Source organism: Cellulomonas fimi, assembly GCF_012952065.1.
GTDB classification, from domain to species: Bacteria; Actinomycetota; Actinomycetes; order Actinomycetales; family Cellulomonadaceae; genus Pengzhenrongella; species Pengzhenrongella fimi_A.
Genome location: NZ_JABCJJ010000009.1, coordinates 55231 through 112901, shown reverse-complemented (window position 1 = coordinate 112901; position 57671 = coordinate 55231). Strand labels below are relative to the sequence as shown.

General features: G+C 72.6%; 51 protein-coding genes (2 of these 51 only partly in view). 9 read left to right on the top strand and 42 right to left on the bottom strand.

Annotated features, from left to right (window positions below; genetic code table 11):
- The 9 genes from gmk to pyrR form a co-directional block, all read right to left on the bottom strand.
- A protein-coding gene (gene gmk / locus HIR71_RS08130) for a guanylate kinase (RefSeq protein ID WP_169324551.1) crosses the window boundary here: on the bottom strand, positions 1–296 show its 5' portion. 274 nt of this gene lie to the left of the window's left edge; 296 of the gene's 570 nt are visible here — the first part of the coding sequence; it begins with the start codon at positions 294–296; its stop codon lies off the left edge, out of view.
- Between the two features lie 83 nt (positions 297–379).
- Positions 380–691, bottom strand: coding sequence for an integration host factor, actinobacterial type (gene mihF / locus HIR71_RS08125; protein WP_169324550.1), 312 nt, complete (start codon positions 689–691; stop codon positions 380–382).
- 96 nt (positions 692–787) lie between these two features.
- Positions 788–1735 carry an orotidine-5'-phosphate decarboxylase gene (gene pyrF / locus HIR71_RS08120; protein WP_311836178.1) on the bottom strand — a complete coding sequence of 316 codons (948 nt, stop codon included), beginning with the start codon at positions 1733–1735 and terminating at the stop codon, positions 788–790.
- Complete coding sequence (carB, locus tag HIR71_RS08115) at positions 1732–5109, bottom strand: carbamoyl-phosphate synthase large subunit (protein WP_169324549.1); 3378 nt, start codon at positions 5107–5109, stop codon at positions 1732–1734. Before carB ends, pyrF begins: the two co-directional genes overlap by 4 nt.
- Positions 5109–6329: a glutamine-hydrolyzing carbamoyl-phosphate synthase small subunit gene (carA, locus tag HIR71_RS08110; protein ID WP_169324548.1), complete on the bottom strand. Its 1221-nt coding sequence runs from the start codon at positions 6327–6329 to the stop codon at positions 5109–5111. The genes carB and carA overlap by 1 nt, the downstream gene beginning before the upstream one ends.
- A complete protein-coding gene (locus tag HIR71_RS16810; RefSeq protein WP_249051677.1) occupies positions 6326–6910 on the bottom strand; it encodes a PH-like domain-containing protein in 585 nt (194 codons plus the stop codon). Before HIR71_RS16810 ends, carA begins: the two co-directional genes overlap by 4 nt.
- A complete protein-coding gene (locus HIR71_RS08100) occupies positions 6910–8349 on the bottom strand; it encodes a dihydroorotase (protein ID WP_169324547.1) in 1440 nt (479 codons plus the stop codon). Before HIR71_RS08100 ends, HIR71_RS16810 begins: the two co-directional genes overlap by 1 nt.
- Complete coding sequence (locus tag HIR71_RS08095) at positions 8346–9359, bottom strand: aspartate carbamoyltransferase catalytic subunit (RefSeq protein WP_169324546.1); 1014 nt, start codon at positions 9357–9359, stop codon at positions 8346–8348. The genes HIR71_RS08100 and HIR71_RS08095 overlap by 4 nt, the downstream gene beginning before the upstream one ends.
- Positions 9356–9982 carry a bifunctional pyr operon transcriptional regulator/uracil phosphoribosyltransferase PyrR gene (gene pyrR, locus HIR71_RS08090; RefSeq protein WP_169324545.1) on the bottom strand — a complete coding sequence of 209 codons (627 nt, stop codon included), beginning with the start codon at positions 9980–9982 and terminating at the stop codon, positions 9356–9358. The genes HIR71_RS08095 and pyrR overlap by 4 nt, the downstream gene beginning before the upstream one ends.
- 137 nt (positions 9983–10119) lie before the next feature.
- Between pyrR and HIR71_RS08085 the strand changes: the two genes are divergently transcribed.
- Positions 10120–12384 (top strand): putative bifunctional diguanylate cyclase/phosphodiesterase, encoded by a 2265-nt coding sequence (locus HIR71_RS08085; protein WP_169324544.1) that lies wholly within the window; start codon positions 10120–10122, stop codon positions 12382–12384.
- Between the two features lie 6 nt (positions 12385–12390).
- Here HIR71_RS08085 and nusB read toward each other — a convergent pair whose 3' ends face one another.
- The 25 genes from nusB to rpsD all read right to left on the bottom strand — a co-directional run bounded on the left by nusB (position 12391) and on the right by rpsD (position 37463).
- Positions 12391–12807 carry a transcription antitermination factor NusB gene (nusB, locus tag HIR71_RS08080; RefSeq protein WP_169324543.1) on the bottom strand — a complete coding sequence of 139 codons (417 nt, stop codon included), beginning with the start codon at positions 12805–12807 and terminating at the stop codon, positions 12391–12393.
- Between the two features lies 1 nt (position 12808).
- A complete protein-coding gene (gene efp / locus HIR71_RS08075) occupies positions 12809–13372 on the bottom strand; it encodes an elongation factor P (RefSeq protein WP_169324542.1) in 564 nt (187 codons plus the stop codon).
- Between the two features lie 92 nt (positions 13373–13464).
- Entirely contained in the window at positions 13465–13875 is a 411-nt protein-coding gene (locus HIR71_RS08070; protein ID WP_169324541.1) for a hypothetical protein, read from the bottom strand.
- On the bottom strand, positions 13872–14525 hold the full coding sequence (locus tag HIR71_RS08065) for a hypothetical protein (RefSeq protein WP_169324540.1): 654 nt from the start codon (positions 14523–14525) through the stop codon (positions 13872–13874). Before HIR71_RS08065 ends, HIR71_RS08070 begins: the two co-directional genes overlap by 4 nt.
- A 99-nt stretch (positions 14526–14624) precedes the next feature.
- Positions 14625–15773, bottom strand: a complete 1149-nt coding sequence (gene aroB, locus HIR71_RS08060) for a 3-dehydroquinate synthase (RefSeq protein WP_169324539.1) — start codon at positions 15771–15773, stop codon at positions 14625–14627.
- On the bottom strand, positions 15770–16363 hold the full coding sequence (locus tag HIR71_RS08055; protein WP_169324538.1) for a shikimate kinase: 594 nt from the start codon (positions 16361–16363) through the stop codon (positions 15770–15772). Before HIR71_RS08055 ends, aroB begins: the two co-directional genes overlap by 4 nt.
- Complete coding sequence (gene aroC / locus HIR71_RS08050; RefSeq protein ID WP_169324537.1) at positions 16360–17580, bottom strand: chorismate synthase; 1221 nt, start codon at positions 17578–17580, stop codon at positions 16360–16362. Before aroC ends, HIR71_RS08055 begins: the two co-directional genes overlap by 4 nt.
- An 82-nt stretch (positions 17581–17662) precedes the next feature.
- Positions 17663–18469 carry a hypothetical protein gene (locus HIR71_RS08045; protein ID WP_169324536.1) on the bottom strand — a complete coding sequence of 269 codons (807 nt, stop codon included), beginning with the start codon at positions 18467–18469 and terminating at the stop codon, positions 17663–17665.
- Between the two features lies 1 nt (position 18470).
- Positions 18471–19172, bottom strand: a complete 702-nt coding sequence (locus HIR71_RS08040) for a fimbrial assembly protein (protein ID WP_169324535.1) — start codon at positions 19170–19172, stop codon at positions 18471–18473.
- Positions 19169–20236 (bottom strand): type IV pilus assembly protein PilM, encoded by a 1068-nt coding sequence (gene pilM, locus HIR71_RS08035; protein ID WP_169324534.1) that lies wholly within the window; start codon positions 20234–20236, stop codon positions 19169–19171. Before pilM ends, HIR71_RS08040 begins: the two co-directional genes overlap by 4 nt.
- Positions 20237–20320: 84 nt before the next feature.
- Positions 20321–21112, bottom strand: coding sequence for a prepilin peptidase (locus HIR71_RS08030; RefSeq protein WP_169324533.1), 792 nt, complete (start codon positions 21110–21112; stop codon positions 20321–20323).
- Positions 21113–21128: 16 nt separating this feature from the next.
- Entirely contained in the window at positions 21129–22895 is a 1767-nt protein-coding gene (locus HIR71_RS08025) for a hypothetical protein (RefSeq protein ID WP_169324532.1), read from the bottom strand.
- Positions 22896–22900: 5 nt separating this feature from the next.
- Positions 22901–23632: a PilW family protein gene (locus HIR71_RS08020; RefSeq protein WP_169324531.1), complete on the bottom strand. Its 732-nt coding sequence runs from the start codon at positions 23630–23632 to the stop codon at positions 22901–22903.
- A complete protein-coding gene (locus tag HIR71_RS08015; RefSeq protein WP_169324530.1) occupies positions 23629–24996 on the bottom strand; it encodes a type IV pilus modification PilV family protein in 1368 nt (455 codons plus the stop codon). The genes HIR71_RS08020 and HIR71_RS08015 overlap by 4 nt, the downstream gene beginning before the upstream one ends.
- 101 nt (positions 24997–25097) lie before the next feature.
- Positions 25098–25514 carry a prepilin-type N-terminal cleavage/methylation domain-containing protein gene (locus tag HIR71_RS17440; RefSeq protein WP_169324529.1) on the bottom strand — a complete coding sequence of 139 codons (417 nt, stop codon included), beginning with the start codon at positions 25512–25514 and terminating at the stop codon, positions 25098–25100.
- Between the two features lie 156 nt (positions 25515–25670).
- Positions 25671–26897 carry a type II secretion system F family protein gene (locus tag HIR71_RS08005; protein ID WP_169324528.1) on the bottom strand — a complete coding sequence of 409 codons (1227 nt, stop codon included), beginning with the start codon at positions 26895–26897 and terminating at the stop codon, positions 25671–25673.
- Positions 26897–28387 carry a type IV pilus twitching motility protein PilT gene (locus HIR71_RS08000; RefSeq protein ID WP_169324527.1) on the bottom strand — a complete coding sequence of 497 codons (1491 nt, stop codon included), beginning with the start codon at positions 28385–28387 and terminating at the stop codon, positions 26897–26899. The genes HIR71_RS08005 and HIR71_RS08000 overlap by 1 nt, the downstream gene beginning before the upstream one ends.
- 139 nt (positions 28388–28526) lie before the next feature.
- Complete coding sequence (locus HIR71_RS07995; protein WP_169324526.1) at positions 28527–30200, bottom strand: GspE/PulE family protein; 1674 nt, start codon at positions 30198–30200, stop codon at positions 28527–28529.
- A gap of 110 nt (positions 30201–30310) precedes the next feature.
- Complete coding sequence (locus HIR71_RS07990) at positions 30311–31231, bottom strand: shikimate dehydrogenase (RefSeq protein ID WP_311836177.1); 921 nt, start codon at positions 31229–31231, stop codon at positions 30311–30313.
- Positions 31228–32457 (bottom strand): endolytic transglycosylase MltG, encoded by a 1230-nt coding sequence (mltG, locus tag HIR71_RS07985; RefSeq protein ID WP_311836176.1) that lies wholly within the window; start codon positions 32455–32457, stop codon positions 31228–31230. The genes HIR71_RS07990 and mltG overlap by 4 nt, the downstream gene beginning before the upstream one ends.
- Entirely contained in the window at positions 32454–32993 is a 540-nt protein-coding gene (gene ruvX / locus HIR71_RS07980; RefSeq protein ID WP_169324525.1) for a Holliday junction resolvase RuvX, read from the bottom strand. The genes mltG and ruvX overlap by 4 nt, the downstream gene beginning before the upstream one ends.
- A gap of 14 nt (positions 32994–33007) precedes the next feature.
- Entirely contained in the window at positions 33008–35692 is a 2685-nt protein-coding gene (gene alaS, locus HIR71_RS07975; protein WP_169324524.1) for an alanine--tRNA ligase, read from the bottom strand.
- A gap of 156 nt (positions 35693–35848) precedes the next feature.
- Positions 35849–36313: a hypothetical protein gene (locus HIR71_RS07970; RefSeq protein ID WP_169324523.1), complete on the bottom strand. Its 465-nt coding sequence runs from the start codon at positions 36311–36313 to the stop codon at positions 35849–35851.
- On the bottom strand, positions 36310–36678 hold the full coding sequence (locus HIR71_RS07965) for a DUF948 domain-containing protein (RefSeq protein WP_169324522.1): 369 nt from the start codon (positions 36676–36678) through the stop codon (positions 36310–36312). Before HIR71_RS07965 ends, HIR71_RS07970 begins: the two co-directional genes overlap by 4 nt.
- A 158-nt stretch (positions 36679–36836) precedes the next feature.
- Complete coding sequence (gene rpsD / locus HIR71_RS07960; protein WP_169324521.1) at positions 36837–37463, bottom strand: 30S ribosomal protein S4; 627 nt, start codon at positions 37461–37463, stop codon at positions 36837–36839.
- A 514-nt stretch (positions 37464–37977) separates the two neighbouring features.
- On the opposite strand from rpsD, the gene HIR71_RS07955 reads away from it, so the two are divergent.
- On the top strand, positions 37978–38898 hold the full coding sequence (locus tag HIR71_RS07955) for a type IV toxin-antitoxin system AbiEi family antitoxin domain-containing protein (protein ID WP_169324520.1): 921 nt from the start codon (positions 37978–37980) through the stop codon (positions 38896–38898).
- A gap of 62 nt (positions 38899–38960) precedes the next feature.
- Here HIR71_RS07955 and HIR71_RS07950 read toward each other — a convergent pair whose 3' ends face one another.
- Complete coding sequence (locus tag HIR71_RS07950; RefSeq protein ID WP_169324519.1) at positions 38961–40442, bottom strand: replication-associated recombination protein A; 1482 nt, start codon at positions 40440–40442, stop codon at positions 38961–38963.
- A gap of 184 nt (positions 40443–40626) precedes the next feature.
- Here HIR71_RS07950 and HIR71_RS07945 point away from each other — a divergent pair, with 184 nt between their 5' ends.
- The 4 genes from HIR71_RS07945 (at position 40627) to HIR71_RS07930 (ending at position 45178) form a co-directional block, all read left to right on the top strand.
- Positions 40627–42873, top strand: coding sequence for an MMPL family transporter (locus HIR71_RS07945; protein ID WP_169324518.1), 2247 nt, complete (start codon positions 40627–40629; stop codon positions 42871–42873).
- Position 42874: 1 nt separating this feature from the next.
- Positions 42875–43213, top strand: coding sequence for a hypothetical protein (locus HIR71_RS07940; protein ID WP_169324517.1), 339 nt, complete (start codon positions 42875–42877; stop codon positions 43211–43213).
- 78 nt (positions 43214–43291) lie between these two features.
- The gene (locus HIR71_RS07935) at positions 43292–44488 is read left to right on the top strand and encodes an LLM class flavin-dependent oxidoreductase (RefSeq protein WP_169324516.1); all 1197 of its coding nucleotides are present in this window, start codon (positions 43292–43294) and stop codon (positions 44486–44488) included.
- A 75-nt stretch (positions 44489–44563) separates the two neighbouring features.
- Entirely contained in the window at positions 44564–45178 is a 615-nt protein-coding gene (locus HIR71_RS07930) for an FMN reductase (protein ID WP_169324515.1), read from the top strand.
- Here HIR71_RS07930 and HIR71_RS07925 read toward each other — a convergent pair.
- From HIR71_RS07925 to HIR71_RS07900, 6 genes are all read right to left on the bottom strand, one after another.
- Positions 45133–46062, bottom strand: a complete 930-nt coding sequence (locus tag HIR71_RS07925) for a GNAT family N-acetyltransferase (RefSeq protein ID WP_169324514.1) — start codon at positions 46060–46062, stop codon at positions 45133–45135. The two genes, HIR71_RS07930 and HIR71_RS07925, sit on opposite strands and share 46 nt — an antisense overlap.
- Positions 46062–47876, bottom strand: coding sequence for an aspartate--tRNA ligase (gene aspS, locus HIR71_RS07920; RefSeq protein WP_169324513.1), 1815 nt, complete (start codon positions 47874–47876; stop codon positions 46062–46064). The genes HIR71_RS07925 and aspS overlap by 1 nt, the downstream gene beginning before the upstream one ends.
- A 74-nt stretch (positions 47877–47950) precedes the next feature.
- Entirely contained in the window at positions 47951–49705 is a 1755-nt protein-coding gene (locus HIR71_RS07915; RefSeq protein WP_311836174.1) for a GMC family oxidoreductase, read from the bottom strand.
- 19 nt (positions 49706–49724) lie between these two features.
- Positions 49725–50813, bottom strand: coding sequence for an Rv2578c family radical SAM protein (locus HIR71_RS07910; protein ID WP_169324512.1), 1089 nt, complete (start codon positions 50811–50813; stop codon positions 49725–49727).
- A gap of 81 nt (positions 50814–50894) precedes the next feature.
- Complete coding sequence (hisS, locus tag HIR71_RS07905) at positions 50895–52295, bottom strand: histidine--tRNA ligase (RefSeq protein WP_169324511.1); 1401 nt, start codon at positions 52293–52295, stop codon at positions 50895–50897.
- Positions 52296–52301: 6 nt separating this feature from the next.
- A complete protein-coding gene (locus tag HIR71_RS07900) occupies positions 52302–53078 on the bottom strand; it encodes an MBL fold metallo-hydrolase (RefSeq protein WP_169324510.1) in 777 nt (258 codons plus the stop codon).
- Between the two features lie 157 nt (positions 53079–53235).
- On the opposite strand from HIR71_RS07900, the gene HIR71_RS07895 reads away from it, so the two are divergent.
- The 3 genes from HIR71_RS07895 (at position 53236) to HIR71_RS07885 (ending at position 56325) form a co-directional block, all read left to right on the top strand.
- The gene (locus tag HIR71_RS07895) at positions 53236–53994 is read left to right on the top strand and encodes a peptidylprolyl isomerase (protein ID WP_169324509.1); all 759 of its coding nucleotides are present in this window, start codon (positions 53236–53238) and stop codon (positions 53992–53994) included.
- Positions 53991–55622, top strand: a complete 1632-nt coding sequence (locus tag HIR71_RS07890; RefSeq protein ID WP_169324508.1) for a DUF349 domain-containing protein — start codon at positions 53991–53993, stop codon at positions 55620–55622. The genes HIR71_RS07895 and HIR71_RS07890 overlap by 4 nt, the downstream gene beginning before the upstream one ends.
- Positions 55623–55716: 94 nt before the next feature.
- A complete protein-coding gene (locus HIR71_RS07885) occupies positions 55717–56325 on the top strand; it encodes a hypothetical protein (protein ID WP_169324507.1) in 609 nt (202 codons plus the stop codon).
- Here the strand turns inward: HIR71_RS07885 and HIR71_RS07880 are convergent.
- A protein-coding gene (locus HIR71_RS07880) for a RelA/SpoT family protein (protein WP_169324506.1) crosses the window boundary here: on the bottom strand, positions 56322–57671 show its 3' portion. The gene runs 996 nt beyond the window's last position; 1350 of the gene's 2346 nt are visible here — the last part of the coding sequence; the start codon falls outside the window, past its right edge; it ends in the stop codon at positions 56322–56324. The genes HIR71_RS07885 and HIR71_RS07880 overlap by 4 nt on opposite strands.

Below are 57671 nucleotides of genomic sequence, written 5' to 3'. Positions count from 1 at the left end.
GGCTCACCCTCGGCGAGCCGCTCCTGCACCGGGGCCCGCGGAGTCCCGTACCGGTTGCGGCTGTGCACGTACGCCCACTCCAGCAGCTCGCCGTCACGGACCATGCGGTCGAACTCGGCCGGGGTGACGAAGTGGTAGTGGACGCCCTCGACCTCGCCGGGGCGCGGCGGCCGCGTCGTCGCGGACACCGACAGCCACACCTCGGGGTACCGCTCCCGGATGTCCGCAGAGACCGTTCCCTTGCCGACGGCGGTCGGTCCGGCGAGAACGGTGAGCCGGGCTGGCGTCGTGGTCATGGGTGGCGCTGTGCTCCTGTGGCGTGGCGCGACCGACGCGACCGGCGACCTGCCGAGCACACCGACCGCGGGCGAGCGGCGGGTCACCCGAAGCGGTCGACCAGTGCCTTCGCCTGATGAGGTCCGAGGCCGCGCACCCGTCGGGTCTCGGAGATCCCGATCTCCGACATGATCGCGCGAGCCTTGACCTTACCCACCCCGGGGAGCGACTCGAGCAGGGCGAGCACCTTGAGCTTGCCGATGACGTCGTCCTGCTGACCCTGCTGGATCACCTCGGAGAGCGAGCCCTGGGAGTACTTGAGGCGATTCTTGACCTCGGCCCGGGCCTGCCGGGCCGCCGCAGCCTTCTCGAGCGCTGCTGCGCGTTGTTCGGGGGTGAGCGGGGGGAGAGCCACGCGACGTCACCTCATCGTTGTGGGCGGGATCGTGCCCTCGAACCTAGCGACCGGATGAACAGGTGGCAACGCGAACGAGCGTCCTCCGCCCGCAGGTCAGCGCAGCGCAGCCGTCGCCTCACCGGCCGCGCGGGCCGCAGCCGCGCGCAGGTCCGCGACGTCCGGCCCCGCAGCCAGGACGCCGCGCGACGACGCTGCCAGGACCGCGCGCCGCGCGCGACCGAAGACCGCGGTCAGCTCGGTCGCACCGGCGCCCTGGGCGCCGACGCCGGGCGCGAGGAGCGGACCGCGGACCGCCTCGAGGTCGATCCCGAGGCGGGCGACGGCGTCACCGGTCGTGGCGCCGACGACGAGGCCGACCGATCCGAGGCCGACCGATTCGAGCCCGACCGGTCCGAGCCCGATCGATCCGAGCCCGACCGGTCCGAGCCCGCCGAGCTCGGCGGCGTTGAGCCGACCCGCCGCCGCGGCGATCGATCCGGCGACGCTCGCACCGTCCGCGCGCCGTGCGTGCTGCACATCGGGGCCCTCCGGGTTCGACGTGAGCGCGAGGACGAACAGCCCGCGGCCGGTCGCCTGCGCCGCCTCCACCGCGGGAGCCAGCGAGCCGAACCCGAGGAACGGCGAGACCGTCAGGGCGTCGGCCGCCAGCGGCGCGCCGTCCCGCAGGTACGCGTCGGCATAGGCGGCCATGGTCGAGCCGATGTCACCACGCTTGGCGTCCATCACGACGAGCGTCCCCGCCTCCCGCCCCAGGGTCACCAGCTCCTCGAGCACTGCGACCCCGGCGGAGCCGTGCCGCTCGAAGAAGGCGACCTGCGGCTTGACCGCGGCGACGCGACCGCCGACCGCCGCCATCACCCGGCGCGCCAGCTCGCGGGCCCCGGTGGCGTCGTCGGGCAGGCCCCAGGCCGCGAGGAGCTCCGGGTGGGGGTCGATGCCCACGCACAGCGGGCCGTGCGCGTCCATCGCGGCCGCGAGCCGCTCGCCGAAGGGGCGCCGTCCCGTTCCGGCGGTGGGGCCACCAGCCGCCGGCGTCGTCACGCGAGGGTCGCCGTCGTCGTCGAGGTCGTCGAGGTCGTCGACCCCGCCGCGGCCGTGGCGAGCACCGCGCGCCGGGCGGCCGCGGCGGCGTCGTGCTCCTGGAGGCTGCGGACCGAGAACGGCCCGGACCGCTCCGCCTCGATGCCCTGGACCGCCGCACCCAGCGCCTGGACGGTCGTGACGATCGCCTTGTCCGCGGCCGTCGTCGCCGTGCGGATCTCGTAGCCGTCGGCGCGCGCGCCCTGGCCGGACGGGGTGTTCACCACCATCTCGACCTCGCCCGCCCGGATGAGGTCGACGATCGTCGGCTCGCCGTTCGGCCCGCGACCCGCGGAGTGCTTGCGCACCACGCGCGACGGGATGCCGCTGCGCCGCAGCACACCCGCGGTCCCCTCGGTCGCGAGGATCTCGAACCCGAGCTCGACGAGGCGCTTGATCGGGAAGACGATCGAACGCTTGTCGCGGTCCGCGACCGAGATGAACACCCGGCCCGAGCTCGGCAGCCCGCCGTAGGCCGCGGCCTGCGACTTGGCGAACGCGGTCGGGAAGTCGACGTCGAAGCCCATGACCTCTCCGGTCGAGCGCATCTCGGGCCCCAGCACCGTGTCCACGACCGTGCCGTCGGCGGTCCGGAACCGCTTGAACGGGAGCACGGCCTCCTTGACGGCGATCGGCGCGTCCAGGTCCAGCACGCTGCCGTCGACCTCGGGCAGCACGCCGCGCGCCCGCAGGTCGGCGATCGTGTGGCCGGCCATGACGAGCGCCGCCGCCTTCGCGAGCGACACCCCGGTCGCCTTGGACACGAACGGCACCGTCCGGGACGCCCGCGGGTTGGCCTCGAGCACGTACAGCACGTCGCTGACCAGGGCGTACTGCACGTTGAGCAGCCCGCGCACGCCGATCCCCCGGCCGAGCGCCTCGGTCGACCGGCGGATGCGCTCGAGCTCGGTGGCCGACAACGTGACCGGCGGCAGGACGCAGGCCGAGTCGCCCGAGTGGATCCCGGCCTCCTCGATGTGCTCCATGACCCCGCCGAGGAACATCTCGGTCCCGTCGAACAGCGCGTCGACGTCGATCTCGATCGCGTCGTCGAGGAAGCGGTCGATCAGCAGGGGCGCGTCCGAGCCGGCCGGCGCGCCGTGCGCCTCGTCGAACGCCCGCTGGGCGTACTCGCCCAGCTGGGCGTCGCCGTACACGATCTCCATGCCTCGCCCGCCCAGCACGTATGACGGGCGCACGAGCACCGGGTAGCCGATGGACGTGGCGACCTCGAGCGCCTGGGCGGCCGACGACGCCGTCCCGAACGCGGGCGCTGGGAGCCCCGCGTCCGCGAGCACCGCGCCGAAGGCGCCGCGGTCCTCGGCCGAGTCGATCGCCTCGGGTGTCGTGCCCAGGATCGGCAGCCCGGCGTCGGCCAGCCGCTGCGCGAGCGACAGCGGCGTCTGGCCCCCGAGCTGCACGATGATCCCCGCGACCGGACCGGCCGCGAGCTCGGCCTCGTAGACCTCGAGCACGTCCTCGAACGTGAGCGGCTCGAAGTACAGGCGGTCGGAGGTGTCGTAGTCGGTCGAGACCGTCTCGGGGTTGCAGTTGACCATCACCGTCTCGAACTCGTCGCGGAGCGCGAGTGCGGCGTGCACGCACGAGTAGTCGAACTCGATGCCCTGCCCGATGCGGTTGGGGCCCGAGCCCAGGATGAGGACGGCGGGGCGCGTGCGCAGCTCGACCTCGGTCTCCTCGTCGTAGGACGAGTAGTGGTACGGCGTGCGCGCGGCGAACTCGGCCGCGCACGTGTCGACCGTCTTGTAGACCGGCCGGACCTTGAGCACGTGGCGGGTCAGGCGCACGTCGTCCTCGTTCATGCCGCGCACCTGTGCGATCTGCGCGTCCGAGAGCCCGTGGCGCTTGGCGTTCGCGAGCACGTCCGCCGAGAGCTCGGGCGCACCCGCGGTCTTCGCGGCGACCTCGTTGACGAGCACGATCTGGTCGAGGAACCACGGGTCGATGCCCGTGGCCGCGTAGACGTCGTCGAGCGGAACCCCCGCGCGCAGCACCTGCTGCACGTCGACCAGCCGGTGCGGCGTGGGCCGCGAGATCGTGGCGGCGAGGGCGGAGAGCGCGTCGCCGTCCAGCGGCTCGCCCTCCCAGTGGAAGCCCGAGCCCTTCATGTCGAGCGAGCGCATGGCCTTGCCGAGCGCCTCGGTGAAGTTGCGACCGAGCGCCATCGCCTCGCCGACGGACTTCATGGTGGTCGTGAGCGTGTCGTCGGCCGCCGGGAACTTCTCGAACGCGAACCTCGGGACCTTGACCACGACGTAGTCCAGCGTCGGCTCGAACGACGCCGGGGTCGAGCCGGTGATGTCGTTGGGGATCTCGTCGAGCGTGTAGCCGACCGCGAGGCGGGCCGCGATCTTGGCGATCGGGAAGCCCGTCGCCTTGGAGGCCAGCGCGGAGGACCGCGACACCCGCGGGTTCATCTCGATCACGACGACGCGCCCGGTCTCGGGGTGGATCGCGAACTGGATGTTGCACCCGCCGGTGTCCACGCCGACCTCGCGGATGACCGCGATCCCGATGTCGCGCAGCCGCTGGTACTCGCGGTCCGTGAGCGTCAACGCAGGCGCGACCGTGACCGAGTCGCCGGTGTGCACGCCGACGGGGTCGACGTTCTCGATCGAGCAGACCACGACGACGTTGTCGGCCCGGTCGCGCATCAGCTCGAGCTCGTACTCCTTCCAGCCGAGGATCGACTCCTCGAGGAGCACCTCGGTCGTCGGTGAGTAGTGGAGGCCCTGGCCGGCGATCTGGCGGAGCTGGTCCTCGTCGTAGGCGATGCCCGACCCGAGGCCGCCCATCGTGAAGGAGGGCCGGACGACGAGCGGGTAGCCGAGGTCGTCGGCCGCGGCGAGGCACTCGTCGAGCGTGTGCGCGATGAACGAGCGTGCGCTGTCGGCCCCGCACCGGTCCACCACGCCCTTGAAGAGCTGGCGGTCCTCGGCCAGGTGGATCGCGGCGATGTTGGCGCCGATCAGCTCGACGCCGTACTCCTCGAGCACGCCCGCCTCGTGCAGCGCGATGGCCGCGTTGAGCGCGGTCTGGCCGCCGAGCGTCGGCAGCAGCGCGTCCGGGCGCTCCTTGGCGATGATCGAGGTGAGGACCTCGGGCGTGATCGGCTCGACGTACGTGGCGTCGGCGAACTCGGGGTCGGTCATGATCGTGGCCGGGTTGGAGTTCACGAGGATGACGCGCAGGCCCTCCTCGCGCAGCACCCGGCAGGCCTGCGTCCCGGAGTAGTCGAACTCGGCGGCCTGGCCGATGACGATCGGCCCGGACCCGATGACGAGGACGCTCGAGATGTCGGTACGGCGGGGCATCAGGCATGGTCCTTCGTCGGGGAAGCCTTCGTGGCGGAGCTCGTCGTGGCGGAGCTCGTGGCGCGCTCGGCCGACATGAGGTCGAGGAAGCGGTCGAACAGGTAGGCGGCGTCGTGCGGGCCCGCGGCGGCCTCGGGGTGGTACTGCACCGAGAAGGCCGGCAGGTCGAGGGCCTCGAGGCCCTCGACGACGTCGTCGTTGAGGCAGACGTGCGAGACCGCGACCCGGCCGTAGCGGCCGCCGTCGTGCGGCGCGACGCTCTCGCCGGCGATCGGGGCGTCGACGGCGAAGCCGTGGTTGTGCGCGGTGATCTCGACCTTGCCGGTGGCGCGGTCGAGCACCGGCTGGTTCACGCCCCGGTGCCCGTAGGCGAGCTTGTACGTGCCGTAGCCGAGCGCCCGGCCGAACAGCTGGTTGCCGTAGCAGATCCCGAAGAAGGGGATCCTCCGGTCGAGCACCTCGCGCAGCAGCGCGACCTCGTGGGTCGCTGCGCTCGGGTCGCCGGGTCCGTTGGAGAAGAAGACGCCGTCGGGCCCGACCGCCTCGATGTCCGAGATCGACGCCGTCGCGGGCAGCACGTGCACCCGCACACCGCGCTCGGCGAGGCGCTGCGGCGTCATCGACTTGATGCCGAGGTCGAGCGCGGCCACGGTCGCGACCGCCTCGGTCAGCGGCGAGCCGTCGAGCCCCAGGGGGTCGACGACGTAGGCCGCGTCCGTGGTCACCTCGCCCGCCAGGTCCGCACCCACCATCGACGGCGTCTGCGCCACCACCGCGCGCAGCTCCTCGAGCGGGTGCGCCGCCTCGGCGCCCGAGAAGATGCCGGCGCGCATGACCCCGCGCTCGCGCAGGTGCCGGGTCAGCGCGCGCGTGTCGAGGTCGCAGATCCCGACGACGCCCTGCGCGACGAGCTCCGCGTCGAGGGTCCGCTCGGCGCGCCAGCTCGACGAGCGGCGGGCAGGATCGCGGACGACGAAGCCCGCCACCCAGATCCGGTGCGACTCCGCGTCCTCGTCGTTGACCCCGGTGTTGCCGACGTGCGGCACCGTCATGACGACGATCTGCCGGTGGTAGCTCGGATCGGTGAGGGTCTCCTGGTACCCGGTCATGCCGGTGTTGAAGACGATCTCGCCCACCGTCCGCCCCCGCGCACCGTAGGCGCGCCCCGCGAAGGTCCGCCCGTCCTCGAGCACGAGGAGGGCGTCGTCCGTGTCGGTCACTGCTGCTGCTCCTTGGTCGCTCCGGGTTCGCCGGTGCGGGTCTGGTGGACGTCGGCGGGGTCGGTCTCGGCAGAATCGGCCGTGAGCGCGCCCACCGCGTCGATGAGCGGTGCGCGATCGGCAGCCCGCCGGGTGCGGAAGCCGGTGTCGAGCAGCGCGGCGGCCGGGTCGGGCGCCTGCCAGGTGACCACCACCAGGCCGTCGCCGCCGACGAACTTGCCGGCCATCCCGCCCTCGGTGCGCACGCCGCGGACGCGGTCGGCAGGGATGAACAGGTCGCGCGCGCCCTCGCGCAGCACCCGCACACCGGCGTCGAACACCTGGACCACGGCGTTCGAGCGCGCGCCCAGGTCATGCGCGACGACGCGGTCGAGCCAGTCCCCCGCCGTCGTGCTCGAGACGTAGACCGCCTCGACCGGCGCGGTGCGCGGGCCGCCGAGCGCGGCGTCGTCGGGCAGGGGGAAGAGCTCGGGTACGACGGCGCCGCTGCGGCTCGCCCGACGCTGCCACCCGCGGCGCATGGCCAGCAGGGCGACGAGGCCGAGCGCGACGATGACCGCGACGGTCAGGGCGGTGCGCATCAGGCGCCGACCCCCGCCGTGGCGCGGGCGTCGGCGCCGGCCGAGCCCGGGGTGACGGCCGAGCCCGGGGTGACGGCCGAGCCCGGGGTGACGGCCGCGCCCGGGGTGACGGCCGCGCCGTCGAGCACGGTGGCCCGGCCCCGCAGGAACGTGGCGACGACCCTGCCGGGCAGCTCCCGGCCCCGGAAGGGCGAGTTCACGCTCGCCGTCCCCTGCTCCTCCGGGACGACCGTCCACCGCGCGGCCGGGTCGACCAGCGTCACGTTGGCGGGCTCTCCGATCTCGAGCGGACGTCCGTGCCCGCTCACGCGCCCGATCTCCGCGGGCGCCGTCGAGAGCACGCGCGCCACGTCGGCCCAGGTCAGTCGGCCGGTGTCGATCATCGTCTGCTGCACGACGCTCAGGGCCGTCTCGAGGCCGGTCATGCCGTGCGCCGCCGCGGCCCACTCGCAGTCCTTGTCCTCGCGCGTGTGCGGCGCGTGATCGGTGGCGACGATGTCGATCGTCCCGTCGGCCAGCCCGGCGCGGACGGCCTCGACGTCGGCCGCGGTGCGCAGCGGCGGGTTGACCTTGTAGACCGGGTCGTACCCGCGGGCGAGGTCGTCCGTGAGGACGAGGTGGTGCGGCGTGACCTCCGCCGTGACGGCGATCCCGCGCGACTTCGCCCACCGCACGATCTCGACCGAGCCGGCGGTCGAGAGGTGGCACACGTGCAGCCGCGAGCCCACGTGCTCGGCGAGCAGCACGTCGCGCGCGATGATCGCCTCCTCGGCGACGGCGGGCCAGCCCGCGAGGCCGAGCTCGGCCGACACGACGCCCTCGTGCATCTGGGCACCGGCGGTCAGCCGCGGCTCCTGCGCGTGCTGCGCGATCACGCCGTCGAACGCCTTGACGTACTCGAGGGCCCGGCGCATGAGCACCGGGTCGGCGACGCAGCTGCCGTCGTCCGAGAAGACGCGCACGCGTGCCGCCGAGGCGGCCATGGCGCCGAGCTCGGCGAGCTGCTCACCGGCCAGCCCGACGCTCACGGCGCCCACGGGATGCACGTCGACCCAGCCCGCGTCGCGGCCGAGGCGCCAGACCTGCTCGACGACGCCCGCGGTGTCGGCGACCGGCGTCGTGTTCGCCATGGCGTGCACCGCGGTGAACCCGCCGAGCGCCGCGGCGCGCGTCCCGGACGCGATGGTCTCGGCGTCCTCGCGGCCCGGCTCGCGCAGGTGCGTGTGGAGGTCGACGAGCCCGGGCAGCGCGACGAGACCGCGCGCGTCGATCTCCACGACCGAGTTGTCAGACCCGGAGCGGGCTCCCCCGCGCGCGACGTCTGACACGTCGAGGTGGGGACCGACCGCCGCGATCACGCCGTCGGCGAGGAGCAGGTCGGTCGGGTCCCCGCCCAGCGGCGCGACGCCTCGCAGCAGATACCTCGTCGGTCGCGTCACGCGACCACCACCCTCTCCTCGACGTTCTTCTGCTCCGCGAGGTCGCCCGCGAGCAGCAGGTACAGCACGGCCATCCGGACGGCGACCCCGTTCGTCACCTGCTCGACGATCACCGCGCGCGGCGAGTCGGCGGCGTCGGCCGAGATCTCGAGCCCGCGGTTCATCGGGCCCGGGTGCATCACGATCGCGTGGTCCGGCAGCAGGGCGAGCCGGCGCCTGTCGAGCCCGTAGCCCCGCGTGTACTCCACGGGGTTCGGGAAGAACGCGCCACCGCCCGACCCTCCGCCGGTCATCCTCTCGCGTTGCACGCGGAGCATCATCACGGCGTCCGGCTGCTGGTCCCGCAGCACCGGGTCGAGGTCGTACGACACGCGGCACGGCCAGGCCTCGACGCCGACCGGCACGAGCGTCGGCGGGGCCACCAGGGTCACGTCGGCGCCGAGCGTGCGCAGCAGGAGCACGTTCGAGCGCGCGACGCGCGAGTGCAGCACGTCGCCGACGATCACGACCCGGAGCCCGCTCAGGTCCCGTCCCACGTCGCCGACGCCGACCGCGTCGCCCGCGAGGTGGCGACGCATGGTGTACGCGTCGAGCAGTGCCTGCGTGGGGTGCTGATGGGTCCCGTCGCCCGCGTTGATCACGGAGCTGTCGACCCACCCCGAGGCCGCGAGGGTGTGCGGTGCCCCGGACGCCTGGTGCCGGATGACGACCGCGTCCGCGCCCATCGCCTGGAGCGTGAGCGCGGTGTCCTTGAGCGACTCGCCCTTGGAGACGCTCGATCCCTTCGCGGAGAAGTTGATGACGTCGGCCGAGAGGCGCTTGGCCGCGGTCTCGAACGAGATCCGCGTGCGCGTCGAGTCCTCGAAGAACAGGTTCACGACCGTGCGGCCGCGCAGCGTCGGCAGCTTCTTGATCTCGCGCGACTGCGTGGCCGCCATCTGGGCGGCCGTGTCGAGGATGCGGACCGCCGTCGTGACGTCGAGGTCCGCGGTCGAGAGCAGGTGCCTCATCGCGCACCCCGCTCGGTGCCGACCGCCGGGCCCGGGCCGGGCCGGGGTGCCTCGGCGGACGACTCGATCAGCACGGCGTCCTCGCCGTCGGACTCCCGGAGCAGCACGCGGACCCGCTCGGCCTGCGACGTCGGCAGGTTCTTGCCGACGTAGTCGGCGCGGATCGGCAGCTCGCGGTGGCCCCGATCGACCAGCGCGGCGAGCTGGACCGCTCGCGGGCGGCCGAGATCGCTGATCGCGTCGAGCGCGGCGCGGATGGTGCGCCCCGAGTACAGGACGTCGTCGACCAGCACGACCACGAGGTCGTCGATGCCCGACGCCGGCAGCTGGGTCTGCCCGATCGGCCTCGCGGGGTGGCGGCGCAGGTCGTCGCGGTACATGGTCACGTCGAGCGCGCCGGCGAGGCTCTCACGGTCGAGGCCCGGCTCGACCGACACGAGCCGATCGGCCAGCCGGTGCGCGAGCGGCACGCCGCGGGTGGGGATCCCGAGGAGGACGAGGTCGGCACCGCCCTTGTTCCGCTCGAGGACCTCGTGGGCGATGCGGGTCAGCGCCCGAGCGATATCCGCCTCGCCGAGGACGACCGTCGACTGCGGGACGGGCACAGCAGGTCCAGGGCTCACCTGGCGACCTCCTTCCCCGCCTCACCGGACGGGCCTTAAAGGAATGTCTGTCGGGCGCCCACCCTACCGCGCCGCCCGGGGGCCCCGACTCGGGCAGAAGACCTCAGATCGTCCCGGCGGAGGCCGATGAGACCGGAGTGGGAGGAGCCGTCGACGTCGTCGCGGTCGTGGCGCAGTGCGTCACGGCCGGGTTCATCGCGGGCCTGTCCTTCCAGAACTGGACCGGGTGGCGGGCCGACGCGGCCGATCGCGAGCGCTTCTGGTTGATGGTCTGGTCGGCGGTGCTCGCGCTGCTCTTCCTGGTGAACGCGGTCCTGCCCCTGCTGCCGGCGGGGTCCGCCACGGAGGTCGGGCTGTTCGCGCGCTCGATGGTCCTCGCGGGTTCCATCCTGCTCTCGGTCCCCGCGCTCAAGGTCGTCACCCGGGGCCCCACGAGCCGGTGGCTCGTGCTGGTCGTCGGGGGCATGTTCCTGACGCGCGAGGTGCTCTGGCTCACGACCGACCTGCTCTACACGCACCGCAGCGTGGACGGGGTCCCGCAGTACGGGCCGCTGCTGACGACCACCTTCATGGTGCCGCTGGCCGTGGTCGCGGGATACGCCGTCATCTCGATCCGTCGCATCCCGTCGAGGCTCACCCGGCGGGGCCTCCAGCTCGCGGGGGCGCTGAGCACCATCGCCCTCGTCGCGGGGTACTTCGTCCCGGGCGGGCGGTTCGCCGAGCTGCTCACGAGCGTGTGGGCCCTGCCGCTGGTCGCCGCGATCCAGGCGGTCGGCGTCCTGCGTCAGCGCGCGGCGGAGCGTCGCGTGCGCCGGCAGCACCGCATGCGCGACGAGCTCGCGGCTCTCGGGAACGCGGCCTGGTTCACCAAGGACCCCTACGCGCTCCTCGCGCTCGCCGAGAAGTCCGCGCGCGAGCAGCTGCGCGACCCCCAGATCGTGGGCTACCTGCGCCCCCTGTCGCGCGGCCGGTTCTCCACGACGCTCGACTCCCCGACCGACCACCTGGGCGACGACCTCGCCCGGGACTTCCTCGACGACCTGTGCCGGCTGGTCTCGGTGGCCGCCGAGCGGTCGCGCCTTGCCGAAGAGCTCCGTGGTGCGGCGTTCACGGACTCGCTCACGGGGCTGCCCAACCGGCACGCGCTCGAGCGGCACCTGGGGCAGACCCTCGAGCGAGCCCGCGACCAGGGCACCCGCCTCGCCGTCCTGTACTGCGACATCGACGGCTTCAAGCTGGAGAACGACCAGCGCGGGCACACGTGGGGTGACGAGCTGCTCCGCCGGACCGGCGCGTACCTGACCGAGACCATCGACGAGCGGCACTTCGTCGCGCGCTTCGGCGGCGACGAGTTCGTCGTCGTGCTCGAGGACGCGCCCCAGGGCCGGGACCTCGTCGCGCTCGGTCGGCGGATCCGCGGTGGGCTCGACCTCACGGGTACCGACCAGATCGCCCCCCTGCTGTCGGTCGGCGTCGCCGTGTGGTCGCCCGACGAGATCGTGGACCCGGAGCGTCTGCTCCGCGAGGCCGACACCGCGATGTTCGAGGCCAAGCGGAGCAAGCTCGGCGTCGTGGAGTTCGACGACGCGCTCCGGGCGAAGATGCTCGCGGAGCAGAACCTCCGCCGCGAGCTGGACGCCGCGATCGCGAACCACGAGTTCCGGCTGCACTTCCAGCCGATCGTCGACGCCGAGACCCTGACCATCGTGGGCCTCGAGGCGCTGGTGCGGTGGCAGCACCCCGCGGGGACGCGCATGCCGGGCGACTGGCTGCCGTACGCGGAGGAGTCGGGCCTCATCGTGCCGATCGGGCGGCAGCTCGTGCTGCAGGCCCACGCCGCGGTCGAGCGGTTCCGTCTCCCGGTCGCGGTCAACGTCGCGGCGCGCCAGCTGGCCGAGCCGGGCTTCGTCGAGCAGCTGCGCCAGGACTGGGGCGACGGCGACTGGAACAAGCTGACGCTCGAGATCACGGAGAGCGCCCTGCTCCAGGACCTCGCGCACGTGATCGACTCGCTCAGCCAGCTGCGCGCGCTCGGGGCCCGGATCGCGATCGACGACTTCGGCACCGGGTACAGCTCGTTCGCGCGGCTGGCCACGCTGCCCGTCGACGTCCTGAAGATCGACCGCGCGTTCGTGCGCGACCTGAGCGCGCTCGGCGGGGTCGCCGTGGTGCGCGCGATCGTCTCGCTCGCCGAGGCGTTCGAGCTCGACATCGTCGCCGAGGGCGTCGAGCGGCTCGACCAGCTCCAGGCCCTGACGGAGCTCGGCGTGCCGAAGCTCCAGGGCTACCTGCTCGGCCGCCCGGGAGCCGACGCGCCGCGCGAGATCGACCTCGCGACCGTCTCGGCGGGGAACGTGCCGCCCCTGGCGGCCTCGAGGCTCACCCGTGCGGCGCCGGTGTGAGGACGGTCAGGCGAGCAGCGTCGGCTTGAGGTCGACGATGCGGCCCAGGAGGCCGTTGACGAACGTCGGCGAGTCGTCGGTCGACAGCGACCTCGCGAGGTCGACGGCCTCGTCCACCGCGACGGCGTCGGGCACGTCGTCGTTGAAGAGGACCTCCCACGTGCCGATCCGCAGCAGCGCCCGGTCGACGGCGGGCATGCGGTCGAGCGTCCAGCCGTGGGCGTGCGTCGAGAGCAGCTCGTCGATCCGTTCGCGGTGCGTCAGGACGCCCTCGACGATGTCGACCGAGTACTGCGGGAGCGCCGCCTCGGTGCCCGGCTCCGTGATGCGCTGCGCGAGGAGCGCCACGGCGTCGACGTGACGCTGGTCCGCCTCGAACAGGACGTCGAGCGCGCGCTTGCGTGCCTTGGTCCGCGCTCCCACGTCAGTCGTTCACGCGGCCCAGGTAGCCGCTGTCGCGGGTGTCCACCTTGACCTTGGTCCCCGCCTCGATGAAGAGCGGGACCTGGATCTCGTGGCCGGTCTCGAGCGTCGCGGGCTTGGTGCCCCCGGTCGAGCGGTCGCCCTGGAGGCCCGGCTCCGTGTACGTGATCTCGAGCACGACCGACGGCGGCATCTCGACGTAGAGCGGCGAGCCGTCGTGCGTCGCGACGAGCACGCTCTGGTTCTCGAGCAGGAAGTTCGACGCGTCACCGACCGTGGTCTGGGGCACGTGGAGCTGGTCGTACGTCGACGTGTCCATGAAGACGTAGTCGGTGCCGTCCTTGTACAGGTACTGCATGTCGCGCTTGTCGACGTTCGCCGTCTCGACCTTGAGGCCGGCGTTGAACGTCTTGTCCACGGTCTTGCCCGAGACCACGTTCTTGAGCTTGGTGCGGACGAACGCCCCACCCTTCCCGGGCTTGACGTGCTGGAACTCGACGACGGTCCAGAGCTGGCCGTCGATCTTGAGCACGGTGCCGTTCTTGAGGTCGTTCGTGGTGGCCACGATGGCTGCTTCCTGTCGAGTTGAGAACGTACGGGGCGCAGCCCGCCTCCCGGGCGCCGCGCCAGACCGCCGACGATTCTAGCGCGTGCGGGTCACTCGCCCACGACGGCACCGCCCATCAGGGCGAGCCCGCCGATCCCGATGATCGCGGCCCAGCCCATCGACGCGAGGGTCCCGATCACGAACCGCTCGGACGCGGTCGGGTGCTCGCGCAGCTCGGGGTACCGGCCCAGTCCCTTGACGGCGATGACGAACGCGATGGCCGCGGGGTAGCCGGCGAGCATCGCTGCCGTGATGGTGAGGCGCTCGAGCAGCCCGATCCAGGTGCCGCCCCGCAGGGCCGCGCGCGGCACGGCCCCCGTCGGGCCGCCGTCGTCTCCCGCGGTTCCCGCGTCCCGCGACCGGGATGCGAGCCGGAGCACCAGGCCGGTCACCACCCAGCCGCCACCGACCGAGAGCACCAGGGCCCACGCGACGACGAGCGTGTCGATCCATGCGCTCACTCCGGTCTCTCCCTCTCCTCGTCCGTGTCGCGGCCCGCCGCCTCGTCGAGCAGGCGGGCGATGAGCGGCCTCGCGGCGAGCTCCTCGGCCCAGAGCGCGGTCCGCAGGCGTTGGCTCACCGCCTGCTGAGTGATCCCGAGCCGCTCCGCCACATCCTCCTGGCGGGCACCCACACCCGCGTCCTGCAGCGCATCGATGACCTGCCAGCCGGCGCTCGTCCGCCGCTCGGCGAGGGCGCCGACGAGCGTGAGGACCGCTGCGGCTTCAGCCGCCCGGTCGGGGCGCACCCCGCCGACGGCGACGGGAACCGCGCGACCACGGCTCTTCGCGTGCTCGACCGCCTCCCGGGCGAGGACGAACGCCGGTCCCGAACCGGCGCGCGTCGACGCCGGCAGCGGCTCGTCCACCGGTCCCGCGCCGACCCCGACGCTCCATCCCCCGCGTCGCAGGACGGCCAGGACGACGTCGACGCCGAGCGCGGCGTCGTCGAGCACGCACTGGACCTCGTCACCGACCGTCCGCTCGAACGGTCGCACCACGCCCGGCGCGTCGGCCGCGAGCGACGGCGTCGTGTCGAACGACGCGAGGAGCTCCTGCACGCGGTCGCCCAGGCGCCGGCTTCCCTGCTGGTCGATCGTCAGTACGAGCACGGCACAAGGCTAGAACCATGTTCGCCGGAGAACAAGCCTGGGAACTTGTCCTTCCGCCCACAAGCCAGCCTCGGGTCCGTCCCCGCTCGTGCGGCGAGGTCAGAGGGAGATCGCGCGACTCGTGACCGCACCTTCGCTGACCTCCGCGTACGCCGCGGCGAGCAGCGTGGGGTCGGGCCCCTCGAGCCGCGCGGGCTTGGCCACGTCCTCGAGCACGACGAAGCGGAGCAGGTCACCCCGCGTCTTCTTGTCGCGACGCATGGCGCCGAGCAGCTGCTCCCAGCGGTCGCCCCGGTAAGTGACGGGAAGCCCGACCGAGGTGAGGACGGCGCGGTGGCGATCCACGACGTCGTCGGCCAGGCGACCCGCGAGCCGCGCCAGCTCGGCCGCGTAGACCATGCCCACCGAGACGGCCGCACCGTGGCGCCACGCGAACCGCTCGACGAGTTCGATCGCGTGGCCGAAGGTGTGCCCGTAGTTGAGGATCTCGCGCAGGCCGGACTCCTTGAGGTCCTCCCCCACGACGCGCGCCTTGATCGCGATGGACCGCTCGATCAGCTCGAGCAGCACGTCCTCCTCGCCCGCGTCGACGGGTGAGCCGCCGCGTTCGACGATGCCCTGCGGGTCGGCCTCGACCAGCTCGAGGATCCGCGCGTCGGCGATGAACCCGCACTTGATGACTTCGGCGAGCCCGGCGACGAGGTCGAACGTCGGGAGCGACTCGAGCGAGTCGAGGTCGCACAGCACGCCGGCCGGCGGGTGGAACGCGCCCACGAGGTTCTTGCCCTCGGCCGTGTTGATGCCCGTCTTGCCCCCCACGGCGGCGTCGACCATGCCGAGCAGGGTCGTCGGGACGTGCACGACCTTGATCCCCCGGAGCCAGGTCGCCGCGACGAAGCCCGCGAGGTCCGTCGTCGCGCCCCCGCCGAGCGACACGACCGCGTCGGAGCGCGTGAAGTCCGCCTGGCCGAGCACCTGCCAGCAGAACGCGGCGACCTCGGCCGACTTGGCCCCCTCGGCGTCCGGGACCTCGGCGAGGATCGCCTCGTAGCCCTGGGCCACGAGGTCCTCGCGCACGGCCTCGGCCGACGTCGACATCGCCTCGGTGCAGACGACGAGGACGCGGCGCACGCCCTCGCCGAGCAGCCCGGGGAGCTCGCCGAGAAGGCCGCGCCCGATCACGACGTCGTACGGGCGCTCGCCCTCGACGCGGACGACGCGGGTCGGGCTGCGGTCGGGGTCACTCACCGGAGGTCTCCGTTCGGGGCGGGATCGGGCTGCGGGTCGGGCTGCGGGTCGGGCTGCTGCCCGGCGCCGTGCGCTTCCACGGCGGCGGCGATCTGGTGCGCGACCTGGGCGGGGGTACGACCGTCGGTCTGGACGACGTGCGTCGCGACACGTTCGTACACCGGTCGACGCCGCTCCATCAGCCCCTGCCACTGCGCCCGGGGGTTGCCGAGCAGCAGCGGGCGGGACTGGTTGAAACCGACGCGCGGCGCCGCGTGCGCGAGCGAGACGTCCAGGAAGACGACGACGCCGCCCGCCTCGCCGTACTGCGCCAGCGCCGCCTCGGTCGTCGGATCGAGCACCGCGCCGCCGCCGAGCGCGAGCACGCCGGGGTGCGTCGCGAGGGCGGCCGCGACCGCCTCGCGCTCGAGCATGCGGAAGTGTGGTTCGCCGTCGTCCACGAAGATCTCGCTGATGGGCTTGCCGGCGGTCCGCTCGACGTCGGCGTCGGTGTCACGCGCGTCGGTCCGCAGCAGGCGGGCGAGCGTGCGGGCGACGGTCGACTTGCCGGAGCCCGGCGGGCCCACGAGGACGACCCGGGGAGCCGTCATCGCTGGAGCTCCGGGATCCCGTCGACGTAGCCGCGGACGTTGCGCGCCACCTCGCCGACCGAGTCGCCACCGAACTTCTCGAGCAGCGCCTGGGCGAGCACCAGCGCGACCATCGCCTCGGCGACGACGGCGGCCGGCGGGACGGCACAGACGTCGGAGCGCTGGTGCTGGGCCTTGGCGGGATCGCCGCTCGCGGTGTCCACGGTGGCGAGCGCGCGCGGGACGGTCGAGATCGGCTTCATCGCGGCGCGGACCCGCAGGATCTCGCCGGTGGTCATGCCGCCCTCGAGCCCGCCCGCGCGGTTGGACCGGCGCCGGATCTCTCCCGTCGTGGCGTCGCGCTCCATCTCGTCGTGCGCCTGCGAGCCCCGGCGGGTCGCGGTCCGGAAGCCGTCGCCGACCTCGACACCCTTGATCGCCTGGATGCCCATGAGGGCGCCGGCGAGGCGCGAGTCGAGCCGGCGGTCGGCGTGCACGTAGCTGCCGATCCCCGAGGGCAGGCCGTAGGCGAGCACCTCGACCACTCCCCCGAGGGTGTCCCCCGCCTTCTGGCAGTCGTCGATCTCGGCGACCATCGCGGCCGACGTCGCGGGGTCGGCGCAGCGGACCGGGTCGGCGTCGAGGCGGGCGACGTCGTCGGGGTCGGGCAGGTCCGCGCCGTCGGGCACCGCGACGGGGCCGATGGCGACGACGTGCGAGACCAGCCGGACGCCCGCGACCTGCTCGAGGAGGTGCGCGGCGACCGTGCCGAGCGCGACGCGCGTCGCGGTCTCGCGGGCCGAGGCGCGCTCGAGGACCGGGCGCGCGTCGTCGAACCCGTACTTGCGCATCCCCACGAGGTCGGCGTGCCCCGGGCGCGGGCGCGTCAGCGGACGGTTGCGCGCGACCTCCCGTTCGTCACCGGTGCCGGCGTCGACGAGGAGCCGCTCAGCAGGCACCGGGTCGGCCGACATCACGTCGACCCACTTGGGCCACTCGCTGTTCCCGATCTCGATCGCGACGGGGCCGCCCTGCGTCAGGCCGAACCGCACACCCCCGAGGATGCGCACCGCGTCCTGCTCGAACTTCATGCGGGCCCCGCGGCCGTGGCCGAGGCGGCGGCGGGCGAGCGCGTCCTGGACGTCCGTGGTGGTGATCTCGACGCCGGCCGGCAGGCCCTCGAGGATCCCGACCAGCGCCTCACCGTGCGACTCACCCGCAGTCAACCAACGCAGCATGGGCGCATCGTTTCATGCGGGGGGACGACGACGGCGCGGCGCCCGGGTGGTGGACCGGGAGCGCCGCGCCGTCGGTGGAGCGTCAGGAGTTGGACATCGGCAGCTTGGCCGGGTCAGGCTCCGGCAGCGCGGGAGTCGGCGTGCCCTCGGCGGGCTCCTCGACGGCAGCCGAGCTGTCCTTGAGCACGTAGATGTAGCCGGTGATCGTGAGCTCCAGCTCGCCGCGGGCCGTCGCGGGGCGTCCGCCGCTGGCCTCCTCCTCGTCCGTCCCACCGCCTTCGAGCGTCGTGACGAGGAAGAGCCGCTGGGACCCGGACTGCAGGCCCTCGAGGAAGGCCATGACGTTCGCAACCGGGCCCAGAGCCGTGAGGTCGATCGGCACGGCGACGAAGCCCGGGATCGGCTCGAACACCGCGGGCACGCCCGCCGGCGCCGGCGCCGGCTCGTCGGTCGTCGACGTCTCCTCGGCAGCGCCTTCGTCCGTCGCGGCGTCCGACCCCTCGTCCGCCGTCGGCGCAGCCGGCGCCTGCGGCACGGTGGGCACGACGTCGAGCGGGGTGCCCGGCGTCACCTCGACGAGCGCGGTGCCCGTGGCCTCGGCCAGCGCCGTGAACTCGCGCGTGTACTCGGCGAGATCAGCCTTCGACGGGATCTGGACGGCCAGTGTGGCCAGCTCGGCCTTGTACTCGTCCAGGTTCTCGTACTGCTTCTTCAGCGTCGCCAGCTGGACGCGCAGCATGTCGTTGCGGGTCTCGACCGAATCCGTCTCGGCGCGCGTCTCCTGGGTGCTCGCCAGCACCGGTGAGATGCCGAGGAACCAGCCGCCCGCCACGAGGACGGCTCCGAGGAACGCGGTCCCGAGCACCCAGGTCGACTTCTTGGGTCCCATGTCAGCGGCCCTCCTCGATCACGAAGCGGTTCGTGTACGCCGACTCGTCGACCTGCACGCTGGCGGTGACCTCGTAGTGCGGGCCATAGGTCTCGTCCTCGGCCACCGCGACCGAGGAGACCCAGGCGTCCGCGAAGCCCGGGATGGAGTTGAGGGCGTCGATCCACGCGCCCGAGGCGACCAGGGTCGTGCTGCGCGCCATGAAGTCGACCCGGCTCACGCTGGGGGCCTGCAACGGGTCGAGCGGCGCGGCCGGAGCGAGCATCGGGGTCGCGCTGGTCACGTTGATGTTGGAGAGCAGCACGCCCTCGGGCATGGTGGCCAGCACGGCCTTGACGTACGGCGACCAGGGGATCTCGGTCGAGAACCCGAGCTCGCGCGCCGACTCCAGCTCGTCCAGGCGTCCGAGGACGACGGGCACCTCGGCGTACTGGGCCTGCTGCGCGGTGAGCTCCGCGGTCTGCTCCTGCGCCTTCGTGAGCTCACCCTTCGCCGCGCCGGCCTGCATGAGCGCACCGGCGTAGGCCACGGCGACGAGGAGGAACACCACCACGAGGACCAGTGCGAGGCGTCGCTTGGTGCCGGAGAGGGCACGGGCCGCGCGGACCTCGGGCGGGAGGAGGTTGACCTGGGGCAGACCCTGCCCCAGAGACATGTTCTTGGGGGTGGCGGTTCGCGCGCCACGCTCGAGAGTGAAGGTCATGCTGCAGCTCCAAACGCGAGGCCCAACGGCATGGCGAGCGCGTGCTGCGCTTCGTTGAGGTGCTCCGGGCTCCCGGCGCCCGACCCCAGGCGCAACGTGGAGAGTGGCTGCCCGAGGGTCACGGGGAGCCGGCTGGCGCTCGAGAGGTACTGGCCGAGACCGGGCAGCTGCGAGCCGCCGCCGGTGAGCAGGACCATCTCGGTGGGCGCACCCGGGTTGTTGCTCGTGTAGTAGACGAACGTGTTGCGGATCGCCTCGACGAGCGACGTGGTGATCGTGCGGATCGCCTCCGCGGCGGGAGCGAGCTCAGGGGCCGCGGAGAACCCGATCCCGAGCTGACGCTTGATGAGCTCGGCGTCAGCGGCCGAGGCGCCCATCGCCGACCCGACGGCGTCGGAGACGTCCTGGCCGCCCGAGGGCAGCATGCGGACGAAGCTCGGGACCCCGTTCGCGACCACGACCACGGTCGTGACACGGGCGCCGATGTCCACCAGCGCCAGGGTGCGCCCGAGCAGGTCGCCGCGCGCCATGACCCGGGCGAGCGCGAACGCGCCGAGGTCGACCATGACCGGCTTGAGACCCGCGGCCTCCACGGCGGCGACGTTGGCCTGCACGGTGTCCTTCGTGGCCGCGACGAGCAGCCCGCGCACCATGTTCCCGTGCTCCCCCACGTAGCTGCCCGTCGGGACGTAGTCGAGGACGGCGTCCTCGACGGCGACCGGGAGCATCTCCTGGGCCTGGAAGGGCAGCGACGAGCGCAGCTGCGCCAGCGGCATCCAGGGCAGGTCGAGGTCACGGACCACGACACGCTGGTTGCCGATGCCGATCACGACGTCCTTGTGACTGAACTTCACGCGGGCCCAGAGCTGCTTGATCGCGGTCGCGACCGTCTGCAGCTCCGTCACCTCGCCGTCACGGACAGCGCCGAGCGGGAGCGGAACCTCTCCGAACTTCACCACGGTCGGCTGGCTGGTCCGGGATGGACCACCGCCGGCGAACTCGAGCTCGGCGGCGCGCACCTGCGTCGTCCCGATGTCGAGCCCGATGACTCGCGTCTTGGCCACGTGACCGTCCCTCTCGCTCGCTGTCGACTCACTGCACCTATCGGTGCGGCGGGTGCGTGTCTTGAGCACTCGAGGCGTCCGGCTTCAGAGGACCGCACCGAGGTAGAGAGCCCACAGCCGCTCGCCCCATGCGACCCCGACCCCCGCGCCCAGCAGCATCCACGGGCCGAACGGGATGCCTGACTTGCGCCCTGCGCGGCGGGTCAGCAACAGCCCCAGCGCGAAGACGCCGCCGAGGGCGAACGCGGCGAAGGCACCGACCGCGAGCGCGCCCCAGCCGACCCAGCCGAGGTACAGGCCGAGCACGCCCGCGAGCTTGACGTCACCGAAGCCCATGCCGCGGGGGTAGGCCATGACCATCGCGAAGTACGCGACCCACAGGACCACCAGGCCGAGCCCACCACGAAGGAGAGCCGCCCAGTCCCCGGTGCCCGCACTCGCCACGGCGAGCAGGACGCCGCCGACGACGTAGGAGGGCAGCACGATGCGGTTGGGGAGGGTGTGCGTGTCGATGTCGATGAGCGCGAGCGCCACCGACACGGCGGCGAGGTACAGGAACGCAGGGACCGCCCACAGACCGGGTGGCTCGAGCCCGAAGCGCAACCCGGCGAGGACGAACAGCACCGCCGTGGCCGCCTCGACCAGCGGGTAGCGGACCGAGATGGGGGTGCGGCAGTCCCGGCACCGGCCGCCCAGCAGCAACCACGACAGCACAGGCACGTTGTCCCGCGGCCGGATCGCGTGCCCGCAGCGGGGGCACGCGCTCGGGGGCGACGCGAGCGACTCCCCGCGCGGGAGCCGCCACACGACCACGTTGAGGAACGACCCGACGGCGAGCCCGAGCACGGCGACGAGGACGAGGAGGAGAACCGTCACGCCGCAGAGCCCTGCTTCACCGGTAGCTGCCGTCGGGGTTCATGACGGGACTGACCTCGACCCACACGTTCACGCCGTAGGTCGTCGTCACCGGTGACAGGAACTTCGGCGGCGCGGTGTAGCGGAACCGCTCGTCGTAGACGTAGTCCTTGCCGTACCCGGTGGACATCGATGCGCCCGACCCGGTTCCCACCGGCCCGCGGAACTTCTGCGCGATCGCGCCGTACACGCTGAGGGTGCCGCGGTCGTCGTTGCCCTTGTTGTAGTTCTGCACCATGAAGGTGTGGGCCACCGAGAGGATCGCGGCGTCGATCTTCCGGTTCTTGGAACCGTTCAGCGGCTTGTTGCCGTCCATCGGGTTCCACACCCACACCGCGTTGTTGCCGATCAGACCCAGCATGTCCTCGGTGTCGTCCTCGTACTCGAGGTCGTCGGTCACGTAGATGTAGTTCTCCGCCGCTACCGTCACGTTGCCCTTGACGGTGCCCTCGACGAACGCGTCGCCGTTCTTGCACCCGTAGGCGTTGGTGAACGGCAGGTCCTCCTTGGAGACCGGGTACCCGAGTGAGTTGCCGTTGCTCTCGCATTTGACCGTCGACGAGAAGGGAGGGGTGTCCGAGCTGGGAGTGCCGTTGACGTTCCCGCTCGCGTTGGGGACGTTTTGCACGTATATGACCATGTTCGGGAAGACGGTCACCTCCTGGCCGACGTACTTCGTGCTGCCGCCGGTGACGGTCGTCTTGGCGAGCCCCGCGCTCCCCGGCGTCCCGCAGGCGGCCGGCGAGGTGCCCGTGCTGTCGGCCGCGTTCCCGATCCGGGTCGCCTTCGTCCAGGGCGAGATGACCTGCATCTTCCCGTCGCTCGTGAACGTGATCGAGGTCGGCCCGGTGTACAGGCAGCCCGGGTTCGGCACGTCGGCGAGGTCGGTGCGGGTCTCCTTCTTGATCTGGGAGTTGGTCGGCGGCATGCCGATGATCGGCATGACCGAGGGATCGCCGGGGACGCTGAAGGTCGGCGTCGTCCCGCTCTTCAGGTAGTTCGCACCGCCGGACGGGTTCTGCCACCCGGTCGTCGTCTTGCCCTGGAACTTGGCGGCACCGTTCGTCTGGATGGTGTCGTTCGTGTGGAGCGGCCCCTTGATGACGTCGGCACCACCGAAGTAGATGGTGCTGCAGCCGGGCCGCGAGCCCGGGTACCGGATGGCGCAGTTCGCCGTGCTCGTCGGGTTGAGGGCGGTGGGATCCATCACCTCGTAGTCCGTGAAGTAGAGGAAGTCGATGAACCCCTGCTGCTTGAGGTCGGCGACGATCGTCCGCGTCTCGTCCCCCGACCGACCGGTGCTGCGCAGCCGCAGCGTGCCGTCGATGTTGAACCGGGAGTTGTCGATCTCGTACCGGTACTGCGCGGCGCCCGAGCTCCCGGGGACCTCCGCCCAGGTCCCGGTCGCCCCCACCCCGAAGGCAGAATTGGTGGCCGCACCGGTGGGCAGTTTCACCGGTGCGGGGGTGGCTGCGGTCGGGTTGCTGAAGGTGGACGACGGGTTCCCGCTGAGGAAGTACCCGGTGTCGTTCGCGAGGCGGCTCTGGTACTCCTCGACGCCGGCGTAGGCGGCCGCGATCGCGGCGTTCCAGTCCTGGTCCGAGCGCGCCTTGCGCAGCCCACCGAGCGAGTAGGAGATGGCCGCGACGACGAGGCCCGCCAGGACGGCGCCCACCCCGATCACCATGATCATCGCGATGCCGCGCTCGCGGTCCTCGATCGGGGTCTGAAGCACAGTGCGCATCGTGATCACGGTCCTACTCGAGAGATGCCCAGGTTGGGGATGCCGACGGAGTTCGCGAGCGTGACGGGCTCGGCGCGGGCGGTGACGTCCGCCTGCACCTTCAGGGTGAGGGTGACCGCGACGATCTCGCGCAGCTGGTCCTTGCTCGGCGAGGCCGGCGGCACCCACGCCGTGCCGTCCTCCTTGAGGAACGTGAAGAGGTAGGGCTCGCTCCCGGCCCGCGGCGGTATCTGCCGGGTGACGACCCGACTCGTCGGCGTCGTCGACGCCGGGAACACCCAGTACCGCTTGCCACCGGAGCTCACGGGGGTCGCCGCCCAGCGTGTCTCGACGAGCTCGCGGTTGCCGTTGATCGAGAACCTCACCTTGATCGGCTCCGGCTCGACGGCCTCGTCGGTGTCGATGAACGCGTAGAGCATCACCGACTCGTTGCCCGCGGCGACGAAGACGGGGTCGTTGAGCGGCTGGCCCTGGACTCGCAGCTCGGTCCCCGAACGGATCACCCGGGTCAGCTCGTTCATGCCGATGGCCGCGGTGGTCGAGCTGTCCGTCGCCGCGCGGTCGCGCGTGAAGGTGCGGTTCACCGTGACGACCAGCGTCAGCACCATCGTGGAGATCAGTCCGAGCAGGAACATCGTGACGAGCAGCTCGGGGAGCGAGAGGCCTCGCTCGCGCTGGGCGGCCTCGCGTGTGGCGTTGACACTGCGCGCCATGATGGCCGAGAGGAGCCGGCTCACGGGATCACCACACGCGGGTCGAGCCGGACGACCCCGCCGGGGTCGATCTCCGAGCGGGACGGGACCCCGGCCGGCGGGAGCTCGAGCTCCCCCGGACCGACCAGGCTGGTCATGCTGCTGGTCGACGAGCCGCGGTAGAGCTTCCATGTGCCGTACGGCAGGGCGATCGTCGTCGGAGCGCCGGAGAGCACGGACCCGTAGGTGTAGGTCACCGTCGCGGCACACCCCGGAAGTCCGGCGAAGGGTGCCTCGGAGACCGCCTTGAGGTAGCTCCCGGAGCCACCGCCCTTGACGCGGACGATGCCCATCGGCACGTCGATGTCGACGGCGCTGCCCGGGTCCGCCGCCTTCGCAGGGTCGCGGACGCCCTCCCACTGCTGCCCGGAGACCTTCTCCGCCGGCCACTGCCCCGGGTCCCCGGAGTCGCACTCGCCGGCGTACGCCTGGTAGCCGGACGTGTAGGGGTGGAGCCTGAAGACCTGGCTCGCCGTCCCACTGCCGGTGTCCGGCGTCCTGCCGTAGATGTCATAGGTGTTCCAGAAGGTGGTCTTCAGGTCGGTGGGCAGCCGCACGCTCTCGCCCGCAGCGGGGACGTAGTTCGTCGCGAGCCGCGCCGTGTAGCGGGCCGCACGGTCCAGCTGGAAGCCGACGGAGGTCGAGGCGCCGGCCTGCACGGTGATCGCACTCGCCGGCGTGGCGCTCTGACCGGCGTCGACGTTGTCCGCCTTGGAAACCTTCACGTCGTAGCTGCCGGGCGGGACCTTGAGCACGTAGGTGCATCCCTGGCTGTCGGTCGGCGCGACGGCCGTGCCCGTGCTGGGCGTCGTCGTGACGGTGACGCCCTGGTTCCCGGTGCCGGCGGCGTTGAGCACCGACACGAGGATCGTGCCGAGGGCGGGGTCGTTGATCCGCTCCTTCGGGCCGATCACGGTGTCCATCCGCACCGGCTCGGTACCCGGGCGCATGTTGTCCCAGGTCACGGTCACGTTGACGCGCTTGTAGCGCAGGGCTCCGCCTGAGCCGCCGGCCGATCCACCGCACGAGAAGTCGAGACCGGGATCGCTGACCCACTGCGGGCTCACCTTGACGCGGAACACGTCGCCGTTGAGCGTGACCGGCGCGCGGTCGACCGGGACCAGGTCGAACAGGTCGTCGATGTCGCGCGCCAGGTCGATCTCGCCCGAGGCGAGGTTCGAGGCGACCTGGCGGGCGCGCGAGTCCCGCCCCACGGACAGGACCGACATCATCGTGTAGATGACGCCGGTCGAGATGACCGCGAAGATCAGCATCGCCATCATCACCTCGATGAGGGACATGCCGTCCTCGGCCTGCGCGTTAGCCAGCCGACGCCGGAGGTGGGTCATCGTGGTCCTCTCGTCTCCGAGCGTTCGACGGCTGGTGGGAGTGATACGCGGTTGTGGGGCGCCGCGTTCGCGGCACCCCACAACCGTTCAGGCTGAAGAACTCAGCTGGCCGTCGGCCCGGTGATCTTGCCGGTCGCGCTCTCGTACGTGAAGGTGTCCTCGTCCGAAGGCAGGCTGGCGTGGGTCGCCTTCAGCGTGTACGCCGTCGCGGACTTGGCGGCAACCGTGAGCGCAACGCCGGTCGTCTCGTTGTAACCGTTCGCGGTCAGCGCCGCCGTGTCGAGCGCCGCGTACGAACCGTTCGCGTCGACGGCGTGCGACTCGGCGGCGATGGATGCGTTCTTCAGTGACGACTCCGCCTGCGCGCGCCAGCCCTTCTCGCGCTGGTTGAGGAACGCCGGGATGGCGATCGCGGCGAGGATGCCGATGATGATGATCACGACGAGGAGCTCGATCAGGGTGAAGCCCTTCTCACCCCGCGCGCGCTTCTCGATGGTCTTCTGGATGCGAGCCATCATGTTGATGCCCTCTTCTTCTCGATGTCTTGAGGAAGTGCCGGTCTCCCGGCGATTGGTGGTACGCCGTCTTCATCGGCGTCCCGCGTCTCGACTTGAGCGACGTCACACGTTGGGTTCGCGCACGTTCACCCGTTCGCGCGAGCACGCCTGTGGCGCTCAGCCCACGAGCTCGAAGATCGAGAAGATCGGCATGTAGAGGGCGACGATCATGCCGCCGATGATCACGCCGATGATCGCGATCATCAGCGGCTCGATCAGCGACGTGAGCTGCTCCGTCGTCGCGGCGACCTCCTCGTCGTAGAACTGGGAGATCTTCTCGAGCATCGTCTCCATCGCTCCGGCGTCCTCCCCGGTGGCGATCATCTGCACGACCATCGGGGGAAACACCGGATGCTGCGCGAGCGGCGCCGAGAGCGACTGCCCCGTGCGCACGCTCTCCTGGACGTCCTTGACGGCCTTCTCGATGACCCAGTTGCCGCTCGTCTCCCCGACGATGTCGAGGGCCTGGAGGATGGGTACGCCGGCGCCGAGCATGGTGCCGAAGTTTCGCGTGAAGCGAGCGATCGCAACCTTCTGGAAAAGCTTCCCGAAGATCGGCAGCTTCAGCATCATGGGGTCGTACTTCGACCGGACACCTGGATCGTTCTTGTGCCGACGCCACCAGATCGAGAACACCACGAGCGCGATGACGAGGGCAGGTGCGATGAACTTCATCCACCCCGAGAGCACGACGAGCATCTGCGTCGGCCACGGCAGCGCGCCCCCGAGGTCTTTGAACATCTGCTCGAACACCGGGACGATGAACAGCAGCATCCCGATCACGGCGAGCACCGCCATGAAGAACACCATGACGGGATAGGTCATCGCCGACTTGATCTGCGCCTTGAGCTTGACCTCGGCCTCGTAGTTCGACGCGATCGACAGCAGCGACTGCTCGAGGAACCCGCCGACCTCGCCCGCCTTGATCATGTTGATCATCAGCGGCGGGAAGACGGTCTTGTGCCGGCCGAGGGACTCGGACAGCGACGAGCCGGCCTCGATGTCGCCACGCGTCTGGGCGAGGACCTTCGCCAGCTCCTTGTTCTCGGTCTGGTCCGCGAGGATCGAGAGAGTCCGAAGCAGCGAGAGGCCGGCCGAGATCATCGTGGCCATCTGCCGCGACATGACCGCGAGGTCCTTGAGCGTGATCTTCTCGCCGAACCCCGGGATCGAGATGTCGCGCTGAAGACCGGTGTTCTGCACCTCGGCGATCGCGAGCGGCGCCATCCCCATCGTGCGCAGGCGGTTGGCGACGGCAGCCTCGTTGGTCGCGTCGATCCGGCCCTTGACGACCTTGCCGTTGCGGTCGCGGATCGAGTACTCGTACGTGCGCGTGATGGCCATCAGCGGATCCCCGTCCCGTAGCCCGCGGGGGCGCCCTGGTTCTGGAGGCCGCCCGTGGTGTTGAGCGCCGAGGCGCCCTGGCTCATGCGCGCGGTGCGCCCGACGAGCTTGTTGTAGTCCTCGACGTGATGGGCCTTCTCGAGGCCGGTCTCGTAGGTGATCCTCCCCTGCCGCACCAGGTCGGCCAGGTGCTGGTCGAGGGTGTGCATGCCGTGGTCGACCCCCGCCTGCATGGCCGAGTAGATCTGGTGCGTCTTGCCCTCGCGGATGAGGTTGCGGATGGCCGGCGTGGCGACGAGCACCTCGGTGGCGACCACGCGGCCCTGGTTGTTGGACGTCTTGCACAGCGTCTGGCAGACGATGCCCTGGATCGCCCCGGCGAGCTGGGTGCGCACCTGCGCGTGCTGGTCGGCGGGGAACACGTCGATGACGCGGTCGATCGTCTGCGCGGCGTCCTGGGTGTGGAGCGTCGCGAACACGAGGTGACCGGTCTCCGCCGCGGTGAGCGCGACCGAGATGGTCTCGAGGTCGCGGAGCTCGCCGACCAGGATGATGTCGGGGTCCTGGCGGAGCACGTGCTTGAGGGCGCTCGCGAACGAGAGCGTGTCGGCGCCGACCTCGCGCTGGTTGATCAGCGAGCTCTTGTGGCGGTGGAGGAACTCGATCGGGTCCTCGACCGTCATGATGTGGTCGCGCCGGGTCCGGTTCGCCAGGTCGATCACCGAGGCGAGGGTGGTGGACTTGCCCGAGCCGGTCGGGCCGGTGACCAGCACGAGCCCGCGCGGCAGGCCGGCGAAGTTGCCCACCACGTTCGGCACCCCGAGCGCCTCGAGCGGCTTGATCTCATAAGGGATCAGACGGAAGGCGGCGCCGATCGACTCGCGCTGCTGGTAGAGGTTCACGCGGAACCGGGCGGCCCCGCGCACCGCGTAGGCGAAGTCGAGCTCGAGATTCGCCTCGAACTTCTCGCGCTGCTTCTGCGTGAGGATCGCGTAGATGCTCCGCTGCAGGGAGTCGGGCTTGAGGACGTCGAAGCCGTCGAGGGGACGTAGGCCGCCGTCGAGGCGGATCATCGGGGGCGCGCCGACCGTGAAGTGCAGGTCGGAGGCCCCCGCTTCGAACATCGCCCGGAGCGCGGCGTCGAGGTCGACGTCGTTCGCCTGCTCCGGGTTGTGCATCCCCATCCGGGCGCCACGGTCGCGGGCGACGGGAGCAGAAGCCGGAGCTGCGGGTGCCGGACCGGCGGGTGCCGAGGCCGGCGCGCGGTACTGCGGCGGCGGCGCCGCATACTGCGACGCTGCGTGCTGAGGTGCTGCGTGCTGCGATGCTGCGGCACCCTGCGTCGACGTCCAGGGCGCGGGCTGCGACGGGACGGGTGCGTAGGACGCCTGGGCCGTCGGCAGCGGGAACGCACCGGCCTGGGGCCCCGCCGCACGGTGCGGCGGCAACGGTCGCGTGGGCTGGCCGCCCGGGTGGTAGGACTCGCTCACGGATCCGCCTCCATGTGATCGCTCGGCCCACGGCGTGGCCGCGGGCACGGGAGCACCGACATCCCGGTGCACCCTCGGATGGCCTATCGGCCCTGATCGGGTCGTTCTTGAGCAGGTCGGGCGATCTGCGTCGATCGCGTCACGCGACGACGCGCAGGATCTCCTCGATCGACGTCAGCCCGAGCGCGACCTTGCGCCAGCCGTCCTCGCGGAGCGGGACCATGCCCTGCTCCTTGGCGGTCTGCGCGATGTCCGCGCTCGACGAGTGCGCGACGGCGTGGCGCTCGATGTCCTCGGTCACGCGCATCACCTCGTGCAGCGCGATCCGCCCGCGGTACCCCGTCTTGGAGCACGTCACGCAGCCGACCGGCCGGTGGAGGATCGGCAGTTCCTCCCCCGGCACCCACGGGAACCGCGCGCCGACCATCTCGACCTCGGTCGGCTCGTACGGCTCCTTGCACTTGTCGCACAGCTTGCGCGCGAGCCGCTGGGCCACCACCGCGTCGAGCGCCGACCCCACGAGGAACGGCTCGATGCCCATCTCGGTCAGCCGGGTGATCGCCGACGGCGCGTCGTTGGTGTGCAGCGTCGAGAGCACGAGGTGACCGGTGAGCGCCGCCTCGATCGCGATCTGCGCGGTCTCGTGGTCGCGGATCTCCCCCAGCAGCACGACGTCGGGGTCCGATCGCAGGATCGACCGCAGCGCGCCCGCGAACGTCAGGCCGGCCTTCGGGTTCACCTGGACCTGGTTGATCCCGGCAAGCCGGTACTCGACAGGATCTTCCACGGTGATCACGTTGATCTCGGGCCGGGACACCGCGTTGAGCGTCGCGTACAGGGTCGTCGACTTCCCGGACCCGGTCGGCCCGGTGACGAGGATCATGCCGTACGGCTTGGTGTACGCCTCCTTGTAGACCTCGTAGTTGTCGTCGAGGAAGGACAGGTCGCGCAGGTCGAGGCTCGCGGTCGAGTTGTCCAGGATGCGCATCACGATCTTCTCGCCCCACACCGTCGGCAGGGTCGCGACGCGGAGGTCGATCTTGCGCCCGTTGTGGGTCACCGACATGCGGCCGTCCTGCGGCTTGCGCCGCTCGGCGATGTCGATGTCGCTCATGATCTTGACGCGCGAGATGACGCCGCTCTGGATCTGCTTGGGTGCGCGCTGCGTCTCGTGCAGCACGCCGTCGATGCGGTACCGGACTCGCAGGTCCTTCTCGGCGGGCTCGATGTGGATGTCCGACGCGCGGTCGGTGATCGCCTGGGTGACCAGCAGGTTCACGAACCGCACGATCGGGGCGTCGTCGTCCACGACGTCGCCCATGCGCGAGAGGTCGGTCTCGACCTCGTTGACCTCCTCCTCGAACGCCGAGGAGAGGTTCTCCATCTCGCCGTCGGCGCGGCAGTACCGGTCGATCGCCCGCACGAGGTTGTCGTGCGTCGCGACGACGGTGCGCACCTGCATCCCGGACATGGTCCGCACGTCGTCGACCGCGACGACGTTGCCCGGGTTCGCCGTGGCGAGCACCAGCACGCCGCCCTCGATCGCGATCGGCAGCACGACGTGCCGCCGGCACAGGCTGCTGGGCACCTGGCCGACCGCCAGGCGGTCGACGCTGAACTCGTCGAGGTCGATGAAGTCGAGGCCGACCTGGCTCGCCAGGGCCTGGACGAGCTGCGACTCGGACAGGAAGCCGATCTCGACGAGGGTCCGGCCGAGCGAGCCGCCGCGCGTGCTCTGCTCCTCGATGGCGGCCATGAGCTCGCGCTCGGTCACGAGGCCTTCGTCGAGGAGGATCTCTCCGAGCTGCTTCACGCGCGTCCTCCAGGGCAGTCGTCGGTCGGGCTCCCTTGTGTATCGGCAGCCGCACCGCCCGCGATGAGGGCTTGTGGGCGCCGTCGCGCCCGTTCACCCGCGATGCCCGGTCAGACCCCGAGCCGCTCCCCCAGCGCCCGCTCCATCGCCTCGACCGGAGCGATCCGGCCCGTCATGAGCCGCACCTGCTCGACCGCCTGGTGCAGCAGCATCCGCTCACCCCCGACCACCGCGCCCCCGGCGGCCGCCCACGCGCGCGAGAGCGCCGTCGGGCGGGACTCGTAGACCACGTCCAGAAGGACACCGCGCACGCCGCCCGCTGCTGCCGCGTCCGCGAGCTCCGCCGCGAGCCCGTCGGCCGCGTGCGCCGGGACGGTGGACACCACAAGGTCCGCCGAGACGATCTCCTCGGCGGCGCGGTCCAGGAGCGCGTACCGCGGCTCGACGCCCATCCGGTGCGCGGCCCGCATGAGCGACCCGATCCGGCCGAGCGAGCGCACGTACACCACCGGCGCCGTGCACCCGAGCTGCGCGAGAGCCGCGAGGGTGGACGACGCCGTCGCGCCCGCGCCGATGATCGCGCCCGTGCGGGTCACGTCAGCGGCCGAGCCGGCAGCGGTCCCGCCGGGCAGCATCTCCTGCAGCGCGGCGACGATCCCGTACACGTCCGTGTTCGCCCCGACCAGCACGGGACGGCCGCCGCCCGCCTGCACCAGCACCGTGTTGACGGCCCCCACGACGTCCGCGAGCGGCTCGACGTGGTCGAGCATCGGCAGGACGGTCTTCTTCAGCGGCATCGTCAGGCTCAGCCCGACCCACGACGGGTCGAGGTCTCGCACGAAGCCGGCCAGGTGGCCCGACGTGACGTCGACGGCGTCGTACTCCCACCCCGTCAGGCCGAGCGCCTCGTAGGCGGCGCGGTGCAGGGTCGGCGAGAGCGAGTGGGCCACCGGGTGCCCCAGCACCGCGGCGCGCCGGACGGCGTCCTGCACCTGGCCCGACGCGCTCCGCTGGTCGACGGCGCGGCTCACCCGGGGTTCTCGGCCTGCCACTTGCGCAGCTGCTGCACGTTGACGTTGTGCTCGGCGAGCGTGTTCGCGAAGAGCGTCTCGCCCGTGTCGAGGTTCACCGTGACCCAGAACAGCCAGTCGCCGGGCGTCGGGTTCATGACGGCCTGGATGGAGCTCTCGCCGGGTGAGGCGATCGGCGTCGGCGGCAGGCCGAGCACGCGGTACAGGTTGTACGGGCTGTCGGTCTCCTTGTCGGCGTTCGTCAGGCCGGTGCCCGGCTTGCCGAGCCCGTACGCGAGGGCCGCGTCGATGTCCAGCTTCATCTCCCGGTCGAGGCGGTTCTCGATCGCCTGGGCGATCTTGGCGCGGTCCTCGGGGAGGCGACCCTCGCGCTCGACCAGCGAGGCCTTGACGAGCACCGTCTGCCGCGCGTCGGCCGGCACCCCGGCGTTGTCCAGCACCTCGACGGTCTTCGCGATCATCTGCGCGACGATCGTCTGCGCCGTCGAGCCGGGCTCGAACTGGTAGGTCGCCGGGAACAGCCAGCCCTCCATGTTCCCGCCGGCCTCGGCCGGCAGCCCGGCCGTGGGGTCCACGGCGGCCGCCTGCAGGTCCGCCACCGGGATGGTGGTCACGGACGACACCCGCTCCAGGATCTGGTTCGCCGTCAGTCCCTCCGGCACGGTCACCTTGTAGGACACGCGGCGGGTCGAGTCGAGGAGCGCCGCCACGGCGTCGGAGGCGCGCATCTCGAGCATGAGCTCGTACGTGCCGGGCTGGATCGAGGCGGCGTTCGGGTTGGCCGTGTGGGCCGCGGTGAACGCCTTCTGCGACGCCACCACGCCCGCCTCGACGAGCGTCGCGCCGATCGCGGCGCCCGGGTCACCCGGGTTGACCACCACCTGGACGCTGCCGTGCCCCGGCCCGGGGAAGTCGGTCACGGTCTGCGCGGACGAGTCTCCTCCGAAGAACGGCAGGTCGCTCACGAAGCCGACGACGACGTAGCCCGCCCCCCCGAGCAGGAGGAGGCTGATGATCACCGCCGCGATGGTGCGGCGGCGGCGCTGCTTGCGCTTCTTGGCCTTGGTCTCGGACCGCCGACGGGTCCGTTGCGGCTCGGCGTGGTCCCCCGCACGCGTGGTCTGGTCGGGGAACAGCTCGCTCACGACGGTCGACCCTCCGCTCTGGACCGCCGGCCACTGCATGCCCGCCGGTCGCTCTCCCACGTGCTCGTCTCGCACTGTCACCGCTCCGTCGTCTCGCCGTCGTGTGCCGTGCCCGGACCGGGCGCCGGGATCCGGTCGGCCTCGACCAGCTCACCGGGCCGCAGACCCGTCGAACGTTCCGCCTCCAGGGCCGACTGCAGGATCACCACCGCGGCCGCCTGGTCGACGACCTGCCGGTGGCGCCGCCCCGCGCGGCCCGCCGCGTGCAACGCCTGGTGCGCGGACACCGTACTCATGCGCTCGTCCAGGAGGCGAACCGGGACGGGCGCGATCGATGTCGCCAGCGCCCCAGCGTACGTCCGCGCCGCCTCCGCCGCCGCGCCTTCCGCGCCCGAGAGGTGTCGGGGCAACCCGACGTAGACGACCGCCGCCGACCGCTCCGCGACCTCCGCGGCGATCCGCGCGAGCGAGGACGCGGCCTCGAGCGTCCCGACCGGTGTCGCGACCAGACCGTCGGGGTCGCTCGCGGCGAGACCCACGCGGACGGCGCCGTGGTCGACGCCCAGGCGGGACCCGCGCACCACCGACGTGTGCGTGTGACCGGACTGCGTGCTCATCGTGGCGCCCGCGATCAGACCGCCGCCCCGACCTCGCCCGCGATGCCCGCCAGCGCAGCCCCCAGCGCCGAGGCGTCGGTGCCGCCACCCTGCGCCATCTCGTCCTTGCCGCCCCCGCCGCCGCCGAGGGTCGCCGACGCCGTCCGCACGAGCGCGCCGGCCCGAAGGCCCCGCGCGCGGGCCTCGGCGTTCGTCACGACGACGACGAGCGGCCGCTCCTTGCTCACGCCCCCGATCGCGACGACGGTCGGCTCCGACTCGCCCAGCCGGCCGCGCACGTCGAGCGCGAGCGCGCGCAGGTCGTCCGCCGAGGCGACGTCCCCGGCGTCGTGCACGACGACGCGCACACCGCCGCCCGACGCCGTCGCCTTCGCCGCGAGGTCGGCCGCGGCGCCGAGGAGCCGGGCCTGGCGCAGGCTCGCGAGCTCCTTCTCGGCGTCGCGCAGCCGCGCGACGAGGGCGCCCACCCGGTCGGGGAGCTCGTCGGTGCGGACGTTGAGGAGGCCGGTGAGCTGGCCCACGAGCGCGTGCTCCTTGGCCTGGAAGCCGTACGCGCCCTCCCCCACGAGCGCGTCGACCCGGCGCACGCCCGAGCCGATCGACGCCTCTCCGAGCAGCGTGACCAGGCCGAGCTGGCCCGACCGCTTGACGTGCGTGCCGGCGCAGAGCTCGCGCGACCAGTCGCCGCCGATCGACACCACGCGGACGCGGTCGCCGTACTTCTCGCCGAACAGCGCCATCGCGCCCGACGCCCGGGCGGCGTCGATCGACATGATCTGCTCCGTCACCTCGAGGTCCTCCGCGAGCTGGGTGTTGACCCGCTCCTCGATCTCGCCGAGGGCGCCGGTCGGCAGCCCCTGGCCGTGCCGGAAGTCGAACCGGATGCGGTTCGGCGCGTTCTCCGAGCCCGCCTGGGTCGCGGTGTCGCCGAGCGCCTCGCGGACCGCCTTGTGCACCATGTGGGTCGCGGAGTGGGCGCGGCTGATGGCCTTGCGGCGAGCCGTCTCGATCTCGGCGGTGCCGCGGTCCTGGAGGGCGACGGTGCCGTCCGTCAGCCGGCCGCGGTGCACCGACATGCCCTTGATCGGCGCCTGCACGTCGTCGACCTCGATGACCGCGCCCGAGTCGAGCAGGATCGTGCCCTGGTCGGCCAGCTGGCCGCCGGCCTCGGCGTAGAAGGGGGTGCGGTCGAGCACCACCTCGACGTCCGCCGGCGCGCTCGCCGCGGGGGCCGGCGCGCCATCGACCAGGAGGCCGAGGACCTGCACGCGCGCCGTCGTCTCGGTGTACCCGAGGAACTCCACGGGCGCGGCGAGGTCGCGCTGGAGCGCCTGGTACGCCTCGGTGCCCGCGCTGCCGGTCTTCTTGGCGAGCGCGTCGGCGCGCGCCCGCTGCCGCTGCTCCTGCATGAGCGCGCGGAACGCCTTCTCGTCGACCGCGACCCCCTGCTCCGCGGCCATCTCGAGGGTGAGGTCGATCGGGAAGCCGTAGGTGTCGTGCAGCGTGAAGGCCTGCTCTCCCGTGAGGGTCGGGGCCTCGGGGGTCGCGGCGCGAACGCCCGCGACCGCGGTGTCCAGGATCGTGGTGCCCGCGGCGAGCGTGCGGCGGAAGGCCTCCTCCTCCGCGTACACGAGGCGGCTGATCCGCCCGAAGTCGGACTCGACCTCGGGGTACGAGCCCTTCATCGCGTCGCGCGACACCGGGAAGAGCGCGGGGAACGTCCGGTCCTCGACGCCGAGCAGGCGCATCGAGCGGACGGTGCGGCGCAGCAGCCGGCGCAGCACGTAGCCGCGGCCCTCGTTGGACGGCACGACGCCGTCGTTGACGAGCATGAGCGCCGAGCGCACGTGGTCCGCCACGACGCGCATGCGGACGTCGTCGTCGTGGTCGGCTCCGTAGCGACGGCCCGAGAGCTCCTGCGCCTTGGCGATGACCGGGTAGACCTCGTCGATCTCGTACATGTTCTCGACGCCCTGCAGCAGCAGCGCGACGCGCTCGAGGCCCATGCCCGTGTCGATGTTCTTCTGGTCGAGCTCGCGCACGACCCGGAAGTCCTCCTTGCCGCGCACCTCGTCGATCGCGTACTGCATGAAGACGAGGTTCCAGATCTCGAGGTAGCGGTCCTCGTCCGCGACGGGGCCGCCCTCCTTGCCGTAGGCGGGTCCGCGGTCGACGTAGATCTCCGAGCACGGGCCCGCGGGGCCGGCCTGGCCCGTGTGCCAGTAGTTGTCCTTCTTGCCGCGGCGCTGGATGCGCTCGTCGGGCAGCCCGGCGACCTGCTTCCAGAGCGCGAACGCCTCGTCGTCGTCGTGGTAGACGGTGACCCAGATGACGTCGGGGTCGAAGCCGTACCCGCCCTGGTCCTGCGGCGTGGTGATGAGCTCCCACGCGAACCGGATCGCCCCCTCCTTGAAGTAGTCGCCGAAGGAGAAGTTGCCGTTCATCTGGAAGAACGTGCCGTGCCGCGTGGTCTTGCCGACCTCCTCGATGTCGAGGGTGCGCACGCACTTCTGGACGCTGGTCGCGCGCTGCCACGGCGGCGTGCGCTCACCCGTCATGTACGGGATGAACGGCACCATGCCGGCGACGGTGAACAGCAGCGACGGGTCCTCGGAGATCAGCGAGGCCGACGGCACGACGGCGTGTCCCCGGGTGGAGAAGAAGTCGAGCCAACGCTGGCGGATCTCGGCGGTGCGCATGTCTACCTCACGGTGTGTCGGGCGGTGCGTGTTCCTGGTCGGCGGGCCGCCCGTGGGGGGTGCGGTCGCGTCGCGGGAGTGGTCGTGGGCGGCGGCGGGCCGGTGGATCGGGGCGGCGCAGTCGGCGCGGCTGCGCGGGCTAGAACGAGGCGCGGGCTAGAACGAGTAGCCGAGCTCGCCGTCGTCCGGGTCCTGCGGGACGCCGTGGGCGTCGGTTGCGCCCGCGTGCTTCCCGGGGCGGCGGCGGCCGGTGGCGGGGACCGGCGGGGGCACGGGCACGCCCGCGTCGGCGCCGGCACCCCGCTTTGCGCCGGCACCCCGCTCGGCGCCGGCACCCCGCTCGGCCTCGGCACCCCGCTCGGCCCGCCACGCGTCGACACGTGTCCGGGCGGCGTCGAGATCGACGTCGCCCAGGAGCTCGTGGCGCAGCGTCGCCTCACGCTCCGCCAGTCCGGCCTCGAACTCGACCTTCGCGGTACGGAGCGCGCCGGCCAGGCCGCCGACGACGCCGACAGCCTGCGTGACGCCGCGCGGGGTGTGCTGGTCGACCAGCATGCCGACCTTGCGGATCGCCACCACGGCCAGGGTGGCGCCGACCCCGACCCAGAACAGGCGCTTCATCGCGACGACCCGCGGTCACCCGTCAGCCCGCCGAACGCGCGTCGGACGGCGTAGGAGAAGGCGGCGACCTTGACCATCGGGCCGCCGACCGTCGCGGCGAACAGCGACGTCAGCGCGGACAGGTTCTCGCTCATGTGCGCGGCAGCGGTCGTGACGGTGTCGACGTTCGCGAGCTGTGCGTTCGTCGAGGCGACGGTCGCGGCCGCCTCGTCCAGGATCGGCACCGAGTGGTCCGTGAGCTCCTTGACCGAGGTGCGGGCCTCGTCGAGCACGCGCCCCAGCTTCACGAGGGGCACCGCGAGCACCCCGACGAGCAGGACGAACGCGATCGCCGCGATCAGTCCCGCGATGTCTCCCACCGACATGTCTGCTCCTCCGCGACCGCCCGCCGACGCCGGATGCGTCGCTGCTCGGCCCGGAATCCCGGGCGTCGTGCAGGCCGGGGAAACACTACCCGGATGCCAGAACGCCCCGCTCGCGGCCGGTACCGGTGCGAGCGGGGCGTTCCGTGGAGCGGGGTGGGTCAGCGGGCGTAGTACTCGACGACCAGCTGGACCTCGCACGTGACCGGGACCTCGACACGCTTGGGGCGACGCGTCAGGACGGCGCTCAGCTTCTCGAGCGACACCTCGAGGTAGCCCGGGACGGCCGGGAGCACGTCGCGGTGCGCGCCGGCGGCGGCGACCTGGAACGGCACGGTGGCCTGGCTCTTCGGCTTGACCTGGAGCGTCTGGCCCGGCTTCACGCGGAAGGACGGGCGGTCGACGATCTTGCCGTCGACCAGGATGTGGCGGTGCACGACCGCCTGGCGCGCCTGGAGGATCGTCCGGGCGAAGCCGGCGCGCAGCACGAGCGCGTCGAGGCGCATCTCGAGCAGCTCGACCAGCGACTCACCGGTCAGGCCGGCCTCCTTGCGGGCGTCCTCGAACACGCGCGTCATCTGCTTCTCGCGGATGCCGTACTGGGCGCGCAGACGCTGCTTCTCGCGCAGCCGGACGGCGTAGTCCGACTCGGTGCGGCGACGGGCCCGGCCGTGCTCGCCCGGGGGGTACGGACGCTTCTCGAAGTGCTTGACGGCCTTGGGGGTGAGGGCCAGCCCCAGGGCGCGGGAGAGGCGCACCTGACGGCGCGCACGGGTCACACTGCTCACGAGCGATACTTCCTGTCGTTGTGGACGTCACACCCGCGACGGAGAGGTTCCGGCGAGCGTGGGGCCGACCGATGCGCAGCGTTCGCGTGCGCGGCTAAGGCCCCAGGCGGCGGTCCGCGGGCCCACAGACCCCCGGACAACCCGTCCACCTTACCGCAAGCGACCAGACCCCCCGCACCGCCGCCCGCCGTCGACGCCCGCTCCCCCTTCCTGCCCGCCCCTCGCCCGCTCCCCCCAACCCGCCGCGGTTGAGGGACACTTCTGCTCGTCCAGTGACACATTCCTCCCTCGACCGGTCCCGCCGCCCGCCCGGCGGCGGCGTCCTGCGTCGCGGCCCTCCACCGCCGGCTGCGTTGAGGGACGCTTGTGATCGTCCAGTGACACATTCCTCCCTCGACCCGTCGCCGGGTCTCCGGTGCTCGAGCCGCCCACAGGGAAGGCTGGCGTCCGCCGCGTGCACAACGGCGTGGGCGGGGAGGGACTCGACCGTCCGACGATCGCCACCCTCGGGGTCATGACCTCACGCCTGCCACGGAACTGGTCGCCCCAGGTGGCCCGTGCGCAGGGCGGCGTCTTCACCGCCCGGCAGGCGATCCTGGAGGGCATGACGGCGGCGCAGGTCCGCCGACGGCGCGACACGGGCATCTGGAGGCGCGTCGCCGGCAGCGCGTTGGCGCTCGACGGCACCGAGCTCGACGCGTGGGCACGCGTGCACGCCGCATGGCTGACCTGGCCCGACGGCGTCGCGTGTCTCACCACGGCCGCCACCGCCCACCGGCTCCCCGTCCCGGCTGATCCGGTGCTCCACGTCGTCGTCCCGGACCATCGTCGGCCGCGGCTCAACCTCCAGGGTCACCGCGTGCCCCTGGCGAGCGCCGACGTGGTGCGCATCGGACAGGCGCAGGTCACGACCCACCGCCGGACGATCGTCGACTGCCTGGGCTGGCTCCCGGAGGCAGCCGCGGACGGGCTCGTGGCCTGGTCCCTGACCCGCGGGCACCTCACGCACGCCGACCTCGAGGCGAGCGTCGAGGCGCAGCGTGGACGCCGCGGCAACCCGCGACGTCGGCGTGTCGTCGAGGAGACCCGGAACGGAGCGCTCGGGCCCGCCGAGCGCCGGCTGCACGAGCTCCTGCGCGGCGCACACCTCAGCGGCTGGTGCGCCAACGAGAGGGTCGTCGACGGGGCCGGGATCATCGGACGCGCCGACGTGCTGTTCCCCGCCGAGCGGCTCGTGATCGAGGTCGACGGGTTCGAGTTCCACGGACGCGAGAAGTTCCAGGCCGATCGCGATCGCCAGAACCGGCTGGTCGGTGCCGGGTACACCGTGCTGCGGTTCACGTGGAGCGATCTGACCCGGCGACCCGACGCTGTGGTCCGGCAGGTCGTCGCCGCCCTGACCCGGCTCCGGGCCGAGGTCGGACGACGCGGTTGAGGGACGAATCGGCGCGCGAAACAGCACGAAGGTCCCGTACCCCCGTCACAACCCGGGTCGGTTCAGCGGGAGTCGAGGATCGAGCGGATGCGGTCCAGGCGTTCGGCGACCGAGCGCTCGTAGCCGCGGTCGCTCGGGGTGTAGTAGCGCGTGCCGACCAGCTCGTCCGGGAGGTACTGCTGCGCGGCGACGGCGTGCGGTTCGTCGTGCGAGTAGGTGTAGCCCTTGCCGTGCCCGATCTTCTGCGCCCCCGCGTAGTGCGCGTCGCGCAGGTGCGCCGGCACGGAGCCGATCCGCCCGGCGCGCACGTCGGCGAGCGCCGCCTGGATCCCCGTGTAGGCCGCGTTCGACTTCGGTGCGGTCGCGAGGTGGACCACGGCCTCGGCCAGGATCAGGCTCGCCTCCGGCATGCCGATGAGCGCGACGGCCTGGGCGGCCGCGACCGCCGTCTGCAGTGCGCTCGGGTCCGCCATCCCGACGTCCTCCGCGGCGGCGATGACGATCCGGCGCGCGATGAAGCGCGGGTCCTCCCCCGCGGCGATCATGCGCGCGAGGTAGTGCAGCGACGCGTCGACGTCCGAGCCGCGCATCGACTTGATGAAGGCGCTGATCACGTCGTAGTGCTGGTCCCCGTCACGGTCGTACCGGACTGCGGCGACGTCGATCGCGCGTTCCATGGTCTCGAGGTCGACGACGGCGCGACCGTCCCGCGGCGCTGCTCCGTCCCGCGGCGCCTCTCCCGCCGACGACCCCGCTCCGTCCGACAACCCCGCCCCGTCCGACGACCCCGCCCCGTCCGACCCCGCTGCTCCTGCCGACGCCGACTCGCCCTCGGACAGGGCCGCCCCCGCGGCCGCCTCGAGGATCGTCAGCGCCTTGCGCGCGTCCCCGCCGGCGAGCCGCAGCAGGTGCTCCTCGGCCGCGTCGTCGAGCACGACCGTCCCCCCCAGCCCGCGCTCGTCGGCGACCGCGCGCCGCACGAGGTCGCGGACGGCGTCGGTCCCGAGCGGCCGCAGGGTCAGCAGCAGCGAGCGCGAGAGCAGCGGCGAGATCACCGAGAAGCTCGGGTTCTCGGTCGTCGCGGCCACCAGGGTGACCCAGCGGTTCTCCACGCTCGGCAGGAGCGCGTCCTGCTGGGCCTTGGTGAACCGGTGCACCTCGTCGATGAACAGGACGGTCTCCCCGGCGCCGGTCGCGAGCCGCCGGCGTGCGTCGTCGATGACCGCGCGCACGTCCTTGACCCCCGCCGTCACGGCCGAGAGCTCGACGAACCGCCGGCCCGACGTCGCGGCGATGAGGTAGGCGAGCGTCGTCTTGCCCGTGCCCGGGGGTCCCCACAGGACGACGGAGGTCGGAGCCGCGCGGCGCGACGCCTCGTCGGCGGGCTCGACCAGACGCCGCAGCGGAGAGCCCGGGACGAGCAGGTGGTCCTGCCCGGCGACCTCGTCGAGCGAGGCGGGCCGCATGCGGACGGCGAGCGGCGCGCCGGGGCCCGTGGCGGGCAGCCCCGAGGCGGTCGAGGTCGCCGCGTCGAACAGGTCCATGGCCCGAGCGTACGCAGGCCCTCCGTCACGCGAGCCCAGCGTCGACGGCAGCGTCGGCCTCGCCCTCAGCCACGCCGTCGCGCTGGACGTCCACCTCGCTGCAGGTCTCGACGCCGTCGGAACACGGCGCCCACGTGGCCACAGTCACCCGCTGCCGGATGGCCGCGCGCTCGACTGACCTGCGATGCTGGCCCGCGTGTTCGAGAGCCTCGGTCGTCGCGTCGCCCGCCACCCGCTACGCACCGTCGGCGTCTGGATCGTCCTTACCGTGCTCGGGTTCGGCCTCGCCGTCTTCGGCGTCCACGGCGAGAACCTCTTCGACCGCCTCACGTCGGGCGAGCCGAACGTCCCGGGCTCGGAGAGCGAACGCGGCTCGCAGCTGCTGCGCGAGGCGTCGGTCCAGGGCGCACAGCTGACGCTCGCGGTCGACGGCGTCCCGGCCGAGACCGGCGGTGTCACCGAGGCGCTCGCGCCGCTCCACCGCGACCTCGCCGACATCCCGGGCGTCGCGACCGTGATCGACCCGTTCCTGCTCCCCGACGGGCCCGCGAACCCTGCTGCCGCCCCCCTGCTCGCCCAGGACGGACAGGGCTTCCTCGTCGTCGTCGAGCTGGAACCGGGCCTCGCGGAGCGGGCCGAGGAGGACGCGCTGACCGCGGTCGAGCAGCGGCTCGACCAGGCGCCCGCCGACCTCGCGACCGTGGCTCCCGACGCGACCGGCGTCGTCGGGGGCACGTCGCTCATCGTCGAGGCGATCACCGACCAGGTTGAGGAGGACCTCACGACCGGCGAGGCGATCGCACTGCCCATCGCGCTGCTCGTGATGGTGCTCGTCTTCGGCGGCTTCCTCGCGGCCTCGATGCCGATGGTGGGCGCGATCGCGTCGATCGCCGGCGGGCTCGGGTCGCTGCTGGGCTTCTCGTACCTCATCGAGCTCGAGTCGTCGGTCGTCAACGTCGTGACGATCCTGGGCCTGGGGCTGTCGATCGACTACGGGCTGCTCATCGTGTCCCGGTTCCGCGAGGAGCTGCACCACCTGGTGAACGACGACGACGGTCAGCGCACGCGTCGACGGCGCGGTGACGGCGCGGTCACCACGGCCCTGGTCACGACCATGGCGACGGCGGGCCGGACCGTCGCGTTCTCGGCCCTGACCGTCGCGATCTCGATCTCGGGCCTCATCGTGTTCCGGCCCGAGATCCTGCGGGCCTTCGGCACGGCCGGGGTCGCCGTGATCCTCGTCGCCGTCGCGACCGCGCTCACGCTGGTCCCGGCGATGCTCGTGCTCTTCGGCCGTCGGCTCATCCGGCCCGGGCTGATCAGCCGCGTGCCCTTCCTGCGGGCGGTCCTCGCGCGCACGGCGGATGTGCAGTCCGAGGAGGGAGCGTTCTCGCGGCTGGCCGCCCGGGTCCAGCGGCACCCCTGGTGGGTCCTGCTCGGGGTGGTCGCACTGCTCGGGGTCCTCGCCCTGCCGCTCACCCACCTGCAGCTGCGCAACTCGACCACCGAGCTGCTGCCCGCGGGGAGCGCCCAGCGCGACTACGTCGAGGCGCTCGCCGAGAACTACCCCGCCTCGACCTCTCCCGCGGTCGTCGTCGTCGCGGAGACGACGCTGGCCGACGCCAGCGCCTGGGTCGGTGAGCTCGAGGGGCTCGACGACGTGGCCTCGGTCGACACGCCGATCCCGATCGGGTCCGCCGTGATGATCGGCGTGCGCCCGGACACCGACGACCCCGGCGGTCCCGTCGCCGCCGACACGGTGCTGGCGGTCCGCGGGCTGGACCCCGGGTTCCCGACGTGGGTCACCGGTCAGGCAGCCGGACAGATCGACTTCACCGACGCTCTCGTGGACCGGCTGCCGTGGGCGGGTGGAATCGTGGTGCTCGCCACGTTCGTGCTGCTGTTCCTGATGACCGGCTCGGTCGTGATCCCGGTCAAGGCCCTGCTGACGAACCTGCTCTCGCTCGCCGCGTCGCTCGGCGTGCTGGTGTGGGTCTTCCAGGACGGCAACCTGTCGGGCTTGCTGCAGTTCACCTCGACGGGCGGGATCGAGACGTACGTCGTGGCGCTCGTCGTCGCGTTCGCCTTCGGGCTGGCGATGGACTACGAGGTGTTCCTGCTGTCCCGGATCAAGGAGCTGCACGACGCGGGGTACTCGAACGACGACGCCGTCCGGCTGGGTCTCCAGCGCTCGGGCCGCATCATCACGTCCGCCGCGGCGATCATCATCGTCGTGTTCACCGGGTTCGTGTTCGGCAAGCTGCTGGTGATCAAGGAGGTCGGCTTCTCGCTCGCCGTCGCGGTGCTCATCGACGCGACGATCGTGCGTCTCCTGCTCGTCCCCGCGACCATGACGTTGCTCGGACGGCGGAACTGGTGGGCCCCGCGCTTCATGCGCCGGCTGTACGACAAGCTCGCGATCACGCACTGACATGGTGCCCCCGCTGCGCGTCGGTCACGTCGGCTCGGTCTGGGCCTACCGCACCCGGCTGGGCGTCGCGGGCCTGCTCAGCCTCTACACGGTGCTGCTCGCGGCCGCCATGGCGCGGGCGGCGATCCTCGGTGGGGGTCCGGACCTCGCGTGGACGTTCTTCGGCTCGGGAGTGCTGCTGCTCGCCCTGTGCCTCGTCCTGCCGCGCGCGTGGCGGTGGGCCCTCACCACGAAGCCTCGCGTCCCGGCGCCCGTGCTCGACGCCGACGCCGATGCCGACCGCGAGCCGCCGCGGCACCTGGGACTCAGCGGAGACGTCGAGCCGCCGACGCGCTGGTGATCGCGGAATAGACCGCGCAGGCTCCTCGTTACCCACCGATGTACATGCATTCGCATCGACTTCTCGAGGGGCGCAGCCATGCAGTTCGGCATCTTCACGGTCAGTGACGTCACGACCGACCCGACCACCGGTACGACGCCGGACGACACCCAGCGTGTGCGCTCCATCCTCACGATCGCCCAGCACGCGGACCAGGCCGGGCTCGACGTGTTCGCGACCGGCGAGCACCACAACCCGCCGTTCGTGGCCTCCTCGCCCACGACGATGCTGGGCTACCTGGCCGGCACCACCGAGAACATCGTCCTGTCGACGGCCACGACCCTGATCACGACGAACGACCCGGTGAAGATCGCCGAGGACTACGCGATGCTCCAGGTCATCACGGACGGCCGGATGGACCTCATGATGGGTCGCGGCAACACCGGCCCGGTCTACCCGTGGTTCGGCAAGGACATCCGCCAGGGCATCAACCTCGCGATCGAGAACTACGCGCTGCTGCGACGCCTGTGGACCGAGGACGTCGTGGACTGGCAGGGCAAGTTCCGCACCCCGCTGCAGGGCTTCACCGCGACCCCGCGCCCGCTCGACGGCGTCGCGCCCTTCGTGTGGCACGGCTCGATCCGCAGCCCCGAGATCGCCGAGCAGGCCGCCTACTACGGCGACGGGTTCTTCCACAACAACATCTTCTGGCCCGTCGAGCACACGAAGACGATGGTCGAGTACTACCGCAAGCGCTTCGAGCACTACGGCCACGGGGCCGCCAACCAGGCGATCGTCGGCCTCGGCGGGCAGTTCTTCGCCCGGAAGAACTCCCAGGACGCCGTCCGCGAGTTCCGGCCGTACTTCGACAACGCGCCCGTCTACGGCCACGGCCCCTCGATGGAGGACTTCACCGCCCAGACGCCGCTCACGGTCGGCAGCCCGCAGGAGGTCATCGACCGCTACGCCACCATGCGCGACGCCGTCGGCGACTACCAGCGTCAGCTCTTCCTGATCGACCACGCCGGGCTGCCGCTCAAGACCGTGCTCGAGCAGATCGACATCCTCGCCGAGGAGATCGTGCCGGCGCTGCGCGCCGAGCTCGAGGCCAAGCGCCCCGCCGGTGTGCCGTCGAACCCGCCGAGCCACGCCGAGCGCGTCGCCCAGGCGCGAGCCGCCGGCACGGCGGGCGACCAGCACGTCGCAGGTGACGACCACTGGACGGGCAAGACGGCCGAGGACGACACCGCGGCGGCCGACAAGGTCTCCCGCGCCGGCGCCGCGTTCGGCCTCTGAACTCCCGCCGTACCCCGACTTCCGCAGCACCACCCGCACCCCACGCCTCGCACGACGCACCAGGAAGCAGACACCATGAGCGACCGCACGATCGCCGTCATCTCCGCCGGCCTCAGCCAGCCGTCGTCCACCCGCATGCTCGCCGACCGGCTTGCCCAGGCCGCCGTCGCCGAGCTCGAGGCCCGTGGCCTGACGGCCACGGTGCAGACCGTCGAGCTGCGCGACGTCGCGCACGAGATCATGAACGCGATGCTCACCGGGTTCCCGAGCGGGGACCTGCGGGGCGTCCTCGAGCAGGTGACGCGAGCCGACGGGCTGATCGCCGTCACGCCCCTGTTCACCACGACCTACTCGGGCCTGTTCAAGTCGTTCGTCGACATCCTCGACAAGGACTCGCTCACCGGCATGCCCGTGCTCATCGGCGCGACGGGCGGCACCGCGCGGCACTCCCTCGCGCTGGAGTACTCGATGCGGCCGCTGTTCACCTACCTGCGGGCGGAGGTCACGCGCACGTCCGTGTTCGCCGCGACCGACGACTGGTCGGGCCAGGACGACGTCAACCCGCTGCCCGACCGCATCCGCCGCGCCGGGCGCGAGCTGGCCGAGCTGGTCGCCGAGCAGGAGAACGCCGGGCCTGCCGACCTCTACGCCGACGCGCCGTCGTTCGGCGAGCTGCTCGGACGCCTCTGAGCAGCGCCGCCTGAGCGGTGCGGCTCGCGGGACGGGCGGCGGCTCGAGAAGGCGTGCCGCTGCTCGAACCCGAGCCGCTCGTAGACGCGCCGCGCCGCCTCGTTGTCGGCGTACATGCCGAGGGTGACCATCGGCGCACCGACGGCGGGCCGCAGCTCGAGGCAGTCGCGCACCGCGGCGCGCAGGACGGCGGCAGCCAGCCGTCGACCGCGTCGGCGGGGGTCGACGCCGAGCGAGACGAGGTGCGGCGCCAGCCCCGGCGCGAAGCGCATCGCACCGACGACCGCGACCAGCCTCCCGGCCTCGCGCGCACCCCACCAGCCGAGCAGCCGCGGGTCGTCCGGTGCGGTGCTGGCCTCGGGGTGCCCGACGGCGAGGAAGTCGCGGACCTCGGCGACAGTGCCGGGACCGTCCGCGAGCCGCTCGGCGACGGCGTGCCCGGGATCCGCGCCGGCGAGCGGACGGTCGACCCAGAACCAGTCCCAGTCGGACGCGGGACCGTCGAGGTGGCGGAGCACGGCGGCGGCGTCCGGGTCGAGCCGCTCGGATGCACCCCGCGCCAGGGTCGCGAACCGGACCGACGCCAGCAGCGCGGCGTCGTGGACGGCTGCCTCGCCGACCAGCTCGGCCAGCCGGTCGGCCGCGCCGATGCCGACGAGCCCGGGTGGGCGCCCGGCGCCGTCGACGACCGCCAGCAACGCCGTGTCGTCGGCCCAGGCCGCGAGGACGCCCGCGGCGGCGAACTCCCCCACCAGGTACGGCTCAGTGCACCACGGCTCGGGCAGGTCGTGCACCGTGCGTGCGGCGACGGCACGTGGACCACCGCCGCCCGTACGCGACGCGCTCGCGCCGCCGACCGCACCCCGCTCGCTCGAGCCCCGCATCACTCCGTGGCGCGCGCTGCCGTGACGACCGTCCGGGGATCCTCCACCGCCGACGCCGCAGGCTTGGGCGCGACGTCCACACCCGCCTCACGGCGCTGCTGCGCCGTGATCGGCGCCGGTGCCCCGGTGAGCGGGTCGTACCCGCCGCCGGACTTCGGGAACGCGATGACCTCGCGGATCGAGTCCGAGCCCGTCAGGAGCGCGAGGATGCGGTCCCACCCGAACGCGATCCCGCCGTGCGGCGGCGCGCCGAACGCGAAGGCGTCGAGGAGGAACCCGAACTTCTCCTGCGCCTCCTCGGGCCCGATGCCCATGACGTCGAACACCCGCTCCTGGACGTCACGTCGGTGGATACGGATGGATCCGCCGCCGATCTCGTTGCCGTTGCACACGATGTCGTAGGCGTAGGCGAGCGCGCTGCCGGGGTCCGACTCGAACCGGTCGAGCCACTGCGGCGTGGGCGACGTGAACGCGTGGTGCACCGCCGTCCACGAGCCACCGCCCACCGCGACGTCGTCGTCCTCGCCGGTCGGCTTGAACAGGGGCGCGTCGACGACCCACACGAACGACCACTCGGTCTCGTCGATGAGGCCGCACCGGCGGCCGATCTCGAGGCGCGCCGCACCCAGGAGCGCACGCGCGTCGGCGACCTTGCCGGCCGCGAAGAAGACGCAGTCCCCCGGCTGCGCGCCCACGGCAGCCACGAGGCCCTCGCGCTCGGCGTCCGAGAGGTTCTTGGCGACGGGTCCGCCGAGCTCGCCGTCGTCGGAGACCGTCACGTACGCGAGCCCCTTGGCGCCGCGCGACTTCGCCCAGTCCTGCCACGCGTCGAACGTGCGCCGCGGCTGCGACGCCCCACCGGGCATGACGACGGCGCCGACGTACGGCGCCTGGAAGACCCGGAACGGGGTGTCCTTGAAGTACCCCGTGAGCTCGACGAGCTCCTGGCCGAAGCGCAGGTCGGGCTTGTCGGAGCCGTACCGCGCCATCGCGTCCGCGAACGTCATGCGCGGGACGGGGGTCGGGATCGTGTACCCGACGAGCTCCCAGAGCGCCACGAGCACGCGCTCACCGACGGCGATCACGTCGTCCTGCTCGACGAAGCTCATCTCGACGTCGAGCTGCGTGAACTCGGGCTGGCGGTCGGCGCGGAAGTCCTCGTCGCGGTAGCAGCGGGCGATCTGGTAGTACCGCTCCATCCCGGCGACCATGAGCAGCTGCTTGAACAGCTGCGGCGACTGCGGGAGCGCGTACCACGAGCCGGGCGACAGCCGCGCCGGGACGATGAAGTCGCGCGCGCCCTCGGGCGTCGACCGGGTCAGGGTCGGCGTCTCGATCTCGACGAACTCCTCGGCGTCGAGCACCCGGCGCGCCGCGGCGTTGGCCTTGGCCCGGAGGCGGAGCGCGTGCGCGGGCGCGGGGCGGCGCAGGTCGAGGTACCGGTACTTGAGGCGCGCCTCCTCGCCCACGGCCTCGTCCGACGCCGCGGAGACCTGGAACGGCAGCGGAGCCGACTCGTTGAGCACGACGACGTCGCTCGCCACGAGCTCGATCTCGCCGGTCGCCAGGTTGGGGTTCTCGTTGCCCTCGGGACGGCGCCCGACCTCGCCGGTCACCTGCAGGACGTACTCGTTGCGCAGCCCGTGCGCGACCACCTCGTCACGGATCACCACCTGCGCGACCCCGGACGCGTCCCGCAGGTCGATGAACGCCACCCCACCGTGATCCCGGCGCCGGTCGACCCAGCCCGTGAGCGTGACGGTCTGACCGATGTGCTCGGCTCGCAGCGAGCCGGCGGTGTGGGTGCGAAGCACGAAGGAGGTCCTTCCGGGGAGGTGCACGGCTCGGGTCGCGAGCACGGGAGGGCGCTGGACGCGCCCGGACGATCCTAGTGGGTGGTCCGCAGGGCGCCACGAGCACCGGCGGGGACGGCCGGCCGGTGGGGCGGCACGGGTGCGAGCCGCCGGTACGGGGAGCCCTGGACCGGCCGCGGGTCCGGCTCACCGGCCACGGGCCACAGCGACGCGGCGCGCTCCGCCTGCGCCGTGATGGTGAGCGACGGGTTCACGCCGAGGTTCGCCGTGACGGCCGCGCCGTCGAGGACGTGCAGCGTGGGGTAGCCGTGGACCCGCTGGTACGGGTCGAGCACGCCCTCGGCCGGCGTCGCGCCGATCGGGCACCCGCCGAGGAAGTGCGCCGTCATTGGCATGTTGACCAGGTCGCCCCAGCTGCCGCCCGCGATCCCGTCCAGCTCCTCGGCCATGAGCTCGGCCGCCCGGTTGCCGGCCGGGATCCACGTGGGGTTCGGCTCCCCCGCGCCCTGCCGGCTCGTGAGCCGACGACGCAGCGGATCGCGTCGCCGGCGCCACCGGCCGGCGCCGCGCCCGCCGGCGAGCGACGTGGTCAGCGAGTTGTCGAGCGCCTGCATGACCAGCGCGATCGTCGTGCGCTCGCTCCAGCGGTAGGGCGCGAGCGTCCGCAGCGTCGTGACCGGTCGGCGGCGCAGCTCGCGCACGTAGCCCGCGAGGATGCTCCGCCACCTGCGGGAGCGCGGCGCCCCGGCCGTCAGCACCGTCTGGAGCAGGGCCATCGCGTTCGAGCCCCTGCCGTAGCGGACGGGCTCGACGTGCGTCGTCGGGTCGGTGAAGAAGGACGACGTGATCGCCACCCCCCGGCTGAGATCGCGCGCCGGGTCGACGCGTGGGGCGCTCGCCCCGAGGAGCGCCTCCGAGTTCGTCCGGGTCAGCTCGCCCAGGCGCGGTGACAGCCCGGGCAGGCGCCCTGCCGCGCGCATCCGGTGCAGCAGCGTCTGGGTGCCGTACGTCCCGGCGGCCAGGACCACCTGGTCGGCCCGCCAGACGGTCCGGCCGCGCAGCCCCTGCGCTCCCCCGCTCGGCCGCGACACGACCGTCCAGGTCCCGTCGGCCCGCGGCACGACCTCCGTCACCGTCGTCAGGGCCACGACCCTCGCGCCTGCGCGCTCCGCGAGGTGCAGGTAGTTCTTGGTGAGCGTGTTCTTGGCGCCCACGCGGCAGCCCGTCATGCACGCGCCGCACTCGGTGCACCCGGTGCGCGCGGGCCCTGCGCCACCGAAGTACGGGTCCGGGACGGTGACGCCAGGGGCCCCGAACAGCACGCCGACGTCCGCGGGCCTGAACGTGTCGGCACACCCCATGCGCCCCGCGACGGTCAGCATGAGCCTGTCGGCATCCGTCGTCGTCGGGTTGGTGGTCACGCCGAGCATCCGGCTCGCCTGGTCGTAGTGCGGCGCGAGCTCCGCCTCCCAGTCGGTGATCGAGCCCCACGCCGGGTCCGTGAAGAAGGGCCGCAGCGGCCGGTACAGGGTGTTGGCGTAGACCAGGGAACCGCCCCCGACGCCCGCCCCGGCGAGGACGAGCGAGTCCCGGAGCAGATGGATGCGCTGGATGCCGTAGCAGCCCAGCCGCGGCGCCCACAGGAAGGTCCGCAGGTGCCAGGAGGAACGGAACTCGTGGTCCTCGAAGCGCCGACCGGCCTCCAGGACCGCGACGCGGTACCCCTTCTCGGTCAGCCGCAGCGCCGCGACCGAGCCGCCGAACCCCGAGCCGACGACGAGCACGTCGACGTCCAGGTCACCCTGGTCGCCGGTCCGGGGCTCGGTCACCTGCGCATCGTGGCACACCTCAGAACAGCGTCGGCTGGGGCGCGGCCGCCACGGCCTCGGGCCCGACGACGATGCTCCCCGTCGGGTAGCTGCCCTCCTCCGGGCGGAGCGCGCCGCCGGACCGGCGCTGCGCCGGTGACCGCTCAGCGCGAGACGCGAAGCCGTGACGGCTCAGGAGCGGCCGGACGCGGGCCCAGAGCCAGTCCTTGTACTCCGTCGGGACGTAGGCGCCATGCCCGTAGAGCCGGCGGTACCGAGCGACGAGCTCGGGGTGCTCGCCGGCGAGCCACTGGAAGAACCAGGGCTTCACGGAGCCCCGCAGGTGCATGGGCAGCACGGTCGCGCCGGTCGCGCCGGCCGCCGCGAGCTCGCCGAGCAGCGCCTCCAGGTGCTCCTCGGTGTCCGTCAGCCAGGGGATCACGGGGGCGACGAACGCCCCGCACGGCAGCCCCGCCTCGCGCACGGCGCGGACGAGCTCGAGCCGAGCCTTCGCCGTCGGCGTCCCCGGCTCGATCGACTGCTGGAGGTCGTGCTCGAGGACGGCGAGCGAGACCCCGATGCCGACGGGGACCGCACGCGCCGCCTCGGCCAGCAGCGGAAGGTCGCGGCGCAGCAGCGTTCCCTTGGTGAGGATCGAGAACGGCGTGCCCGACGCCGCCAGCGCCTCGATGATCCCCGGCATGAGGCGGTACCGGCCCTCCAGCCGCTGGTACGGGTCGGTGTTGGTGCCCAGGGCGACGTGCTCGCGCCGCCAGCCGGCCCGAGCGAGCTCCACCCGGAGCACCTCGACCACGTTGGTCTTCACGACGATCTGCGTCTCGAAGTCCCGGCCCGCGCCGAGGTCGAGGTACTCGTGCGTCGGCCGCGCGTAGCAGTACGTGCACGCGTGCAGGCACCCGCGCGACGGGTTGACCGTCCACCGGAAGGGCATGCTCGACGACTCGGGCACCTTGTTGAGCGCGCTCTTGCACGCCACCTCGTGGAAGGTCACCCCCGCGAACTCCGGCGTCCGGACGCTGCGGACCAGGCCGGCCAGCTGCAGACCCGGGAGCGCCCCGTCGCCCCCGACCGGCGCCGCCGCATCGACCCGCTGCCCGTCCCACCGCACCGGATCATTCGAACACGCGTTCGATCGACGGTCAAGCACGGCGCGCCGCGGGACGTGGCTCGGCGGGAGGGTGGCGACCGGTCAGACCGCCTCGGCCCGCGGCCAGAGGTCCTCGGCGGGCGGCTCCCACGAGGCGGCGTCGGCCTCGACCTGCTCGCCCGACCGGATGTCCTTGACCTGGTCGGCGACCGCCTCCACGGGCGACCCGTCCTCGGCGACGCCCGCAGGACGGCCCGGGAACCACACGAAGGGCACGCCCCGCCGGTCGGCGTACTTGATCTGCTTGCCGAACTTCGCCGCGGTCGGGGCCACCTCGACCGGGATCCCCCGTGCCCGCAGGGCTGCCGCGGCGCGGTCGGACGCGGCGCGCGTCTCCTCGCTCGTCACCGCGACGACGACGGCGCTCGGCACCGCCCGCGTCGCGCGCACGAGCTCGGCGCCGAGCAGCCGCGAGACCAGTCGCGAGACGCCGATCGACAGACCCACGCCCGGGTACGTGTGGACCCCGTCCGACGCCAGCGTGTCGTAGCGGCCGCCCGAGCAGATCGACCCCAGCTGCTCGTGCCCGACGAGCACGGTCTCGTAGACCGAGCCCGTGTAGTAGTCGAGGCCCCGGGCGATCTTCAGGTCGGCGACGACGACCCCGGGCGCCCTCTCGGCCGCGGCCGTCACGAGCGCGCCGAGCTCGTCGCACCCGGTCTCGAGCAGGTCCGACACCACGCCGTGGTCGGCCGCGAGCTGCCGCACCCGCTCGACCACCCCGGCGTCGTCCCCCGAGATGCCGGCGAGCTCGAGGCACGCGGCGGCCTGCTTCTCGGTCGCGCCGGACTCGGCGACCAGCAGCGCCGCGACGGCGTCGGGCCCGATCTTGTCGAGCTTGTCGATGCTTCGCAGCACCCCGTCGACGTCGTCCAGCCCCAGGCCGCGGTAGAAGCCCTCGGCGACCTTGCGGTTGTTGACGAGGATCCGCACCTCGGGCATCCCGAGGTCGGTGAGCGAGCCGAGCGCCTCGGCGATGACGAGCGGCAGCTCGACCTCGTAGTGGTAGGGCAGCTCGCCGACGCCGACGACGTCGATGTCCGCCTGGACGAACTCGCGGAACCGGCCGTCCTGGGGCCGCTCGCCCCGCCACACCTTCTGGATCTGGTAGCGCTTGAAGGGGAACGCGAGGTGACCGGCGTTCTCGAGCACGTACCGGGCGAACGGCACCGTGAGGTCGAAGTGCAGGCCGAGCTGCCCCTGCCGGTCCGCGCCGTCGGCCCCCTCGGCGTCGTCCTCCTGGAGCCGGCGCAGCACGTACACCTCCTTGGACGTCTCGCCCTTGCGCAGCAGCTGCTCGAGCGGCTCGACGGCACGGGTCTCGATCCCCACGAACCCGTGGAGCTCGAACGTGCGACGCAGCGAGTCGAGGACGTGCTGCTCCACGAGACGGCCGGCGGGCAGCCACTCGGGGAATCCGGACAGCGGGGTGGGACGGGCCATGGGGCCTCATCCTGCCAGGAAGGGATTCCGATCGAGCTCGAGGCCCACGCTGCTGGCCGGCCCGTGCCCGGGGAGCACGAGCAGGCTCGGCGCCAGCGTCACGACGCGCTCGGCGAGCGTCCGCTCCATCGTCGGGCCGTGCCCGCCCGGCAGGTCCGTCCGGCCGATCGACCCGGCGAACAGCACGTCACCCGTGAAGGCCGTGCCGGTCACCCCGGTCACGGCCTCGGCCGGGGTACCGGGCGGGAGCACGCTCGTCGGGCTCGGCACCCCGGCGGCGAGGAAGAGCGAGGCGCCCTGCGTGTGCCCGGGCGCGTGCACAGCCGTCAGGGGAGCACCTGCGAAGAGCGCGCCGTCGAGCTCGAGCGCCACGCCCGACGCCGTCGTGTCGGCGAACGTCTCGACGCGCACCGGCGTGCGGTACTCGTCCGGCCGGAGCCCGGCGGCCATGAGCGCCTGGGCCAGCGGCCCGTGCGCGTCGTGGCCGGGCCGACCCAGACCGAGCGAACCGAACGGGTCCGCGAGCCGGTACGCGTCGGCCGCATGGACGTGGAGCGCGACGCCGAAGGCGTCCACCAGCTCGCCCGCACCCCACGTGTGGTCGACGTGACCGTGCGTCGCGAGCACCGCCACGAGGCGCAGACCGCGCCCGACGACGACGTCGTGCAGCCGCTCCGCGATCCCGGCGCCCACGTCCACGACGACGCACGAGACGTCGTCGTCAGCGACGACCACGTAGCAGTTGGTGCCGAACACGGGGGCGACCGCGGTGAGGACCTCCATCGCGCCAGGCTAGCCGCGCGGGTGACGACGCCGATGACCCGCCCGGACCGCCCGCCCGGCGCGCGGCGGAAACGGCCATGCGGTTGCCTAGACTGACCCCCGGTCCCGGACGCCGCCGTCGAGCTCGCGTCCTGCACCCACCAGCGAAGGAGTTCGGTTGTCCCCCAGCAAGCGGGAACGCGAGTACGCGCGGCGTCGGTACGAGCGGTACCAGCAGCACCAGGCTGCCGCGCGGGCCAGGCGGCAGCGTCAGCGCCAGGCCGCCGGGGCAGCCCTCGCCGTCCTGGTCGTGCTGGTCGCGGCCACGCTGGTGGTGCTGACGCTCCAGCGCAACGGCGACGACACCACGGGAACGACACCCTCGGGCACCGCGAGCCCGAGCCAGACCTACACGCTGCCCGACCCGTCCACGGCCGAAAGCCGCACCTGGACCGGCACCATCACCACGACGGCGGGTGACATCGGGATCGAGCTCGACGGCGCGGCGGCGCCCCAGGCGGTTGCGTCCTTCGTGAGCCTCGCGCGTCAGGGGTACTTCGACGGCACGGCGTGCCACCGGTTGGTCACGGGCGGCATCAAGGTGCTCCAGTGCGGCGACCCGACCGGCACCGGGCAAGGGGGCCCGGGCTACAGCTTCGGGCCGATCGAGAACGCCCCGGCCGACGACGTGTATCCCGCCGGGACCATCGCCATGGCGCGGGTCGGCAACGACGCGAGCTCGATGGGCAGCCAGTTCTTCCTCGTCTACGAGGACTCGACCATCCCGTCGGACCAAGCGGGCGGCTACACCGTCTTCGGCCAGATCACGTCCGGCCTGGACGCCCTCCAGGCAGTCGCGGACGCCGGGGTACAGGGCGGGGCGACCGATGGTCTCCCCGTCACCGACGTCACCATCCAGGGAGTTGAGACCCAGTGACCGAGAACAGCACCGGCACCGCCGGACAGGTCGAGCCCGACGACTCCCCGGACGTCGAGCCGACGTCCTCCGACCGCACGCCCGACCCCGCCGTGACGTCGGCGGACGGGACGGACCCCGCCGACGCCGAGCCGACGGACCCCGCCGACGCCGCGCCGACGGCTCCCGATGGCACCGAGCCCGCTGAACCGGCCGCACCCGCACCCGCCGCACCCGCACCCGCACCCGCTGCCGCCGCGCCGCGCCCCGTGCCCCGGCCGATCCCCCGCCCCGTCCCGCGCCCTGCGCCCGCTCCGACCGCCGGCCAGGAGGCGGCCGCACGGACCCCGAGCGCCGCGTCGGCACCGGTCGCTCCTCCGCTCGACGCGGCCGAGTCCGCCGCCGCGGCCGCCTTCGGTCGCGTGGACGAGGACGGGACGGTGCACGTCCGCGAGTCCGCAGGCGAGCGGGTGGTGGGTCAGTACCCGGGAGCGAGCCCGGACGAGGCCCTCGCTCTCTACGTCCGCCGCTTCCTCGACCTCCAGGCGAAGGTCGTGCTGTTCGAGGCGCGCCTCGGGGTCGCCGACCTGTCGGTCAAGGAGATCGACCAGACGATCGCGAAGCTCGTCGAGGAGGTGGCCGAGCCCGCTGCCGTCGGTGACCTCGACGGCCTGCGTGCGCGCCTCGACGGCCTCCGCGCCGTCGCAGCCGAGCGTCGGGCGGTGCTCGACGCCGAGCGTGCCGCTGCCAAGGAGGCCGCGGTCGCAGCCCGCACGGCGATCGTCGAGGAGGCGGAGAAGATCGCCGGGACGGACCCCGAGAAGATCCAGTGGCGTCCGGCGGGTGAGCAGCTGCGCACGCTCCTCGAGCAGTGGAAGGAGGCGCAGCGTACGGGCCCCCGGATCGACCGTCCCACCGAGGAGTCGCTCTGGAAGCGCTTCAGCCACGCCCGCACCTCGTTCGACCGTGAGCGTCGCCACTTCTTCGCCGAGCTCGAGAGCCGCAACACGGCGGCTCGCGCCGCGAAGGAGTCGCTGGTCGCCGAGGCCGAGGCGCTCTCGACGAGCACCGACTGGGGCGCGACGGCCGCCGCGTACCGCGACCTGATGGCACGGTGGAAATCGGCCGGCCGCGCGAGCCGCAAGGACGACGACGCCTTGTGGGCGCGGTTCCGAGGCGCCCAGGACGCGTTCTTCGCCGCGCGCGACGCCGCGTCGGCGGCCACGGACAGTGAGTTCCAGGCGAACCTGGCCGTCAAGGAGCAGCTGCTGGTCGAGGCCGAGAAGCTCGTGCCCGTGAAGGACCTCGGCGCCGCGAAGGCGGGGCTGCGCGACATCCAGGACCGGTGGGAGGCGGCCGGCAAGGTGCCGCGCGGCGACATCCAGCGTGTCGAGGGCCGGCTGCGCGCCGTCGAGACCGCGGTCCGGGAGGCCGACCAGGCCGCGTGGAGCCGGGGCAACCCCGAGACGCGGGCGCGGGCCGAGGGGGCAGCCGCGCAGCTCGAGGCTGCCATCAGCGGCCTCGAGGCGGACCTCGCGGCAGCGAAGGTGGCCGGGAACCAGCGCAAGATCGCGGAGGCCCAGGAGGCGCTGGACGCGCGGCGCGCCTGGCTTGAGCAGGTCCAGCGCGCGGCTGACGACCACCGCTGATCCCTCCGCCCCCAGCCACACTCGTCGTCGGAGGCCGTCCACAGGCGCCCGGCGTCCCGAGCCCGTCTGCCGACGTGATCGGGATGCTGGGGCCATGGAGGTCAGCACCCTTGCCCGGCTGTGGCCGGCGATGCCCGTGGCGCCCGACTGGCTGCACACGTCCGACGTCGGCGCGGTGCCCTGGCAGGTCCTCGTCCGGGAGAGCGTCATGCTGCGCGTCTGGGACGAGGTCGCGGTCGCCGCCGACCGCGACGAGACCCCAGGGCTCCGTGCTGCGTCCGTCCTGCCGCTCGTGCCCCGACGTGGCGTCGTCGGCCGTGCCGCTGCGGTCTGGGTGCACGCAGGAGGGCCCCCGCCTGCCAGGGTCGACGTGCTCGTGCCTCCCCGCACCCGCCGGCCAAGCCCCCACCCGCTGCGGGTTCCTCACGAGTGCGCACTCGCGGACGGGGACGTCGTGGAGCTCGGTCCGGTCCGGGTGACCACGGTCGCGCGCACCGCCGTCGACGTCGCGCGATGGTCTTCCCGGGACGTCTCGGCTCGGCTGCTCGAGCGGCTCGCGACCCACGCCGGGCTGGACGCCCGGGGTGCCGTCCGGCTGCTCGACGACCTGCCCGGCCATCGCGGCACGCAGGCGGCGCGCGAGGCGCTGCTCGACGTCGCGGCGCGGGTCGCCGACCAGGCCGACGGCGAGGCGCTCGCCTAGGTGGGCGGCGCCGGCGCGGGCGCCGCATCGGCCCGCGAACCCGTGAGCCGGTAGACGTCGAAGACGCCCTCGACCTTCCGGACCGCCGACAGCACGGACGCCAGGTGGCCCGGCTCCGCCATCTCGAAGACGAACTTCGAGAGCGCCACGCGGTCCCGCGACGTCGAGACGCTCGCCGAGAGGATGTTGACGTGCGAGTCCGACAGCACCCGCGTCACGTCGGAGAGGAGCCGGCTGCGGTCGAGCGCCTCGACCTGGATCTGCACGAGGAACATCGAGCTGCCGCCCTGGGTCCACTCGACCTCGACGATCCGCTCGGGCTGCGCCCGCAGACCTTCCGCGTTCACGCAGTCGGTGCGGTGCACGCTCACCCCGTCACCCCGCGTGACGAAGCCCATGATGTCGTCGCCCGGGACCGGCGTGCAGCAGCGGGCGAGCTTGACCCAGATGTCGTCGATGCCCTTGACCACGACCCCGGGATCGCCGGTCCGTACCCGGCGCGCGGTCCGGCCCGGGCGCGCGGTCTCGGCGATGTCCTCCTCGGCCCCGGGTTCGCCGCCCATCGACTGCACGAGACGCTGGACCACGCCCGCGGCGGAGACCTGGCCCTCGCCGATCGCGGCGTACAGCGCGGACACGTCGGCGTGCCGCATCTCGTGCGCGAGCGCGACGAGCGCCTCGTGGGACAGCAGTCGCTGGATCGGCAGGTTCTGCTTGCGCATCGCCTTCGCGATGGCGTCCTTGCCGTGCTCGATCGCCTCCTCGCGCCGCTCCTTCGAGAACCACTGGCGGATCTTGTTGCGCGCGCGCGGGCTCTTGACGAAGGTCAGCCAGTCGCGGCTGGGGCCCGCCGACTCCGACTTCGACGCGAGCACGTCGACGACGTCACCGTTCTCGAGCGCCGAGTCGAGCGGGACCAGTCGGCCGTTGACGCGCGCCCCCATCGTGCGGTGCCCGACCTCGGTGTGGACCGCGTACGCGAAGTCGACCGGCGTCGAGCCCGCAGGCAGCGCGATCACGTCGCCCTTGGGCGTGAAGACGTACACCTCCGCCCCGGCGATCTCGAACCGCAGGGAGTCGAGGAACTCCGACGGGTCCGCGGTCTCCTTCTGCCAGTCCACGAGCTGGCGGAGCCACGCCATGTCGTTCCCGGCGGAGTCCGTCACCTGCCCACCGGGGTGCTTCGCGGTCTCCTTGTACTTCCAGTGGGCCGCGACGCCGTACTCCGCGCGACGGTGCATGTCGTGCGTGCGGATCTGGATCTCGACCGGCTTGCCGCCCGGGCCGATCACGGTCGTGTGCAGCGACTGGTAGAGGTTGAACTTCGGCATGGCGATGTAGTCCTT

What these genes read in the sequence shown, in the direction of transcription:
- carB (WP_169324549.1), bottom strand. Translation starts at nt 5,109, where the DNA reads ATGCCCCGCCGTACCGACATCTCGAGCGTCCTCGTCATCGGGTCCGGG.
- HIR71_RS16810 (WP_249051677.1), bottom strand. Translation starts at nt 6,910, where the DNA reads ATGCGCACCGCCCTGACCGTCGCGGTCATCGTCGCGCTCGGCCTCGTC.
- HIR71_RS08095 (WP_169324546.1), bottom strand. Translation starts at nt 9,359, where the DNA reads ATGAGGCACCTGCTCTCGACCGCGGACCTCGACGTCACGACGGCGGTC.
- HIR71_RS08055 (WP_169324538.1), bottom strand. Translation starts at nt 16,363, where the DNA reads ATGACGGCTCCCCGGGTCGTCCTCGTGGGCCCGCCGGGCTCCGGCAAG.
- aroC (WP_169324537.1), bottom strand. Translation starts at nt 17,580, where the DNA reads ATGCTGCGTTGGTTGACTGCGGGTGAGTCGCACGGTGAGGCGCTGGTC.
- HIR71_RS08045 (WP_169324536.1), bottom strand. Translation starts at nt 18,469, where the DNA reads ATGGGACCCAAGAAGTCGACCTGGGTGCTCGGGACCGCGTTCCTCGGA.
- HIR71_RS08040 (WP_169324535.1), bottom strand. Translation starts at nt 19,172, where the DNA reads ATGACCTTCACTCTCGAGCGTGGCGCGCGAACCGCCACCCCCAAGAAC.
- HIR71_RS08025 (WP_169324532.1), bottom strand. Translation starts at nt 22,895, where the DNA reads ATGCGCACTGTGCTTCAGACCCCGATCGAGGACCGCGAGCGCGGCATC.
- HIR71_RS08015 (WP_169324530.1), bottom strand. Translation starts at nt 24,996, where the DNA reads ATGACCCACCTCCGGCGTCGGCTGGCTAACGCGCAGGCCGAGGACGGC.
- HIR71_RS17440 (WP_169324529.1), bottom strand. Translation starts at nt 25,514, where the DNA reads ATGATGGCTCGCATCCAGAAGACCATCGAGAAGCGCGCGCGGGGTGAG.
- HIR71_RS08005 (WP_169324528.1), bottom strand. Translation starts at nt 26,897, where the DNA reads ATGGCCATCACGCGCACGTACGAGTACTCGATCCGCGACCGCAACGGC.
- ruvX (WP_169324525.1), bottom strand. Translation starts at nt 32,993, where the DNA reads ATGAGCACGCAGTCCGGTCACACGCACACGTCGGTGGTGCGCGGGTCC.
- alaS (WP_169324524.1), bottom strand. Translation starts at nt 35,692, where the DNA reads ATGCGCACCGCCGAGATCCGCCAGCGTTGGCTCGACTTCTTCTCCACC.
- HIR71_RS07970 (WP_169324523.1), bottom strand. Translation starts at nt 36,313, where the DNA reads ATGAAGCGCCTGTTCTGGGTCGGGGTCGGCGCCACCCTGGCCGTGGTG.
- HIR71_RS07965 (WP_169324522.1), bottom strand. Translation starts at nt 36,678, where the DNA reads ATGTCGGTGGGAGACATCGCGGGACTGATCGCGGCGATCGCGTTCGTC.
- HIR71_RS07955 (WP_169324520.1), top strand. Translation starts at nt 37,978, where the DNA reads ATGACCTCACGCCTGCCACGGAACTGGTCGCCCCAGGTGGCCCGTGCG.
- HIR71_RS07950 (WP_169324519.1), bottom strand. Translation starts at nt 40,442, where the DNA reads ATGGACCTGTTCGACGCGGCGACCTCGACCGCCTCGGGGCTGCCCGCC.
- HIR71_RS07945 (WP_169324518.1), top strand. Translation starts at nt 40,627, where the DNA reads ATGCTGGCCCGCGTGTTCGAGAGCCTCGGTCGTCGCGTCGCCCGCCAC.
- HIR71_RS07940 (WP_169324517.1), top strand. Translation starts at nt 42,875, where the DNA reads ATGGTGCCCCCGCTGCGCGTCGGTCACGTCGGCTCGGTCTGGGCCTAC.
- HIR71_RS07935 (WP_169324516.1), top strand. Translation starts at nt 43,292, where the DNA reads ATGCAGTTCGGCATCTTCACGGTCAGTGACGTCACGACCGACCCGACC.
- HIR71_RS07930 (WP_169324515.1), top strand. Translation starts at nt 44,564, where the DNA reads ATGAGCGACCGCACGATCGCCGTCATCTCCGCCGGCCTCAGCCAGCCG.
- HIR71_RS07925 (WP_169324514.1), bottom strand. Translation starts at nt 46,062, where the DNA reads ATGCGGGGCTCGAGCGAGCGGGGTGCGGTCGGCGGCGCGAGCGCGTCG.
- hisS (WP_169324511.1), bottom strand. Translation starts at nt 52,295, where the DNA reads ATGGCCCGTCCCACCCCGCTGTCCGGATTCCCCGAGTGGCTGCCCGCC.
- HIR71_RS07900 (WP_169324510.1), bottom strand. Translation starts at nt 53,078, where the DNA reads ATGGAGGTCCTCACCGCGGTCGCCCCCGTGTTCGGCACCAACTGCTAC.
- HIR71_RS07885 (WP_169324507.1), top strand. Translation starts at nt 55,717, where the DNA reads ATGGAGGTCAGCACCCTTGCCCGGCTGTGGCCGGCGATGCCCGTGGCG.